Source organism: Allobosea sp. FG18, assembly GCF_057809495.1.
Map to the genome: position 1 here is coordinate 1 of NZ_JBMDKB010000018.1, position 55,959 is coordinate 55,959.

A 55,959-nucleotide genomic window follows, 5' to 3' on the forward strand; every position below is an offset into this window, starting at 1 on the left:
AACAGGTGGCCGGCTTCGTTTCGGAATCAATGGCCGGCTTCATCGGAATACGCAATCTGTCTTGATCGACCTTATCGGCTTATAGCGGATTCCCGCCATAAGCCGATAAATCAGGCTAAATACCCTCAAAAAGAAACCCCGCCTGCAGCGAGGAGCAGCAGGCGGGGCCAGATGAGACTGCCAGGCTCCGCCACGCTCACGCAGGCATTGTCTGGCAGTGCTTTGAGCCTAGTTCAGCCGCATTTCTGGCTTCGGCTCCGCCTCGGCGAGGACTTCCGCCGCGACGTCTTCGATCCCATCGTTGATCATATAGGTCGCTCCGTCGACCGCGTAGCATCCGATGAGTCTATCAAGGCAATCGGCCGCCTCATTCTCGTCGATCCTCCGAACGAACTCCGGATGATCCGAAATCCACGGCAGGCAGGTTGCCACCGCTTCCAGGACCTCAGCAGGCTCGAAATCCTCGTCAACATCATCGACTGATCCCGCCTCGATGCGCTTGAATTCCAGCTGATCGGCGGGAATGCCAAGATAGGCAGGGAGGCTCGACGCGTTGTGGATTCCGTTGACGTCGACGAACTGTTCGTCGCCCTGGAAGGGGCCTTGATCAGCGGTCAACGACAACAGGATGGCGACATCGCGCTCCTTTTTCCTTGCTCCCCGATCGAGAACGCGAACAAGCGTCGTCCTCCCGATAAGGCCCGCAACACCGGTCATGAAGTGATCGGCGATGTCGTCACCCAAGCAGTAGAGATTGACCAGTGCCCGCTGCGTCTCGCGGTTCGCAATCAGCCGCCCCAGATGCGACCGGTTCGATCCGATGAGGTTGATTTGGCCGACATTGACCAAATCACTTCCCATCGCCGGCGCCCAAGGGACGCGCTTACGAGCAGGGCGGTCCGAACCGAACAGCTTGAGGACCTGGACCAGGTCCGCCATGGTGCCGCCCGCAACGCCGGCATCGACCAAAGCACCAACGGTCGCTTTGAGATCGACATCGGGATCGAGGAGGCGATTCCAGACGAGCCCGAAGGCTTCGGCCACTTCCTGGCGCCCGGCCACTTCCGGACCGACGGCTGCAATGCCGTCTACGATGCGCTGCATGCGCCTCTGCCAGACTACCCCGACGTCCTCCCAACTGGGCATGCGCAGGTGATCGACGCTTTGGGGTTTGACGACTGCCGCCCGAGCGCTTCCAAGCAGGATGCCAGCAAGTGCATCAAGCGGGACCTGCTCTGCATCGAGCACCTTGGCGACCGCAAGGATTGCCTCGGCGCGCTTACCAGTCCTCTCGCGGAAGCATGGCAAGCCAGCAAGCGGCCTGAGAATGGCATCCGCGGGGAGCTTTTCCGCAGCGGGATCGACGCGGGCGGTGAAGGCAAGCTCATCGACGATACTCTCGGCGATGGGACGGCCTACTCCGCCTGCAACGAGTGCCTCGATCGCCCGCTTGCGGCGATCAGCCCGAACCTCGGGCGCAACCTCGTGGTCGTCCTTGCTCGGCTCTGCCTTGCCGGCATCGGCGACGAGCTTGTTCCACGTTGCGTGCCCATAGGCATGGGCGGTGAGTTCCAAGCACTCGCCGAGGGGCTTCTTGATCGCAAATTGATCGAGCTTCTGGCGAAGCAGCTTGGCGACGGCCTTCGGGCGCGTCGTGGTGACGAAATGATGTGTCATGGCAACCTCCGGGTGTAGGTTGGCCTGCTCAACCTCCAGAGGGAGATAATCGAATTGATCCGTGAGATCAGAGAATGCCTTGAAAAAGGCTCCGCCTGAGGCAGGCGCGCAGGGTTATCTCGAACCCTGCTAAGAACTAATCACGCAATCCTTGATCTCGCAAGTGGCAAAGAATGTGTCATCCACATGCGTGGTTAATTGGGCGTGCAGCGTCAGAACCCGAGCTTTTGGCTGAACTTCTCCTCAGCCTCCTCGTCCTCGAGGAAGATTCCCCGCTGAGCCAACCAGGCTTCGACGTACCCGCGCACACCCATCGCATCGGCGAGGCGCCCCACGCGATCCTGGTCGAGTTCCTCGGCCGCCAGATCGAGGGGAGGCGACGCGATCTTCCCCGGGCCGCGCTGGGCGGCCAGATAAAGCCAGTCGCAGAAGGCGCGTTCCGGCGTCGCTCGCGGATAGTCAAAAAGCGGATCCAACCTGTCCGCTACGCTCCCGGCGTAGAAGATGTCCTCGCTGATGCCGATGAACCGGAAGTCGCCGACAGGTGTCTCGATGCGCCGCTTCAGCCCAATGGAGCGCGACGACGCGGGCATCAGGGCCGTCACCACGCGCGATGGATTGTGCGCGATGCCGAGCTCACCAAGAACTGTGTAGAGGCCGACCACAGCCCCGTCGCGAAGCTTCTGGGCCAGCTCATTCGGCTGCACTGACGGGTCGACCGCTCGATTGGCATAGAGGTCGCGCTGGACACGCGACAGAAGGCCGGACGCGATCAATCGTTCCGCGAAACGCGTGGTCGTCTGGTTCGAGGGGATTGAGCCCTCGCCACCCGAGATCCTCACCGCTTCGTCATAGAGTGCCGTCACATCCTCTCGATCCAGAACGCGATGTGCCTCGCTGCTCCGGAGAAGGTCCCCTGCGACCCTGAGGATCAAATGCTGCTCTGCCACTGTCACATACTCATCGCCGGCTGGAGCTCGCGCTCCTCGATCATCTGCATCGCCTCTCGCAACCACCGCTCCACCGTCTCACCGGTGCGCAGCCGTCGCTCTTCCCATGAGCTCTCGGTCAACCGAGCTGCCTCCTGACGCGGCAGGAATTCCCGAAGGGTTTCGACAGCGTGGTCCCAGGTCAGCAGCTCAAGCTTGTCCCAGAGGTTCGAGATTGCTTCCTCGATACCCTTCTTGCCCATACGGGCAAGCAGCGCGATCGGCGGGTTGACCTCCATCGTGATCAGCAGATCGAGATCATAGAGATCGCGCGCCGCCAAACGGTTCGGAGCTGCGAGCGCGACCACCTTGCTGGCCGCGAGGGCGGAGGCCGAATAGCTGTAGACCGACCGGGCTTGGCCGGCCAGGTCCACGACCTGGGTCGTCACGAGCTCTTCGGGCGGCGGGAGCCCGCGGCGTGACACCTCGACGGTCATGTTGATGTGTGACGAGCCAACGATTCCGGCAATCTTGTAACGCTGCACCGTGTCGGTCTGCTTGGGGGTCGTTATGGAAACCTGCTTGAGGAATCCGGTATCCAAAGCCTGGCCCAGCGCCTTCCGGATGATGCCAGAAACGCGCGCTTGAGGCACCTTTGGGTCGCATTGCAGATCCGCGTCCTTGGTCAGGCGCTGTGACCGGTGGGAGGTACGCATGGCCAATCCTCCCTTGAGCACCAATTCCCCGGCCGACGCCGCGAAGATTGCTCCGATCAACCTCGCCTGAATGACATCTCGAACGACATGTTCGACACCGAGGTTGAGGCGCCTAGCCTGCTCTCGGATCTCAACCTCGTCCTTCAGCATAGCACCCTCATTGATATTAGATAAGCACCGAAATCGTGTTTAACTCATATCTTTCGCGATGCCGGAGATCTGGCCGGCCCTTCGAGGGTGAGGCGGCGCCTTGAAACTCACAAAAGCGGTTGAAGGAGAGGCCGCCTGCGTTGCGCCATGCGTCCCAGCCATCGATGCTCCCGGAGAGGAATCGGAAGGCCTGCAGAATGCTGACGCTGAATTACTCGGTGATGGGGGCCGGCAAGTCCGCCCGCCTGCTGCAGGCTGCACACGAGTTCGAGGAGGGCGGGGCCCGGGTGCTCCTGTTCACCAGCGCGCTCGATGACCGCGCCGGCGTTGGCCGCATCGCGTCGCGCATGGGGATCAGCCGATCAGCGCATCCAGTAGCGGTCGATGATGATCTCTTCGGCCTGGTTGCGGCCGCCGCGGAAGATGCCCCGATCGCGGCCATCTTCATCGACGAGGTCCAGTTTCTGGGCGTTCATCACGCGGAGCAGATGATCCGCATCTCCGACGAGCTCGGCATCGAGGTCTTCGCCTACGGCCTCAAGAACAATGTCTTCGGCCATCTCTTCAGCGACACCATCGCCTTCCTCCTGGCGAAAGCCGACCGGCTGGTGGAGATCGCGCGCCGCTGCCATTGCGGCCAGCGCGCCACCCAGATCCTTCGCTACGACCCGGAAGGCCAGGCCATCAAGAGCGGCAACGTCGTCGAGGTCGGCGGTGATGATCGTTATGTGTCAGTGTGCCGGCCGCACTGGAACGCCGGCGACATCGGCCCGATCCTCAGGGCGGGGCTGTTCGGACAATCCTCCGCGGCGTAAGCCAGATGCTACCGGTCGCCACGCATTTCGATCATCCCCATGGCGTCGACGGCCTCCAGAGCGGGTACGCCGCCTTCAACCGGCTGAACGAAGAGAATGCTGCTGCTGGGAACCGGGGTTGGCACGACAAACGCCGACCGGTACGGGATCATGTTGCGCCCGCGGAACACCACGCTGTTGGCATAGTGAGCCCGAACAATCTCTGGATCCTGGATCGCAAGGTCGATCATAGCGATCCTGCTCATCCCGTCTGACGAAGCCCATGCCGCGTCGAGATAGGGCAGCAGCGCCTTGCCGAAGACGCTCATCAGCAAGTCACGGAGATCGGGCCGCGGCACCGCTGATGCCGCTGTAAAAAGAAGGTCCTTGCCGTCGACCAAGACCTCTTCAAGCGGAGCTCGGAAGGCGATCAGAACTGAAGAGGTGTTCTCTCTGGTGCGGTTGTGTTTGAGCGCGTAGTAGAGCGCCGTGTCTCGGTCGGCTGTGGCGTAGACGGCCGGAATTCGAGGGCCGACCCGAAGACTTTCCCTTGGCAGAGGCATCTGCCGCAGGAGCACATCGGGCGGACTGGGCAGGCGATAAAAATCAGGGGTCCAGACCCAAGATTTCGAGTTGAGACCGCCGTCCCTGATAGCCGACACCACGTTGTCGAGCCTTTGGGGAGGGACGGCAATGCCCCTGTAGAAGGTCGCAAGTCCCACTGACGGACCTCGCACTTAAGCCGCAGCGGCGAGGCCGGCCGAACACTTCGGGCAGCGCGCCTTCTTGATCGCCGGACCTTCGCCGGTCCAGCCCGCATTGCGGAACACCTCGGCCGCCCGGTTGGTCGGCACCGCCGCCCAAGCGTCGCTGTTCGAGCCGACGATAACTTCCGAATTGTCGCAACTGGTGCACTCCAGCCAGATCCCGGCGGGACCACCGAAGCGCCCCTGCGCCATCGCAATGCCGTAAGACTGCCTCGTCAGCTTGGCTTCAGCGATCATTTTATCGAAATCCAGAGCCATCACGCCACCTCCACATCACTGTTTTCGGTCTCAAGGACCTTCATCACTTCGTCCAGGATGTCCGTCAGCATGTCGCCGTGGAGATCCCACATGGTGTTGTTCGCCAGAGCCTTCTCCAGCCGAGCGCGAAGAGGGACGTTCTGGTCCTCCATCGGCTCGGCCTTCGACTTCCTTCTTCCCTTGTTCAGGAAGATCTGCGCGCTGATCTGATCGTTCAGTCGACTGAGGGCAGCGGCCTCGTCCGGTCGCAAACCATCCGCGCAGGCGCCTGCGTCGATCCAGCCGTCCGCGTTCTTCCAGACGAGCTCGGCATCGCGCGCTGTGAGCCTGATTACGACACCCTTCATCGCGAAGCCTCCTTCGATGAGATCGGAGAACGCGGCAGGCTTGCCAGCAGCTTTTCTGCCGCCAACTTGGTGTCGAACACCAGTAGCAGCGGGCTAGCCGACTTGCGCTTCATTCGAGCCTTCTCATAGGACGCCAGGCTGGCCGTGCGCCCCATCGCCTGCTCCTCGATGACGACGAAGCGGAAATCCATGTCGTGGTCCGTCTCTTTCAGGCCGAGGGAGAGCGCAGCGAAATGGAGCATCATGGGCACAGCCATGATCGTTGCGCCGGCGGGGCTCATGATGTCGCAACCTTCCGGCTCGAAGGAATTCGAGCGGCGAGGCCCGACCCCGACGTCCGAGAAGGCCTTCATTGCGTAGAGACGGCACAGGTCGGGCAGCCGAAACCTCGCGTGTCCCTCGCTCTGGGACGGCTGCAGCAGGTTGCGTCCGCGCCAGACCCTTTGCAGGACCGCACTCACTCCCGTGACCTTCGCGGCCTCCGCAGGCGAAAACTCGACAGTGAAGAGAGATTCGTAATCAGCCATGCTCAAACCGTAACAGTTGACACGGTTTGTTACAGAAGCCGCAGTGCGTGTCAACTGTTACGGTTTCGGACCAACCTGCCCTCGCGCACCGAGCTCCTTCGCGATGATCGACCTCGCGGAGTTGTCGATCGAGATCTCCTCTCGCGGCCAGCCATCGAGCTCGATCGTGTCGAACGATGTCGCGCGGAGCGCCAACCCAGGCGCCTTCAGCAACGCCGAGGATTTCTCACCACTGCCGATGGCGATATCCCCGAGCTGGATCATCCAGCGCCAGGTCCCTTTCCCGAGATCTCGGTGCTCTTCGAAGCCGAGGTCAATCAGCGCACTGATGTCATCATCGGCGCGCAAGCGATCCACCACGCCTTTGAGGGAGGTAGGCTCACGGGGAGCCGCCGGCTTCTTTGCTTCAGCCGGCGGCAGGAGCAGCAGATGCTCCGGAGGTTTCACGGCGTAGGAGGGCATCGCCCCGCTGGTGTCGACTTGAAAGCCGCGAGCGCGGCGAGCGCCGGGCTCGGGATCCTCGAATCCGAGCGCCATCAGGGTTCGCTCCTGGGCTCGGGTCACGCCGCGGATCGAGTCGAGCATCCTGAAGCTGTCGGAATGGACGCGGACCCAGCCCTCGTATTCCAGCTGTGGCGCGGTCTTCCGAATGAGAGCGTGGGCGATATCGTCATGGGCATAGTAGTCACAGCCCCAGAAGCGGCCAGCGGGCGAGATCCAGCCCTGGTCTGAGAATGGCTTGAGCAGGAAGCGGAACGCGAACTCACGCTCCAGCTCGACGACTGCCTCCGGGACCAAGGTCATAGCCTGAGTGATGTTGTCCCCAGCGACGAAGGCCAGGGGCTTGCCGTCTTCGTAGGGTGTCCGGCGAGCCTTCATGTCGATCCAGAAGACGCCTTCCTCTGTGCGCGCGAGCACGCACCAGCGCGGCATAGCGCCCGCATCCACCAAAAAGAACTGCTCGGGAGTGCTCAAATGCGCGATCCGGGAGTATCAAGCTACCAAGGATTGTGGAATCGATTCATGATCCATGGAAGCGCATCGAACAAATCCGCGGTGGACCGAGACGTGAAGCACAAGGATATCTACCTTGAGACCCTTGGGCAGTTGACTGCCTTCATCCGGGAAAACGGCACCTATGCTCTCCCGAGCGATCGGCCCGAAGTCCACGGCGAGATCCCCCATCGCGGCGCCGTGCTCGCGACTCTGGACGGCATTGTTCCGTCGCAAGATCGCGTCTTCGAAGATTACTGGGACATCAAGGCCACCGCGCTTTCCATGTTCCTTTTCAAGGCTCCCGAGCTGCGCGACGTTTTCGCACCAGTTGCCTGGTACGGCGCGAACCTCTCGCGGTGCGCGGTTCTGGATCCCCTAACGTTCCACGGGCTTTCAGAAACGCTCTTTTTTATCAATAACACCCTCTTCGACGACGACTGGCGCGCCATCTATGTGAAGGACGGCGAACGCCGCGTCGTCAGCGAGACGATCGACGACTTGATCCAGGGCGGACGCTCCACCGCCGGCGTGCGCCACCGCGATCGTCTCGATAAGGACGATGCCTGGATGCTATCGGCCAAGCGCACCGTTCTGAGCTACCGGAACTTCTACAGCGTGTTCGGCGATGACGTCGCCGGCATCATCAACTCGCCGCCGACCCAGGAGCAGCTGCTCGACCTCTGGGTGAACCGCCGCTATTCCGACTTCGCTCCGCACGCGCCTCGGATGTGATGCAGGAGCCTCCGATGACCGATCTCATTCCCGACGACCTCAAGAACACCCTTATCGAGAACGGGAGGCAGGCCGCCGCCGGCGTCGCCATCGATCCGCAGCCGGTGGTGAAGCTGTTCGCACCTTGGACGAACGTGACTTGGTACATTTCGGAGCTCAGCCCGCGCGATCCCCACATCGCCTTCGGCGTGGCGGACTTCAATGGCGAGGTTGAGCTCGGCAATTTCGACCTGCGCGAGATCTCTCGCCTCGAAGGGCCCGGAGGCGATCGCGTCCAGCGCGACCTCTACTTCACGCCCAAGGGCACGATCAGCGATTACTGGAACCCCATTTCGAGCACGCCCAAGCCATGAACATGTCTCGCATTCGGCAGCGCTACAGCGTCCCCGCCAAACGGGGCGCCCGGGTCGAGTACTCAGGTCACGGCTCGCCAATCACCGGGACGATTACGCGTTCGATCCAGGACAACCTCTGGGTTCGCCTGGATGGCAGCAAGCGATCGGTCATCCTTCATCCTGAGTGGGGTCTCCGCTACCTGTCGTCACCCGCCGCGTCCTCGTAGGTCGCTCAGCCTTTCTGCTTGGCCTTTCTCTTCCGTGCCAGGTGATCTGGCAGTCGCCCGACATCGGCGCCGCTACGGACCGTGTAGAGCCGATCTGATGCCACGGCGTCCTCGTCGTCTGGATCTTCGAGGAAGACGAGGCCTTTTGCCTTGCTCGACATGTGAAACATGAGTCTTGTGGAGCGGGCGCTGTCGGGCGTGCTGAACCCGGCGTCGAATTGAAGCGCTCTTCGATCGGCGCCGACTTCCAACTTGCCGACCTCGTTTCCCCGATAGGCGAAATCGATCATCCATCCGCGGGACCGCATTCGTGTGATCAGCTGTTGAAGCAGTTCCTTGTATCCGATGCGCTGGGCCATATCGAGGATCTGGGTCATCTGACCCGCCTCGCTGAAGGTCCAAGCCTTTGTGACCCACTGCTCCTCGGCGGCGACAAGCATGCCGACCGTCGCCGGGATCTCGGACAGAGCTAACTCGGCTGCGCCCGACAGGTCCTCCACCAGAACCTTCCCGATCTTCGCCCTTCTGGCTTCTGTAGCGCTCTCATACCACCAGGTGTCGATGCCAAACTGGTCGAGCTGGCCGGGCGCATATGAGCAAAATTCCTCCAACTCGATCAGCGAGCGTTCGGCCACAAAGATCACCTGGTTTGCGCCATGCTCGCCCTGGACGAGGATTTTCTGAGCCAACGCTCGATGAGCAGCGAGTGCTGCGTCCTTCATGAACTGCGAAGCGACCTCGCTGGGGTCCTCGGCATCAGGAATGGCGTCAACCTCTGCTCGATAATGGTCGACAAGGAGCGGGATCAGCGCGACGCGTGACGCGCCGATGCGGCCGGCGACAAAGGGGCCAAGCGTCTCGTGCTTTACCAGGACCTTGCCCTCCAGCGCCGTCACCTTCCTGGCGCAGGCGATCAAGTCCTTCTGGATGGCCTCGGCATAGGCAAGCCGGTCGGCCCGCGTGATGCCGGTTGGCCTTTCTGACCGGACGGCCGGCAACTCGTACGGCACGAGATCCGCCGACTGGAGGGAGATGCGATTGATTTCGCCCGCGGCGTTGCGGCGGAAGCTTGCGACGGGGAAGAAGCGTTCTCCGCCGGGAAGCTTCGATTTCACCCAGTCGACAGAGCCATCCGCGTGCCTCAACCCGAGGATCGTTCCTACGGCACGAGGATAGATCTCAACCTCCGGAAGTGGCAGTGGATCGACGAGCGCCGACGGTGCCGAGCGGACCGCCCGCGCTCCATTGTCGGTGCAAGGGTGCTTCTCCCAGTCCGGCCAGACCGTATCGAAGAAAACCCGGCCACCTTCTGCGCTCTCGAAAAACCAGACGGTATCGCCGCATACGGGGCAGTGCGCGTTCGGAACAAGCAGATTACCCGTGCCCGCGCCGTCCGCCCGGAACGGCCGGGCCTCTCCCGGCTGACCCACGGACCACTCATCGCGCCGAACCCTGTGCTCGCGAACCTCGAACGTGGTTCCGTAGCGATTGGTCCGAAGGTGCTTTGACCGACTGAAGGTAGACATCGCAGCTACGCAGCGACGCGCTCGACACGGCCGGTGGTCGGGAAGACGATCAACCCAACCGGGACACCTGTCGCCTTCAGATAATCGCCGACCTGGGCTCGATAGGCGAGGATCGTCGCGGGGTCCGGAGCCACATCGCTCTTCCAGTCGACCACCAGTATCGGCCGTTGGCCATCAAAGGCGATGGCATCCGCAATGCCGTAGGTGACCGTGTCGACGCTGCCGGCGCTGGCGAAGCCGTAAACATGGCACTCTGGGACCAAGCGATCCCTGACCGCGAGGATCTCCGGCAGCTGCAGCGCGCGAAGGACGGCGCCAGCGATCTCCGCGGCGACGAAGCCCTCTTCGGCTCTTACCGCCTCGGTGGCGCCCAGCTCAGCCAGCAATTCGCGCGCCCGGGCTCCCAGCGCAGCTGCCTCCTCGCCGACCTCGCCGGTCAGGATCTCTTCCGCAAGCTTGTGCATCACCAGGCCGCGAATACGTCCGCCCTGGATCGCAGGCGCTGCGGCCGCGGTGTCCATCTCTTCCGTCGCGGTGACAACGACCGCGTCCTCGTCGACAGCATCGGGCTTGTCTGCATCCTCGTGCCTGGACGGTGACTTCCAATGCAGGCTTCTGGAAGCGGCGACCACACGAGATGCCTCATCGGCAAAGACATCGCGGGTCTGCTGGTTCGCGCGCGGCGCGGCCGCGGCCGGCAGCTCCGGTTCATAGGCCGAGAGATCCAGAGCCGAGAGATCGCCCAACGCCAGGTCGACCACACCGATCCAGCTGCCGCTGGCCACGCCGGAGGACGGCCGGGGCACGATGAGAAGCTCACGCGCCCGCGTCGCGGCGACATACCAGAGGCGAACACGCTCGCGCGTGATCTCGGCCTTCTCGCCCTCGGCAGCCTCCGCGAAGCCGTCGGGCGCGATCCCGAAGACCTTCGTGTAGAGCTGACCAGTCTCGCGGCTGATGACGGTCGATACGCCTTCCTTCAGCCCAGTTGACGTGTTCACCGGGATGACTACCGGCCATTCCAAGCCCTTGCTGGAATGCATGGTGATCAGCGAAACCGACTGCTCCTGCGCATCTGGCCGGCCCTCGCCAGCGCGCTCTTCATCCTCCCAGGCCGTCGTCATTGCTTCCGCAAAGGCTCGCAAGCCGCGAGCAACGTAGCTCCGGGACATGCCGAGATAGAGATCGACATTCGCGAGAGCCCGTTCGGCCTGGCCCTGATGTCGGGCGAGCAGCGTCGGACGGATACGGAGCTCCGCCACGGCTTGCGAGAGCAGGTCGTAGGGCGTGGTAGCGTTGCTCCGGCGCCAGAGGCCCTGCAGGCGCTCCAGGACGTCCCTGGCGACCGGATGAGTGACGAGCTCGGGCTCAGTGCGCAGGGAGAAGCGTTCCTTGCCATGACCGGTCTCGCGCTCTGGAAGGGCGAAGCCGATGTCGAGCAATTCCTCCTCGGTCAGGCCGACGACCGGGCCACGCATCAGCGCGCCGAAGGCGAGGGTGTCGCGGCTGTCTGCCAGGACGCGGGTGACGGCGATCAGGTCCTGGATCTCCTGTCGCCAGAAGAACCCCTTGCCGGCCTGGGTCGCGACGGGAATTCCATAGCGTTCCAGCGCTTCTTCATAGCGCCACAAGTCCGTGCCGGTCGGCGCAAGAAGCGCGATGTCGCCGGCCCGGCACAAGCGTCTGCCACCCGACAGATGATCGGTGACCTCGGCGCTGCCGATCATCCGGGCGCAGGTCTCTGCGACCGCCTCGGCCTCAGCGTTGCGGATAGCGTCCGCATTCGCGTCGTCGTCAACCCAGACGTCGAGCGCGGTGACGCAAGGATGACTGCCGACGTCGTCGTGGAAATGATCGAGCGCGGTGAAGCCCGGCTGGTCATTCTCGACCGACAGCGGCAGTTCGAACCGGCCGTTCACGAACTCCAGGATCGACTTGCAAGAGCGGAAGTTGGTCGCAATCGACAGGACAGCATCGCTCGATTGCGCGGAGATCGCCTCTCGGGCCTCGACATAGGCACGCACGTCGGCGCCGCGGAATCGATAGATCGCCTGCTTCGGGTCACCCACCAGGAAGAGGGCGCCAGGCCGAAGAACGCGCTGCTGCCAGGGCGTCTCGGGCGTCGGCGCCTCGCCGCAAAGGCGCCAGAAGATCTCGGCCTGCAGCGGATCAGTGTCCTGGAACTCGTCGACGAGGACGCGGCGATAGCGCTGCGACAACGCGACCCGGACAAGCTCGTGGTCGCGCAGCAAATCGCGTGCCGCGTAGATCAGATCATCGAAGTCGAGCAGTGCGGCTTCGCGCTTATAGTCGCGGAAACGTTGTAGAAGGGGGCGGACCTCCTCCATCAACGCGGCGAGCAAATGAGCACCGGCGCCGACGATGAGCGCGCCCCAGGTTTCCTTGCACGCGGCGAAATGGCCGTCGGCCTCGGCGAAGAGGCGATCTGCCTCAGCGACCGACAATCCACCCGCCTTGGCAGCGTTCTTCCAGCCGGTCTTCCTCTGATAGGCGCGCAGCGAGCCCGCTTTGGTCGCAATCCGATCGGAAGGCTCGATGCGGATCAGATGGCCGAGCGCCCGAGCGCCCGAGGCGTCACGCGCTGCGACCACCTGGTCGACCATTTCCTCCAGGTCCGCGACCCATAGCGGGGTGTCCGCGTCCCATACGGACAGGCTGCTGATGAAAGTCCGGAAGCCGGACACCGCAGAGACGAATGCTCCTATCAGCTCCGCCAGGGGGCGGGCCGGCGGCGGCAGCACATCACGGCGCTGACGCATCGCGTCAGAGACCCGATTGATTGATGCTACGGTCTCGCCCGGGTCAATGCCGACGAGTTCGATCAGCAGCTCACTTCCACCTTCGCCCAACCGCTCGCGTATCCACGCGTCGCGCAGATCATTGAAGGCAAGCTCGGCGTCGTTTCTGTCCGCGACACCTGCACCCGGATCGATATTCGCCTCGGCAGGATAGGGGCTGATGAGCCTTTGGGAGAACCCGTGGATCGTCGAGACGGTCGCCTCGTCCAAAGTGTCGAGCGCATTGCGCAGATGCCCGAGCTGGGCTTCCGACGGCCCGTCGGGAAGCGCGAGCCGGAGCTCGACAGGCACCTCGCCAGCCACAAGCCGTTCGACGAAGAGACGAACGCGCGCCAGCAGCTCGCTCGCGGCGAGCTCAGTGAAGGTGACGGCCGCAATGCGTCTGGGCAACTCGCCCTCAGCCAGCAACATCGTCACGCGACCCGCCATGACAGCGGTTTTCCCGGAACCCGCGCCAGCCTCGATCAGGAGCGAGCGATCATGCTCCGTCATCGCGGCGAGCCGCTGGGGCTGATCCGACAACATGCGAACGGGGGCGTTCATCACTTGACCTCCCAGATGGCGGCCGCGTCATCGAGCGCCAGCGTGGCCGGAGCACGCTTTCGGTTGAACCAGCCTTTCGCCGCATTCGCCGGCAGGGCGAAGCGCAGATCGTTATAGGCAATGGCCGTGTCGGGCCCGGGCAGGGCTCGCCCGCCCTGAAGGTTGGAGCGCGCTGCAGCCAGGAAGATCGAGAGCTGCTCCAGGACTTCGTCGGCATTCGCCAGGGGCAGGCTTCGGCCATGACGAGGGAAGTTCAGGGCTGCCTCCACCTCGATGTCAGACCCGAGCAGCTGTTTCACAGCGAAGGCATAGAGCGCGCGCTGGATCTCCTTGCCGCCATCCAGGACGTACTCATCCGCCGATCTGGGCGGTCGGCCGGTCTTATAGTCGTTGACCCTGACCTTTGAGCCGTCTCCGGAGATATTCAGCCGGTCAATGGCGCCAGTGATGCGGAAGCCGGCGAGCGGAACGATGACTGCCTCCGCGGGATCCCAGGGCAGCTCGATCGAGGCGTCGACATCCTCACGAGAGAAAGGGACTTCGGCGTAGCTACGCTGGTCCGGAAGCGGCACCTCATCCTCCGGCCGGACAATCGCCACCGCAAGCCCACGCACCTCCGCAAGCGTTCTCGTCCAAATCGCCGCCGGCGGAACAGCGCGCTCAGCCTCGAAGCGGCGCCTGGTGCTCGCCAAGGCGCGATCGATGGCAGTCTGAACAGCAACGGCATCGGCGTTGATCAGTCCGCCCTCGGCCTCGAGGGCGATGACGGCCGTTTCCAGCACCCCGTGCAGAATCTCGCCAAATTCCCGGTTGTCGAGCGTGAGCGGATCGATCCCCACCCGAGGCGTCTTCCAGCCGAAACCGTAGCGCCAGACGAAGCCGAGCGGATCACGCAGAAGTCGCTTGAGACTGGTCGCCGACTGCATCCGGTCGAGCAGGCCTTCGATCATCGGGTGATGCGCACGGATCAGACCGTCATGGGCCGTGACCTCCTCGCGGAACCAGTCGATCCAGCAGCCTTCCGCGGAGCGCGCCAACGGCGAGAGGCGGAACTCCGCCGACCTGGCCATCAGCCGATCGACCTCGCTCATGGCGTGCGCCGGCACGTCGTTACGCTGCAGATAGGTTTCTTCAGCAGCTCTCCCGTGAAGGAGCGGGCTCTTGCCGAGAAGGCGCCCCTCTCCGTCGCGTCGCGGCCTGGACAGCACCAGCTCGGTCTCGGTGGTCGCGACAATGGTGTCGAAGTCGCGCCGGTCAGCGACACCGATCGAAAGCGGTGAGAGTTCATTGGTCGGAACGACGTGATCAGGCAGGAGCCGATCATCGCTCCCCATGCGGGGCCAACCGCGCGAGGTGAGCCCGAGCAGCCTGACGAAGGGGCGGGGTGCCGCGGCGAGTGCGGAAGCCGGCATCCAAGCGACCGCCGACGGCGCGTCCCTGCTGTCGTCGAGACAGCGGAGGCCTTCAAGGTTGAGCGGCAGTGCCACGACAGGACCGGCCTCGACCCCGCGGCGCCAGATCGCGAGAGCTGTCGGCGGCAGCACGGCCCGGCCAATCTCCTCGGCATCATCGAGCGAGCCGGTGATGGTCTCGACGAGCCTGCGCAGCTCTCCGGTATGATCAACCTCGTCGGGCCAGCACGCGGCCGTCAGGTTTGCAAACAGCCTCTGCCAGGAGGCAGGGGTCGCCATCGGCGCATCCTCTGGGATGACGCGCAGCCAGCCCTCGGGAAGCGTCTCGAAAAGCCCGCAGCCTCGGCACAGCGACGCCAGGCGACGCATCCGAGAGTGCGTGATGCCGCGAACGAGAATCTCGGCGAGCGCCGCGGCTGCCTGACCATCCCGGCTCGCCAGAGCGCTGGTGCCGTGGACGAACTTCAGATCGAGATTGGCGTCGGCCCGCAGGGTGTAGAAGTGGTCGTCATAGTCGGCAGGGCTTGCGGCCGCGATCGCGATTTCGTGGGGCTTTGCGCGGCCTGAGGCGATCAGTTCTCGGGCCCAGCGCAGCGCCTCGATCGCCTCATGGAGCGCGGTGGATGCGCTGATCACCTGCAGGCTCGGCTTAAGGCTCGGTGACCGCTCGACGATCACGCGGCTACCTTCCAGCCAGTCCGGTACGTGCCGAGGCCCGGCGATCCAGCGGACCTCGACATGCTCCGCGAGCTCCAGGAGAAGAGGGCGCCAGCACCGCGACATATCGGTGAGGCCGCGCACCTCGATCGGCCCGAGGATCTTGGCCGCCTGCCGGAGCCGCTTCCTGGCCCGCTCGACGATCAAGCCGGGCGGCAGCATGCCCTCTGGCAACTCTTGGAGGACTGCAGCCTCCAACGCAGCGATCGCGTCGATCCGCGGCTGGCCTGCGCGCTCTTCGAGATCGATCCCAGCCCGCCAGATCTTGTGAAGGGTGTTGGCGCCTGCGCCGACCATGCCAGGCAGGTTCTTGATCGCGTCGAGCTCGCCGAGATCGGTGGCCGGCAACGCCTTCTGGAGCGCCTTGCGCAACGAGTCCTGATCGATGGGTCGTACGAAGCCCCCGGCCAAACGCGCTGCCACTGCCTCGAAAGTGGCAACCAGCACGCCGAACTGGCCTTGCTTCGCCAACTCCACACGCAGAGCCCGGCTTGCGAGCTGTCCGTGGGTGATGATCGTCGACCGCATCCTGCGCTATCCCCCAGCGTTTCTCGAACTCAAGCCTGATCGCGCGGCCTGTCAGGAGATGTCAGCAGCGACGCTCCCTTGCGCTCGGATATGCAGCGCCAGATTCAACAGAAGGTCCATAGTGATAGCCGCGCTGTCCACGGCTGGTCAGCGAAAGCTGACGCAGTAGGCCTGGCTCCTGAAAAAGCCGGATGGGCAGGCCTTGCCCTCGATCTTCGGGACTGCGCGCTTCGCATCATCGCGGAACGCCTCGCAACAATCGGCACTGGCGAAGTAACCGGTCGGGCAGATCCCGGTCTTCGCGATCCGGTCCTTACCGTTCTTCGGCAGGCAGTAGCTCGCCGCCACGACGGGACCTGGCAAGAGCAAAGCGACCAGGATGGTTAGCTTCAGCATTCGTCGAGCATGCCTCAACGCCGCGCGTAGCGCCAAGGCACAGCCTCTTCCGGTTCAAAGCCGGCGGAAACGATGTCGCGCATGATCAGCAGGGCGTCGGCGGTCAGGTCCGCGTCGAGGAGTGCCCCGTGCCCAGCCAGGCGGCGGCTTCGGTCCAGCGAGAGCTTGTCGCAGACTGCATCGAGGCTCTTGGGCGCGCGCGGAAACAGTTCTGCGAATAGCGTCTGCGTGCACAGCCAGCGGCCGGGCAGCGGCTTCTCACCCCATTGCGCAAGGCGCATCCGAGCAAGCTCGTGCGACAGGAGATCCCTCTCGTTGTCGATTGCATGCGCTACGATGGGATCTCGCTCCCCGAGGAAAGCGAAGAAGCGCTCCTGCAGCTCTGCGAACCGCGGCGCCTTGCGCAGCTCGCCCGCGGTAATGCCATGGATACCGCGCGCCACATGGCTTACCGGTCCTTCGGGGTTCACTTTGCTGTAGAAGCTCTCGCCTTTTCGCCAGCCGCTACCTTCTCGCAGCAGCTCGACAGCGCCGATCTCGATGATAACGCCGGGCAGGCGAACCGATCGCGGCGATCGAATCATCTCGATCCTCACCTTGGGTCGGTTTCCAGTGCCTTCGAAATCGATGACGACCAACCGGTCGGCGCGATCGATATCAGCGAGATCCACGACAAATCCTTCGTATTCCTGGGAATTCTTGACATTCCCTAACGCTAAATTCCATCGTCCGGGATAAGTTTCGGTGGATGTCGGTTTGTGGCTTTCACCGGCGAAACCCACCATCGAGCTCCCATCAAGGAGATCGAGCATGCTCGCGAACGATATCGCAAAAGCCGTCAGCACCATCACCGAGACGCTCGACAACAGCGGTCCGCATGACGACCATATTGTCGAGGCGTTGGCCGGTCTGAAGGAAGCATCGGCTGACTGGAAGGCCGCCGGCGGCCAGCTTTGCGACAGCCTCGCGACCCTCATCGCCGTCAACCAGATCCATGGTTCGATGATCGTTGCCCATGGCGACGAGCCGCCGGCGGAAATCACGCAAGCCTTCACGTTGTCGAAGGACCTCGTCGACCTCGCGGAGCGCGCCGGCTTCGTCGTCAACGATCCAGAGCCCTCGCTCCCGTCGCCTGCGATGTGAATTCGAAACGGCGTTGTGGCTTTCAGCGGCCGAGGGTTCAAACGGGTCAGGAGACCCCAAAATGCTCAGTGCCGAATTCGTTTGCGACGCCACCAGTGCCATCAGCCACCTGATCGGCGATTTCGACGTGGTTCCTGATGCCATCTCATCCAGTGCTGCGATCCTCAACGAGGAGGTCGCTGCCTGGGCAGAGGCCGGCGCCGACGGCCGCGACACGATCGAAATCATGCTCGCCGCCAACAACCTCCACGAGCGCCTGAACCAGGTCTTCGGCGCCGACCTCCCGGAAGAGCTGGTCGGTGCCTTCGATCTGTCCCGAGCTCTCGCGGAGCAGACTGAAATTGCGCTTCCCGAGCTCCATGCCGGCCCCGCATTCGGCATGTGAGGTTCACCCTCCGCGCCACTGGGTGCGCCGGTGGCGCTTCCAGCTGCGCTCGCAATGCCGCGTCACATCATCGTAATCCGAAGGAATGGACCGCCGGGCCGCGCGTTCTCGCGCCCCGTCACCGTCCACCTTCACGCCCGCGAGATACCGGCGCTCCTGGGTCGTCCGGACGGGGCGGTTCCACGCATAGCCGCCGCGGCGGCCGGTGAACGGCACCGGTCCGCTCCGGAAGGCAGGCATCGGCGCGTTGCTGCGCCAGAACGAATACCCGAGCGAAGGCGTCAGGCGGTCACCCAGCTCTTCGCGAATCCACCAGACGGGAATGTCGAGCCCCATCTCATCGCGAATGGCAACGCGTCCGACATCCAGCAGCGGAGAGGGTGGGCGTTCGAGGTCGAGCAGAATGGCGACAAAGCGCCGATATCCAAGGCAGGCTAAAGCCTCGACAAGATTCTCAAAGCGAGCGGACGCGCCGCTGCGATCGCGCACCTCTACGGCGACGATCTCGCTCCAGTCCGGGGTATCCATGGTGTTTCTCCGTCAGGGTGGTCCCTAACGGAAGACGGTGGCCTCGCTCATAATGCTCTCCATCAAGCGCTGCCTTGTTATCATCTGAAGGATTGGATTTCCAGTCCTTCAGATGAGGACGTGATCAAGGCGTGGTCGATCTCGCACGCATGGAATCGATCGCCGCGGGCGTTACCGCCTTCACTAGGTCGGCAGCCGTTTCCCAGATTGTCCGGCGGGATTCGTTACCGGCGGCCATCCCACAGGACGAGACACCGATAGAGCCGACGAGATCATCGCCTCCTGAGAATGGGCCGATCATGTGGACATCGACGCGAATATCCCGGCCATCCCAACGCGCGCTCTGACGCATTTGCACCCAGGTATCGGTTACCGCTGGATCTCCGATGAAGGCGCCCTCGACCCGGTCGGTGATCTCGATCCGGCCCTCATCGCAGATGAAGCCTGCCGGACCGCCCCGGGGCCCGTTTGAGACAGGCACCTCGGGATAGGACGCAGTGACGAACCAGTATCCGTCCCCGCAATGCGGGCATTCGCCTTTCAAGAGGGTCGCGTCGTATTCGGTATAGGCCGTCAGTGGCGCAGGGGGCTCTTCCACGAACGGCACGGTATCGCCGTCTGACGCTATGTACCTCGTAGCGGTCTCCAGCGGCGCCTTACCGAAGAACCCCGAGTTTGGCCCTACCTTCCAGAGCCATTGCTTGCAGCTCGGACAGGAAGCCACATACTCGGTCTCAATGCGGGTGAAGATCGTCATCGTCGGGCCTCTTGCAGCTCTAGGGGAAGCGCCGCGGTGCGACGGCGGACGCGGGCACGAGATCTGCTGCGCGTTCTCGGCCAGTGTCGGTCAGCGCCCCGGCAGCATCGATCCAGCCGCGCTGTCGCAGTGCACGCTCCGTTTGTCCGGCTCCGCCATACATCGAGCGCCCGCTCAAATGCCCCCATGCGGGACGCCCCTGGTAGAGATTGATCAGGACCCTGGCCATCGCCGGCGAGCAGCGTTCAGGCTTCGGCGGATTGTTGCTCGGCTTCATCAAACTGCCCCCGCAAGCGCTCGCGCCGGACCGGCCGGATTCCCGGGCTTGGTTTCCCAGCCGAAATCGGGAAGTGCGATGATCCTCTGCCCCTTCATGTCCTTGCGCACGGTGATGAAAGCCCCTTGTTCGAGCTGCTGAACCCGGCTGCGCGCGCGCCCGGCCGAATGGCTCCCACAAACGCGGGCGAGATCCGCGTCCGTCGGGCAGCTTTCTCCCACCGAAGCCGCCTTCAGAAGCGACAGATAGATCGACTGCAGCTCCTCCGGAACCTCACTGGTCGCGAAGGTGATGGCGCGCTCCATGTCTGGATTCTCCGAGTCGGAGCCATCAATGCCCGCGCGAGCCACGGTCAGCAGCTTCCTGAATGCGCCGAGATCGGGCTTAGGACCGGCCACCTTCTGGATACGGCAATGCACGAGAAAATCCTGATAGAGCACGCCTTCGGCCTTAAACGACGCGTCGGCCTCACCCATGATGGTCGCGAGGATGTTGCGCAACGCGATCCCGCGCGCGGCGTTGTCGACCTCGACGGCCTCGTCGAGCGTGTTCGCATCACCGATCTCTTCGACCTGGGCCTCGCGCTCGACCGCCGCCAGGAGATCATCGGTCGATTGTGCCGGCGGCGGAGGGCGACGGGGAACGCGCGGCGCCGGCGTAGGCAGGGCTGCGAGGATTAGATCGCGCGCCTCGTCGCCCATGGGGGCCGGCGGAGGAGTGAGCTTCGGCGTCGAACCCCGGGCATGAGTCTCGACGGAGCCAATGCGAATGGCGAGCGGCTTGCGCGAAAGCGCCGGCCCAAGGGCCACGAACTGCCCCTTCTGGAGTTCGCGGAACATCTCCGCCTGTCGGCGATCGAGACCCAGGAGATCGGCCGCCCGTGCCATGTCGATATCGAGGAAGGTACGGCCCATCAGGAAGTTCGAGGCTTCCGCGGCGACGTTCTTCGCGAGCTTCGCGAGGCGCTGGGTGGCGATCACGCCGGCTAGGCCGCGCTTTCGGCCGCGGCACATCAGGTTGGTCATGGCACCGAGCGAGATCTTGCGGGCTTCGTCTGAAACCTCGCCAGCGGCCGCCGGCGCGAACAGCTGTGCCTCGTCGACGATGACGAGCGCTGGATACCAGAGCTCGCGGGGAGCGTCGAAGAGCGCGTTGAGAAAGACCGCCGCTGCCTTCATCTGCATGTCGACTTCGAGCTGATCGAGATTGAGCACGCATGACACCCGGTGCTCGCGGATGCGGCCCGCAATCGCTTCCAGCTCGGCCTCCGAGCGGTTGGCGTCGACGACGAAATGTCCAAATCGGTCGGAAAGCGACGTGAAATCGCCTTCGGGGTCGATGATGACCTGCTGCACATGCGGCGCGCTCTGTTCCAGCAAGCGCCGCAGCAGATGAGACTTGCCTGACCCGGAATTGCCCTGGACGAGCAGGCGGGTCGCCAGCAGTTCCTCAATATCGATCGTGGCCGGCCCTGAAGCGACGCCAGCGGCACTACTCACGCCGAGCTCGACAGCAATTGTCATTCAAACCTCGAATTCACTACCCCACCTTGATGGAAGGGATTGCCCGCTCTGATCAAGGACCGCACGACGGCCCATCCACCGAATCCATGTGGGAAAGAAGGATTACCGTCGCAGTGGAAAGGATCGATCGAAAAGCGCTTCGAAGGTGTCTCTTTCAAGCGCGGGCTGTAAAATGCCCGAAAGGAGTCTTTCTCGATGGCCGTCGTTAGCGTTGCCTACCAGGTTCCGATCACCTTCATCCCACAGGGATCGAGAAAGCCACGCACCGAGATTTTCGTGCGGTCGATCGACGTCGAGGTTCCGGAGATTGGCAGCCCCGACAATCCCGAAGCGATCAACGTGGAGCTCGTGTTTCCGGAGCCGCCGCAAAGGCGCTTCTATTATATGTCTGAAGATTTGATCCAGGCTCATCGGGACGACATCCGACGTGTGGGGCACGATGGCCGACTCTGGGCTGACTGCGCCCGTGAAGCGCACCACCACTTCGTCGAATTCTGCGATGCAAGAGTCGCAGACGGCGTAGATCTCAGGGGCGCTATCAGAGACAACTTCGCCGAGCGTTACTGGTCCAAGAAGCCCGACATCCTTCCGCCACGAGGCTTCCTTGCGCGCATGCCCGGCAATCCGCGGGAGCCCCTTGCTATCAACCTTGGGGCGCGAGCCAGAAATCCTGGTGGCGGATTGGATGAGCCGCGTGGCCCCTACCAGATCATCCAGAACCTCGATGCCGATCGACAGGCGAAGGCTCGCAGGTTCGTCGAGGCGAACATTATGGTCGCTGCGGGCAAGCTTTTCATTGCGACGCCGCCGCCTGCGTTTGTTGGGCGCCGGGCATGGCGGCACGGGATCTCAGCCACCCAACGCGAGGCAAGGCCGGGACCAGCACTGGTTCACTTTCGGGCGGACGACGAGCCATCCTTTCTCGCGAATATCATGGAGCGCTACGGCAAGGCCGAAGACTCCTATCAGGACTGCATGTTTGCCCACCTCCAGGGCGAAATGGACCGCGGGTACCTCGATATCGATCGGGTTGACCTGGCCATCGAGGGCTTGAAGCTGGCGATGCCGCAGTTCTCAAAGGGCTTCAGCGACCTTCCTGACGACAGCATCGATCGCTGGATCGAGCTCCGGCACGCCGTCGCAACCTGGAAAGACGCGAAAGGCGACCCGGCTGCGATCGTCGCGGCGGTGGATGCTTTTCACTCCAGCATCCCCCGCGAGATCAAGAGCGTCGCCAGAAGCTCGAACATGCAGTTCGACGCCTTCCTGAAGCTGATGAAGACCTTCGATCTTTCAAACCGTCCCGTCCTCGAAGCGTCCTCTCCGACCCTTTGACCTCCTATCCGCTCGTTCGAGGACCTCGACCGTGAAATTCAACCTTTCCACGCCGTACACCCTGGAATATCGGACCGCGAAGTCGCGGCTTTCGCGCACCGTGACGCTGGCGGACCGGTTCGACGTGGAGATCCCGGAGATCTCGCGGTTCGACGAGGACGATGCCCTGCGCGCGCGCTTCGTTCCGTACGACCGCTACCAGAAGGAGCGCGAGCGCCATCTCAATCGCGAGAAGAAGCATATCGCTCTCCTCAACAATGACATGCATCTGCGCGGGTTCGACGGTAGGCTCTGGGCCGATTGCGCCAGCGATAGCCGGACGCAGACACCTGACCTCCTCGCGGACGTGCTCCGGATCGGAGAGGAACGCTACTATGGCAGCGATTATCCGAACCGCATCATCCAGAACCATGTCTCCAAGAATGGTCGGGCTCATCCCGCCGGCGGGTTCCTCCACTGGCTCGACACAAACGAGGACAACAACCGTCGCAAGCGCTTCCTGATCCTGCGAAGTGACGGCGAGGCCACCGTCGAAGGCGCGGAATACGCACGCCCCGACAACATCGCCGAGATCATCGACGACCAGCGCGACCGCGTTCGGCAGGAGGTCACCGACTACGCGCAGAAGAACTTTGTCGTTCAGGATGGCCGGCTCTTTGCCGCTACGCCGCCTCCGGTTTGGATGGTGGGCGCCGAGCCCAATTGCGTTTATCGCGGCGCCCTGCGAGCGGCGAAGCCGATGCCAGGCCGCGTGCTCTTTCGCATCGATGACAAGGCCGGGTTCGAAGGGATCATCCCCCATATTTCGGCAGCGAAGCACTACACGCCGTTCTACGAGGATGTGGAGATATTTGCGGCCGATCGGACCTATCTGGCAATCGATCAAGTGCATTTCGCGATCGAGGGGTTGAGGGGAAAGCTCACCCTCGCGGCCACGGGCTTTTCTGACCTTCCGGACGAGACGCTCCATCTCTGGAAAGAGTTCCGCAGGGCGATCAATGCCTGGGACCCGATCGACGCAGATCCGGGGAAGATCCATGAGCTCGGGAAGAGCTTCATCGACGCGGTCCCGAAGACCAACAATGTCAAAACCGCGCTCGGCCCCGACTTCAAGGCCTTCTGCGCCCTCATGCCGATGCTCGATCTCAGGCCTCGGATCAAGCCGGAAGATGATCCGGAACTTGCGAACCTGACGCTCTGAGGCCTGACTAATGAAATTCTCCGTCGCCTTCGAATACTCCGTCGTCTACTTCCCTCGCGGCGCGCGCAGGCCCCGCGAGGAGATCCTCTACGCGACCAGCGAGATCGAGATCCGGGAGCTCGACGGGGACTTCCACTCTCCTGATGCGTTCGTCGCCAGGAACCCCACGGAGAATGCCCTGAAGGTCTACCGTGAGCGCGCCGAGCAGCAGAACCTCGTCGACTGCCTTGGCCGGCTGAGTGGGGACATCCATCTCCGGGGCCATGATGGCGTGCTCTGGGAAGACACCTGGCGCACCGCGTCCGAACGCTTCTTCGATATTGACGGCCCGCAGCTGCGCGAAGGCGCCGATATCCATCGCGATCCCGACTTCGCCCGCCGCCTCCGCCTTTACAGCTCTTCACGTCCGGATAGCGAGCCGCAAGCAGGCGCCATTCACTGGCGGCGCTGGGGGCCGAGGCAGGATGCACGCGCAGAATTGCTCGTCCTGCGCCAGGCCGATGAAGCCCGCATGCCGGGACGCTCGAAGGATCTGGAGCGCCCCATGAAGGAGCTGATCTCCAGCGGCCTTGATGGGGCGCGCAGAGACGTCGAGACCTACGTCCAGAGCCATTTCCTGTGGGCTCACGGAAGCCTTCATATGAAGGTCCCGCCACCGGCTCGCTCCTTCAGCCGGGAGAACGGGTGGTTCGCGATGAAGAACCACATTCGGGGATCAGATGCGCTCGCCAGTGGGGCCTATTTCCGCTTCGACGAGTACGATCAGGTGAAGCAGATGTCGGAGAAGTTCGCCGGCCGTGCTCGCCAGGTCGCTGACTACCTTGGCGGAGACATCCAGGCGACGTCCGTGGACCGGGACTACATGGCCATCGACAAGGTGGATCTGGGCATCAGAGCGTTGCGGCGCTCTCTGCATCGGCTTCACGACGGCTTCAGCGAGCTTCCGGATCGATGCCTCGAAAAATGGATGCAGTACCGGCGCCTGGCCGATTCCTGGTCGCCCGTAGAAGGGGATCCGCGCAAGATCATTGAGGCCTTCATTGAGTTCCGGGACGCCATCCCGCGACAGGAGAAGATCGGCAGCCTCGTCTTCGACCAGCTCTCGATGCAGTGCCTCCCTTTCCTGGAACAGGCGCCGACCCTCGACTTGCGAGAGCGGGTCCGGCCCGTCGACGACATCGAGCTTGCTGCGCTCTCGCTTTAGACGATAAGCGGGCGGCATGAAGATCCATGTCACGATCGAGTCGCCCGTCACGCATATAGCGGCTCGCGCGCGCTTTGAGCGGACCGACCTGGTAGTCGACTCCATCGAGGTCGAGATAGCGGAGATATCGGCGAGCGATGCCATCCCCGCGCTGTTTGCTGAGATCACACCCGACGGCCGCCAGCATGAAGATCGACAGGCCATCGACCTCTTCGGCAACGACCCTCGCTTGCCGGTGATCTCGAACAGCATCGAGCTCAAGGGCTACGGCGGCACACTGTGGGTTGATGCCGCCCGCGACAGTCGAGAGCGCTACTCGGATCTCGCTGCCAACAGGCTACGCGGAAAAGACGCTCCGGAGCTCATAACCTACGTCAGCGAGGACGGAGCCTCGCTCCCACCCGGCGGTCTCCTCCACTGGCTCGATGAACACGCAGCTCATCAACTGTGGAGGAAAGAACTGATCGTCCTTTCCGTCGGCGGCCCGGCTGCGATGCCCGGCAACGCGCTGCGTGAGCCTGCGAATGTCCGCGAGATGGTCCGCGATGACCGCGAGCTGAACCGTGCGACGATGGCGCGCTACGTGCGCGACAATTTCCTGGTCATCGACGGCCGGGTTCACACCCGAACGTTGCCGCCTGGCTACTGGGTCGGGAAGGACCTCCGTGACGTGGCTGTGGGTGTTGAGAGAAAGGTCGGTCCCTTCCCCGGGCGCGTGTGGTTTCCCCTCACCGACACGGAAGGTTTCGAGGCCTTCACCGCCGATCTGCAAGGCCGCGGCCATCGCAACATCTTGGCGATGGCTCCGGTGGAGATCCATCACGCCGAGCCAGAACTCCTGGCCCTTGACCAGGTCCACCTCGGATACGCCGCGCTGCGCTACGGTATCGCAGGCTGCGGATCGAGCTTCGGAAATCTGCCTGACGATGCCCTCCTGTGCTGGATGGAGCTGCGCAGGGAGGCCCGGCGCTGGTCAGCGGTCGATGGGCATGCCCAGCCGCTCTACGACCTTTTGGAGAAGCTTGAAGGGCTCATCCCACGGGATGCGAAAGAGGCGAGCGAGGTCTTCGGCATCCACGCCCACGCGTTGATGGCGCAATCCAAGGCCCTAGACCTCAGGGAGCGCGTTGCCCCCGGAGACGATCCCGAGCTCGCCGGACTGCAGATCTAGCGAATGCCCGAAGGCTTCGCCCCGACAGCCCGAATGAGCTGGTTTACGCTCTCCATAGCGGTGTCCGTGATCAACGGCGTCAGCGGGGGGCGCGTCGCTGGAGCCCGGCTATTGCCCATGGCCTGCGCCATGCCAGGGCTCATCATCAGGTCGATCATCTCTTCCCGGGCACGGTTCATCTGATCGTATAGACCGGAGCCCGTACGGCAGTTGATTGCGAACTCGGCGTGGTGGGGAAACAGGCACCCGATCCCGGCAATCTCAAGCAACCGGCCGTGCTGATCCTCAAATTCCTTGAGCCGCTCGAAGAGCGCTCGTTGGCCGGCATCCATCGCTTCGGTCGGGAGCAGCGCGTCCACCTTGAAGACCCAGGTCGTGCCCTCCGCATCGAGAGAGAAGGGACAGTCCAGCACCGGATGCTCGATCTCGCCGCTCGGAGTGATTTCCCGCGCCGTCGACTTGCAGCAAGCTGCTCCGTCCTGGCCACCGTAATCGTTGCGAACCTCTCCGAAGACCAACCCGTCGCGCAGCGCGGTGGCCAGCCGACGCTCTGGGAAGTGAGAGGCCGGCAAAAGCATAAACCCCATGAGCCCCATGACGCGGTTTGCTGCCGACCATGAGCCGGGCGCGGCCGAATTGATCGCTCGCCGCTTGTGAAGCAGCCGTTCAGCGATCGGGATGTCACCAATCATGGGCGAGGAGGCATGCATCGCGATATGACGGTCGCGATGGAAAATATGTGAGGCGAACTTGACGATCGCGACGTTGGCGTCCGGGAAGGCTGAAATCGACCCGAGCTCAAGAGATTCCCGGAAATTCCTTGGCGAGTGCGGGCGCGGCGACCGCGATCGAAGCGCGTAGAGCAGCGTGGGATTCTCCGAGAGAGATGTCTGAAGTTCGTCGAGCTTTCGACGGAGCCGAAAGCCTTCGATCGGCTGCCCGGCTCGCAAGATCGCGTCCGCGGCGGCGGCGAGCTCGGCGTCACAAACCCGCATGACGTCGGGTACCCCGACGATGCCCGCGACGGGCACCTTGCCGTTGTCGTCACTCCGACGGCCGATCACCGATTTCCCCTTTGGCGATTCTTGTAGACATCACGTTTTCAACTTCGGAATATACGCCCCGGCCTGGGGCACTCACATATGTTAAAGTCCAGCGCCTCCAGGGTCCGATTATCAGTACGCGCTCTATTGAAAGTGGTTCCAGCAGGAACCAACCTAATTTTTTGTCGGCGTACAGATAGCTGCGTGAATTATCAACAGCTTATGACCGCGAGCCATCGAATGGAGGCGTTTCTCCAGAGGGGCTCTAAACTGGCCTTCCCGATAGTTAACATGAAGTGTGACGCAAGTGCCGTCGTGCGTCGATACACAACTGCGGTATTCCGATAGCAAAACCACGGAGCGTTCGCAGCTGCAACAAGTCAGCAACGTGGTAATTTGCACCTGCTCAGTGCAGGATCGTGGTAGGTCCGCGAACTGGAGTCGCTGTGCAGTTATGACCGTCTATGTCGACGACATGGCAGCCCGCTATCGCCGCATGGTCATGTTCCACATGATCGCTGATACGGACCTTGAACTTCATGCGATGGCCGATCGGCTCGGTATCGCGCGACGCTGGTTTCAGGGCGATCATTACGACGTGAGCAAGGGAGCCAGGGAGATGGCGCTTCGGAGCGGTGCGATCGCAATCACTTTTCGCCAGCTTGGCTGCATGGTCGCCAATCGAAGGGATACCGGTAGCCTCGGCGACCCGATGACAGCGGTGGCGCTTCGGCGCCAACTTCGCGCAGAAGCTCGGCACGCAGAATCCCTTCCCTTGTAGCTCGCTGCGGAACTCCACCGGCGCGAAACGAGGTAATGCTGCCTCGAGGCGCTTGTTCCAAAATGTGCGCTGAAAAATGAAGCTGCTACACCGCCGGCGCCTGCGGGGACAAAGCCTGCTCTGGCGCGATCCGCAGGCTTGCCTTTGCCTCAGAAATCCAGGCATCGAAAATCGGCTGCCGGTCGCGCTTGTAGCTCACGATTGCGGTTCGAACGGGTCGCCCGTCCATCCAGGCCTGAAGATGCGACACCAGATCGATCTCCTCGGCACCCTCCACAACGATGGCTCCGCTCTCAACCAGCACGACCTGGCTAGGCGCCACGGCTGCAACGGAGACGTCGGATGAGGCGATCCCGTCAATCTTCCCCTCGCAGTCCTCGATGTAGCCACCCTCAGGCCATTCCGGCGGCTCTAGGGCGAGATACTCAAGCCAGTCGGCACCCGCGAGCTTGAGCTTCCGCGCTCGTGGCCCCACGGCGCTCTCAAAGGGCACTTCCAGCTTCAAGCCGCGAGCCTTTGCCGCATCGACCGCCGCCCCGACGTTCGCGAGCGGGATCGAAACAGCTGCCGAGATCGTGTTTCGGCGCTTCATGAAGTCACGGGCGTAGTCGAGAAAGTCGTAATGCCCAGGGATCTGGCATCCCTCCTCCGGGGCCCTGACCCAGCCGGAGAGCACGACGATCTCGTCGGCGTCCTCAACCTGGTCCTCGCCGAGATCCTCGACCTCCACACCACGGAACCTGAGGAGCCACTCATCAACCCAGCGCGACCCGTCCTCCGGCCAATAGCGGGCATCAGCCATAAAGGCCTTCCAATCCGCCCCTGTCATCTTCAGCGCCATCGACCGATTCCGCCTTCCCGTCTTACGATAACGCCTCACGCTGCCTGAGGCGAAGCCATAGCGTGTCTGGATCCCGAGCCCGGACTGGCCAGTGATGTCCGACGAGCTCCCTGCCGCTCCACCAGGTTCGCTCGAAGCCTGTCGAGCCCTCCTGATAGGCTCCCGGCCAGACCTCCCTGACCTTGGTCATGGCCGCTTCAAACCCGCTGACCTTTAGCTTCGGCCCGAGTTCCGGATACCGGTCTCGCCGCGACGCCATTAGGCCATCCCGCCATCGATGAGGTTGGTGACGTCCCGCGCGATCGCCGCCGGTGCCCTCAGCGTCGCAAGCCCATCGGCGATGATTTGCTCCACCGCCTCAGCGGTTGGCGGCCGCGGATCCAGCTGCGGATAGTCCGGGTGCCTTCCCGGAAACAGCACCCGCTCCAGGCGAGCCATGGCGCGATCGTGCACGGATCCTGGAAACCGACCGATCGACTGCCAGGCCGAACGGCACGCGCCAACCGCGCGGTCGAGCTCCGCTTGCAGCTTGCGCTCGCGCCGCTCGGCAACATTGAGCGTCTGCGCGGCTTCGCTATCGGGAAGCGCGGCAACCAACCCGTCCAGTAGATCAGCGAGAATGCCGGGATCGAAGCTTGCGCCGCCCCTGACCTGCGCGCTTGCGATGCGGGCCCGCGCAACCAGGTCTATCCGGCGCTCTTGTTGCTCGCGCATGGGTCCGTCCACGCCTTTCATTCCTTGATCGGGGATTTGATCTTGAGGTCCGTTTCGTTTGGATGAATCACTGCGAGGCCAAGCGACGGACGAAACAAGGATCCCTCCAAGGATCAACATCACGATTCCTGAGAGAATCCTACAATTCGAATCTGCCGGTTCACGGAATTCTTCTGAACCGGTGCTATCTCCTCCAACAACGCGCATGGTCGACGGAGTGGTTTGTGGTGGGTCGTGAAATCGAGGTTTCCTCCGAGGAGCCTTCCGTCGAGCGTCTGACGCGGTCGCAGCCTCTGCAGGCTGGCCAGTACTGGAAGGCGGTCAAGGCGATCCCGGAAGAGGCGATCACTGAGGGGATGGTCCTCCTGATCACTTCGATCCGCTGGGCTCACGACGCTCCTCACACCATCATCCTGCGGCCGCACCCGTCTCACTATGACCACCAGGTCCAGGTTGAGGTCGGCGCCGATGGCGACAAGCGACGCCAGTGGATCAGGCTCAAAGAGCATCGCTTCCTGCTCGACGACTTCCTCTCCAAATTCGTGCCCGAGCTCGACGCCGAGGCAATCCGCGAGCGTGAGATCAAGGACGCCCAGCAGAGGATTTTTGACCTTCAACAGGAACTGCTGGACGGTCAGCGCGATCCGCTCGTGCTGGCTGCGGTGGTCGAAAGCGAGCTCGCCAAGCAGAAGCCGAAGGTGGAGCCCGCTGCCTCCAGCGGCACAACGGCAATCGCGGTTTCGCCAGCCTCCAGCCAGGAGCTGAAGCGCGTCGCTACCGGAACGCTCGCGGAGACCCTGCAGTCCGGCATCACGCCCGAGAAAATCGAGGCTCTGAAGATTGCTGCCGAACGCGAGCATCAGGTCGCGACGATCCGCGCCAACTGGGTCAAGGGCAAAACCGAGAAGATCGGCGAAGCCGTGACCGCGATGACGCCCTATTTCCAGGAACAGGCAGCTGCGGCGCTGGCGCGAACCGAGGACGTCCGCTCCTACGTCGCCCGCATGATGACGGGCATTGAGACGCTGGATCTATACGTCGGCAAGAACGTTTCCGTTCGCCGGATCCGCGACGGCGAGAGCGCGCCTCGCAACGTCCCGCTGACCTTCGTCCAGCGCAAGCTTCTCATGGACGAGGAGCTGTCTGTCTATCTCGACGTCGATCATCAGTTCGACGTCTCGCGGCAGGAGGAGTTCTTCCGTGCCCTTTGCGAGCACGATGGCTTGGTCGATCAGATTTTCCCGACAGAACGCTGCGTCCTCGTGATGGCAACGACGCGCCGGCACATCGACTACAGCCACCCTCTCATCAGCGCGGCGATGAACGAGGCCAACGCCGAGGTCTTCATGCTCGTGCGAGACGGGATGCGTATCCACCGCGTCGTCTCCCCGGTCGAAAGCCATCTCGCCACGGCCCGGCTGTTTCCTAATACCGACGATCACAAGGCGACGTTCCGGGGCATCGACGGCTCCCACATGAAGATCGACGACGTCGCCTACACGGACAAACTCGCCCTGCATGAGGCACAGGTCCTCCACTACAAGCGCTTCCTGATCCTGGCTTGCGGCCTCGACCATCGCGAGAAGCTCTTCGGCGACTTCTACGAGGGCCCGGCCTCCTTCGAATTCGTGTCGCTCGGGTTCCAGGAGAAGAACTGCCGCTTCCTGTTCGATGACAGCGGCCTATTGCTCACCGAAGGCCGGCCGTCGGTTCGCGACTGGATCAAAGAAAAGAACAGCTATCTCCGAAGCGGTTCCCGCGTCCTTGTCTCATGGTACGGGATCATGGACGAACGCACCGCTCCGGGAGCCTGCTTCCCCTCGCGCGGCGATCGCGGCTTCGAGATGCGCTATCGACCCGACCGGCCCGTCGAGGCTGTGATCGCCTATCGCGACGGCGCCGAGCTCTACGCCAACGCCGATGTCAGCGGGTCTTCACGCCTGGGCGATGATCGGAGCTTCCAGGCCAAAGTCCGCCTCACCAAGGATGAGAAGCCCTGGGACCACGAGCAGCTCGGTTATCTTTGCCTCGATGCCGTGACCGAAGGCGACCTTGTCCACTATCTGAATAATCGAGCGTCGCGGAAGGACCATGTCCATTTCATCCGCTTCTTCAAACATGCGATCCGGTTCGTGCGTGCGGAAGCGGTAACCGAAGCCGACACCCGCAGACGCCTCCTCGAAGCGCTGGCTGAAGGCAACATTGCGACGGGCGCGGCGGCCGAGGAACTCGTGTCGCGGGCCGTTATCGCTTGGCGCGCGGCCCAGCGAGGTGCGCCGCTCCCGGTGTTCGAAGGAGACACCCCGCCGGCAGCCTGGAAGTCGCTTCTCGACCAGATGTTCATGCTTTCGAACGAGGGCGACGCAAGGGTCACGCAGGCGGAATCCTTCGTGCGCGCACTCGGGCTCGCGCCGCTGCGCCTCGTGCTCTCGGGCAACGCCAAGCTCGTCATCTACGCTGCGCCCTCAGAGGACGAACGCGACGACCGCCTGATCCAGCACCGGTGGGTCCATCGGATCACGCTTGAGCTTGGGAAGACCAAGCTGATCGAGAAGGCCCGCAGCTGGAGCGTTCTTACCGCTCGCGCGGCCGCGGAGACCGTGATCCACCAGTGGCCTGATGCCGAGTCCTGGACCGGACATCCCGACGTCTTCGCGACCTTCCATCAGAAGGCCCAGTTCTTGGCCCCCGCCGAGGGCTGCATCGATGTTATCCGCCGCCTCGGAAAGCCGAGCTCGTTGTGGTTCGAGCACTACTACAAGGCCTGGTCGCTTGAACGAGCCAGGCTGACAAAGAGGTTGTCTCGCGTCGTCGAGCCGGATTTCGTGCTCCCGATCGGTGTCAGCGGCGCCGCCGGTGACCTGCGCTACACCTGCCTCGTCCTGCGTCATCCGGTGGAGTTGATCCATCACCTGGCACCGACCGATGAGGATCGCGCTCGTGTCAGGGCAGCCTATCTCTCGCTCTACAAGAACAAGGAGGGGGCTGCGGAGCGCTTCGAAAACGCAATCAGCCGGCCAGCGCCGCGCTGGGAGGTTGCCGAAATCTATCCGTCCGCTCAGAAGGCGCTGGAAGGCGAGTTTGGCTTCACCACCCATTGGCCTGTGGCCGAGCGCGTGGATTACGACCCGATGCTCGGTCCTTGGCTCCGGCGTTGGCTCGCCGCGCGCAGCAAGCAGCACTATGCGTGGCTGGCCGACGGCCTGGACGCGAACGCTGATTCTCTCGACGAAATGCTGGGAATCAGGCGTCCGGCCGACTGGGACCCGATGACCGCCTCGACGGTGAGCATCCGCGTCCAGTCGAAGACCGTCGCCACCTTTATCGAGATCTACCCCGCATCCGCTGAGAAGCGAGCAATCAGCATTTACTCGTCGAACTCATGGCTCGATGAGGCCAAGGCCGGGTTCCCGGGCGCGAACGGCGTCCAGGCTCATTCTGCGACCTTCGCGACGCGGTCGGAGGCCCAGGCCTTCGTCACGCGGTCAACGGCCTCCGATGTGCAGATTATCCCGGCCTCTGAACGCCCTGATCTGCCCCAGGCCACCAAGGGTGCCGAACGCTGGTATCTCGGCGAACCGACAGCCTCGTAGACGCGCAGGCGCTTCGTATTCCCAGGATTGACAGCCCTTAATCGGCCGCGGCAATCCTGGGCTCATGATCCATCACAAGCTGATCGACGGACTGCGTTACCGGGAGGATGGCATCCCGGTCATTTGCCTCAGCCCGAACGCCCCGCGCAGCGCCATCGAGGCGACCGCTGAGGATTTCGCCCGGCGCATGGAGAAGGCTGCCGTCTTCGTCTTTGAGAACCTCCCGGTGGCGCTCGACGGGGAGGGTTCAATCGATCTGCCAGGCCTTGAGGCCGAAGAACAGGAAATGTTCGCAGAGGGCCTTATACCGCTGCCCTTCGAGACCTGCTGGTTCGAAACCAGCGTGACGATCGCGCCTGGTCACCGCGAGATCTTCGGCTTCCTGGTCGAGCAGCTTCCTGGAAGCGGAATTTGCGTGCGGGCATTGCGGACCATGCAGCACGCGCAGGCAATCGATATAGACGGCCATTTGGTCCGCGAATACGGCGATCTCACCGGAGAGGTCTGGCTTGTCCTGCCCGCGACAGACGGCAAAGGTTTGACCATCGACACGCGAGATCCGCTCAATGTCGGCCGCACGCGAGCCGAGCTGACGGGATCGGATTATGCCCGACGGGTGAGCGGGGAAACGGGCTTCGTCGGCTGGCTCACGCTCATGCTTTCATCGCGATCCACGCAGGTCGATCGCGTGCCGGCGCCTGACAAGTTGAACAAACAACGCATCAAGCGCGGCCGCGTCCCGATCGCGCCGCACACGATGGTCTCGATTATCCCACGAGATGTTGCGGCGCGGATGCGCGCTGATCGCGAAGATGCTCAAGGGCAGCTGCGATCGTCGCCGCGGCTGCATTGGCGTCGTTCCCATCGCCGCACCTACGCCAGCGGGAAGACATTGGTGATTCCGAGGCTGCTCATTGGATACAGAAATCACGCCGGAGCAGAGATCGCCCCGGCGCAATATCGCATCGACCTGTCCGAACCGGCTTGATCGCCGGATCAGCGCGTCCTGCGCCCGACTTGGCCATAGGCCGAGTACTGATCGATAAGTTGGCTCGATCCATCCGGATAGAGGCGGGTGCGGGTGAAGAAGGTCTGCGATTTGTCCGACCGCACGACATCCATGGCGCCTTCGCGGAACGCCGCGTACGCCTGCAGCTCCAGCGTGCGACGACGGTCTTCCGCATTGGAACTCGTGATGGCGCTCACCGCAGCAATCACGAAGGCGAGGGCCGCAAACGAAGCCGCCACAGTCGCCATCAGCCCCCTACGGCTCTCCATGAACTCCGAAAGCGGACTGCGGGGAGGACGCTTGAACGAGACGACCACCGGCGACTGGCGATGGATCGCGTGGATCACAACCTCAGGCAGATCGTCGAAATCGATCGAATTGAGGAAGTCGCGCCAGCGCTGGGGATCCTTGGAGTTCTTGCCAGCCTCGATCACGAGATTGAAGCAGCGAAGCTGGTCCTGCGCGTCCTCGACGATCTCGGAGGCTTTCGGCACGACGAGCCCGTTCCGAACTTTAAGGACGACACCCTTCAGCTCCAGGCCGCTCTTCCCGCTGACGATGGCGGCCATGATGAGTTCGCCGTTGATCTCGTCGACGCCGGGCACGATCTCGACGAAGGCAGTGCGCATGTCAGCATACTTGTTGCCCTCGGCGACGAGGTGCCAGCAGCCGTCATCGAAGGGCGCAACGAAATTCGGCGCCCGGGCGATGATGATGTAGCTGTTGGCGCGTCCTTGAAGATTCATGCGCTCACTCCTTGTACCACGCTCGATCTAACCTCGAGGATCTCAATCAATCGTGGGCCGAATTCATTGCATTCTTCGTACCCGCAGGGCGATTGAAAATTTATCGCACCGCGCGTTCCGGTCATTTGTCGCTGTCAGGGCTGTTTTGGTTCACGGGTCGCCCAAATAATTTTCCGCTGCTACAGGAAGCCTATCTGAGCCGGCCTGGAGCTGTCACCTGATGCCCGACATCAAAGTGTTGATAGTGGACGACGACCCCATAATCGGGATGTTCATGGAGCAGCTACTGGAGGATGCCGGCTTTCCGGGAGCAATGCATGCTCAGACCATCACCGAAGCGCTTTCAGAGGCCCGAGGCGGGTATGGCCTCGCATTCCTCGACATCAATCTGCAAGAAGGCAACACCGAAGCCGTAGCAGACGCGCTTTTGGCGGCAGGGACGCCGTTCATCATCACATCCGGCGCAGACCGTCCGGCCTGGCACCCCGACGCGCCCATGCTTCACAAACCCTTCGGCCTGAAAGAGCTTGAATTGGCGATCGCGTCCGTCGGGTTGGAGCCCTGAGTCCTACATTCGCATTTCAGGCGCCGGGTGGAGCTCCTGCAGCCGAACGCGCACCGCGTCGTCCATCTTGCGCCAGTTGTCGTCGCCTTCACGGATGCTGAGCCGTTCGCGGTTCCGCTTTTCCTGCTTCCAGAACGTTTCGAGATCCTCGGGCGCGACCATCGTGAGCGATGCGACGAAGATGCCTGCATAGCGCATGCGATCGGCATTCGATGCATGCAGCACCTCGGCCGGATCATGAACAGCGCCGTTCCCACCTTGTCTTGCGATGAGGTCCTTCAATCCCATGGGCCGTTTCCTTCTCGTCGGAAACCCGGACCCTACTGGCGGACCTTGAATAGGACCATGGCGCAAGGATCCGTCATCCACCGGGTACCTCTCCAAGGATTTGTCTCTGATTCGTGTCACCCGGTGGACAGCGTCAAGGATTCTTGTTGATCCCGCCATGGATTCGATTTGCAATGTTGCATCGAGGTAACGTGGAGTCGTTCGAGCGTGATGCCGTCCCTGTCCGGAGCAGGCCGAGTGGCCCTAGCCGCCATCATCTCTTCTGCCCTCGGCGGATGTGCACTTTTCCCGACCACCCCTCCGACAGCATCCGCTGAGATAAAGCCTGGGGCGCCGGCCCAGCTGCGACCATCCGGAAAGCAGCGACGCTTGATCGCGGAGGCGGTTGCGCGCGAGGCGCGAAAGCAAGGCTTGCCCGAGGACCTAGCTCTCGCCGTCGCCAAGGTCGAAAGCTCATTCAATCCGATGGCTCGCTCGTCTGCCGGCGCCGTGGGTGTCATGCAGATCCTGCCACGGACGGCGAGAAGCCTCGGGCATCGAGGATCGATCCGCGACCTGTTCAGGCCTGAGGTGAACATTCGCTACGGCGTCGCGTACCTCAAGCAAGGCTTCCTCGAAGCTGGACCACGCTGGGCCGTCCTTCGCTATCATGGCGGCCCGAACACGCGCATCCATGGGCCGCGCACTCAGGGCTACGCGACAAAGGTTCTGGCTTTCGCCAATCTGCCGGCCGATGGATGGATCGAGCGCGGCACCGTGCAGCTCGCCATGGCTGATGTTGCCACGGCAGCGCGCTTCGTTCAGCAGTAGCGCTAGAGCCCGAAATCGGCGAGTTCGTCGGCGGCCTGGTTTGTCAGCGATCGAGCGATCTTCGCCTCGAAATGCTTCTGCGCCGTGGCGCGCATTTCGTCCTCGATGCCGATGGTGTCACCCCACTTTGTTTCACCGAGCACGGCGCCGGCGCCATCGAATACGATGGCCATCCAGCCTCGACGGCTTCTCTCCGACATATCCGACGTCCGCATGTTCCGACGAACGAGGATCAAGGCGTGCTCGCCGGGGCTGAACAGCTCCTTCAATTCGTCACCTGTGCCATGAGGCAGGTCACGGAAACTCCCTACCTCCCAGGCGACCGTCCGATCCGACGGCGTGTCGGGTGCAGCGCCCGCCGTCGACCATGCGCGCCCAACAGCGACGGCGTGGTCTGCCTCCCGCCCGGCCTCTCCCGCGATCCAGAGCGGCATCTTCTGAACATCGACCCCCTTCACCGCAGCCTCGAATGCCCACAAGGCATCAACGGTCGCCGTCGGACCAGATCGGAACTCGCGCACGGTGTCGCGGACTTTGACCCACGCAGCGATCGCGTCCTCAGGCATATCCAGGACCGCGGGAATCTCCGAGATCTGCTTGCCGGCAACGACGGTGAGGGAGGAACCGTCCTCGCGGAGGAAATCAGCGCTCAAGTGGTCAACGAAGGGCAGTGGCGCCCGCTCGGCCAAACCATCAGCCCGGGCAAATTCCTCAAGTCGCTCGGCGGCATCGAGGGCTTGCGGGATACGGTCGAGCGCATAATGGAGTCGATCGGTGAAGTCCGTGTGACCGCGAGCACCGATAGTGGCCCAGCGGAAGGCGCTGGCGCGCGCTGGTGCTTCCTCGATGCGAACATGCACCGATCGGACGACCTGCTCAGCTGATGGCCAGGAAGTAGGGACCGTCACCACAACAGCAAGGCGGGGCTCACCCACGGGGGCGAGGACCATGCCATCGAGCACCTTGAGCTCACTCGCCCGGCGCTGCAGGAGGCTGAGCCGGGCGGCGCCGCGATCGTCCTCAACGGCCGCGACTTCGCCCCGCGTAAACGCCGGCAGCTCAGCCGTCGTCAGTGGATGATCTGGAACGTCCTTACCCATGCCGACGCGGTCGAGCTCGTCAGACCTCAGCAGGGAGTAGTGAAGCCCTTCGCCATACAGCGAGACGTCGAAGGGATTGCCAATCGAGAGAGCATCATTCGTGAGGTCCTCGATCGAACAGGTCTCTGCGAACAGACGTCCGTCGACAAGGTATACCCGACACGGCCGAGTTTCCCCCTCTGGTGTTTTGACCTGCCGAAACACCGGCGACACATGCCCGACCGTTGGATCGTCTGTGTTCGCCACCTGGCACATGAGCTCGACCGACGAGCTTTCGATCTCAGCAATCTGGAGCTGAGCGAAGGCGAGATTCCAGAAGGGCGAGAAGTTGCGCGCCCGCGGCCGGCGAACACCGATGCGATAAGCGAAAGGGATCTGGATGATCACGACCGGATCTCCATAGCCGGCGTGAGCGGCTCAACGAGAGAAGGGTAGGGAAGATTGAGCGCACGCTGCTTGATCTCCGGGTCACAAGCCTTGGAAAACGCGTGAACCGGCTCTTCCTGCGCGTCTGCATACACGAGCCGCACTCCAACGAGCTCGGGGATCGAGCCTGAGTTGATCCAGGCCGATCCATTTTCTCGCTTGTCGAGCTTCCTCACGTAGGGCAGCCCGCTCTCGACGAGAATGACGTCGACGTCCCCAGCCCGAGCTTGCTCAAGGAGGGTCACCGGGTTGACCTCCAGGAGCCTGGCAGCTCGGAAGATCTCCGAGGGCGTTGATGCTCTCGCTAGCCCCGATCGACGATCCTCGTCGAGATGGCGGGGCCTATGCTCCTGATCCGGGTAGAGCAGAGCGGCCAAGTCGCCCTTAAGCCGAGGAATGATGTCAGCGAGCGATTGTGCCGCCTGTCGATAACCAGCAATCGCCTCTTGAGCGGGCGTCGCCGGCCTCTGCGTGAAGTGCTCGACCGCAAGCGCCGTGTAGGCCTCGATTGCCAACAAGCGAGCAGCCTCCTGAGGATCGATCGTCATCTCGACGAAATTCTCGACCGCAGCGAGCAGAGATGGCACGGCATGGTTGCCGACGCCGGCGAGCGTGTCGTTCAGGCGTTTGATTGCGAGGATCTGATCGAGAGGGAGGTGCCGCGCGTGACGCGTAACCTCCTGCGCATGGTGTCGCACCGAAGCGACTGTCGCTCCGAATTCTGGGTCAGCTTGAAGGAGCTCCGGCATCAGGATCTCGACACCGTCAATCCCTTGAGCCTCGCTTAGAGCGACTGCCTCGCTGCGGTAGAGGAAGTTCTTGCCGAACCGGGACGATACAGCCTCTTCCGGAGCCGCGTCCGCGAAGCTGAAGCCGACGTGCGCTCCAGCCTGAAAGATGGCAACGGGCTCGGTGCAGCGCTCGAAAACACGACCTTCGACGATCATGAGACGGCTGGCGGCCTCAGCAATCTTGTCGCGCTCCGCCTGCACCTTGTCCTTGATCTTGGCTGCATCGAAGTAACGCAGCGGCGCCTCTATGACCTCCCCTTTGCGGGGGACGCGGGTCAAGCGGCGAAAGGGCGAGTCCTGATGCGATTCACCCCACGCTTCGAAGGGCGCATCGAGCCTTTCAGCGGGTCCCTGGTCGACCCAGAAAGATCCAGCATGCCAGCGGATATCGACAGCGTCTTCCCGCGCCCGGCGCTTGAGCAAGCTATCGACGCTATAGTCTTTGGCGCTGACGTCTGCGGCGATCCGCAACGCGACAGGCGCCGCGTCGGCGGCGACCTCCATGACCTCGATCTCCATCGAGCTGGTCACTGCATAGTTCGTGTAGCGGCCGCGATAGCCCCGGGAGAGCTGCTTCTGCGGGAATTCGAAGGGGATTTGATGCTTCACAAACATGCGCTCCGCGAGACCTCTACCTTCCCGCGCAACGACGCAAGGCACCATACCCGATGGAACTGGCCCTCAACGAACCTGGTTGTCATTCCGGATTGGAGGACAAGCCAATGTCATTGTTGCAAAGGCAGGACGGCACGTTTCGATCTGGCAGTGCGCTCGTCGCGTGCATCGCTGGCCTCTTCCTGGCCATCACCCCCCTCGTTGGAAGCATAGCGCTACTCACTGAGGGCCTGCCAGGTCCCGCCTTGAGGACATTTATGTCCGGCGTTCTTTATTTCTGCATAGGGTTCATTGCGATCTTTTCGATGCTCAAACTTCTGTCGTGGGTAAACTCGCCGCGCAGATTGAGCTGAACCTAGCTACCCCGCGACACAAAGCGATATTCCCATAGGTCACGCACGACATATTATTTGCCGCAGCAGAATGCAGTCACACAATCATGGACGAATGGTTAATGAGCATTTGGTCCATTGTATTGTGTTGTCAGAGCTAGATTGATGTTGTCGGGTGATCCTGATTGAATAGCCTCGACCCAGAAGGGGTTTACAGGTGAGGGGAATGGCCGGCAGCGCGTCGGTTCGATTCAGCCCGTTCCGACCGAGGACGATGGCCCTCCTGGCACTCGCTGCGAGCGTGCCGTTGGTTCTGCTTGCCTCGTTCGCGGGCGTCCTGATCCTTCGGCAACAGCAGGAAGAGATGCAGGAGACCGCGCGCGAAGCGACGTTCAATCTTGCCGACACGCTTCAGCGCGAGTTCGACGCGCAGGTCAACGTGCTTAAGGTGATGGCGGCCTCAAGGGCCTTCGACAACGGGCTCGACCTCTATGAGTTTCGCGACCTCGCGGAGCGCGCTCTCACCACCCAGCCCAATTTCACAGCCATAACCCTGAATGACCTGACAGGTGTCAGGATCGCTCGCGTTCTCGACGACAGCCACATCGGCGAGCAGGCCAAGGACATCCTCAGTCACGAGTTGGTGGTGGCGACCCATCAGCCGTCGGTCGGCAACGTGACACAGTTCCCGGATGAAGGCCCTGTCTTTGCTGTGCGCGTCCCGATCGTGCGGGATTCGAAGATCAAGGGTGTGATTTCGACCACTCTAAAGCCGTCCGTCCTGGTCACGCTCCTGCAAGCGAGCAGGCTGTCGCCGGAATGGATTTCGCTCGTCATCGACGGGAATGACCGTATCGTTGCTCGCGCTGGCGATCAGGGCGATTTCGCGAGTCAGCCCGGCTCGATTGCCTCGGATCCTGCTCGCAAGGCTCGCCAGACTGCCGACGCGGGCGTGTACGCGGGAAGGACCTTGGACGGGCGCTCCACGAACGCCCACTACCGGATGCTTCCAGGGCTCAGGTGGTCTGTCCACGTCGCGATCCCCGACAAGATCTACCAGGAGCCTGTCAGGCGGTCGATCTTCCTCGCGGTCACGGCCGGAATCGTTGCCCTGGCGATCTCCGGGGTCTTTGTCATGTTGCTCCTGCGCGAGTTGCGCCGTGGACAGGAGGTCGGACGCAAGGTCGAGGACGGCCTCCGCCTCGAGGCGCTTGGCCGCGTCACCGGCGGAGTGGCCCACGACTTCAACAACCTCCTGATGATCATGATGGGCGGCGCCGATATCCTGAAATCGCGTAGCGGCGATTCCACGCGGGTGCAGATGATCGCGGATACCATCGCGTCCGCGGCGCAGCGCGGCCGACAGCTCACCACGCATTTGCTCGCTTTTGCCCGGCGAAGCTCCCACGACCCGATCAGCTTCCGGATTCAGGATCGCATCGCGCATCTTGCCGTGATGATCGAGCGAGCGATCAACCCGGATATCTGCCTCCAGATCAGCATTGATCCGCACACGCCGGCCATCCTTGCAGATCCGAATGCGTTCGAGGTCGCTCTCATCAACCTCGCAGTGAACGCCAGCGATGCGATGCCCGATGGGGGGATACTGACGATCCGGGCTCACGCCTGGAACACGTTCCGAAGCCCCAACTCCGTTTCGATATCGGTCACCGACACCGGCGCCGGCATTCCCCAGGATTTCCAGGAGAAGATCTTCGAACCGTTCTTCAGCACGAAGCCCACAGGCAAGGGGACGGGTTTGGGCCTCAGCCAGGTGCATGGCTTCGCCTACCAGTCCGGCGGCGACATTCATGTTCGCAGCGAGATGGGGCAGGGCAGCACGTTCACGCTTGTTATGCCACGTTCCAATGCACCGCCGGTGCCGTCGCCTCTTCCGATCGTCTCGAACGAGGAGGTCGAAGGCGGCCGCCTCCTCATCATCGAGGACCACGTTGAGGTTGGGTCGATAACAGGCGAGGTCCTGCGCGCATCGGGGTTCAAGGTGAAGCTCGTGGAAAGCGCGGAAGAGGCCCTCGACGTCATCGAAACAGACAAGGCGTTCGATGCTGTGCTCAGCGATATCGTCCTCGGCGATGGCATGTCCGGGCTCGACGCTGCGCCGCGGATCCAGTCCGCCTTGCCGAATGCCGCGGTCGTCATGATGACAGGTTACAGCGAAGCTCTGGCCCGCGGCGCGACCTGCGGATTCCCGCTCGTGCGCAAGCCATTCGACCAGGCGGAGGTCGTCAGGGTGATCCAGTCAGCCATCGCCCAGGGCCCCAACAAAGAAGCCGCATGACGTTCCGTCATGCAATCCTTTGCCGTTCTGCGCTCGCTGAACCAAGGACCAAGTATCGATTGCGCTTCAACCACTGTCCGTTCTACGAATCGAATCACGGTTCCTTCCGCCTGATCCGGAGCCCTCGATGCGCAGATCTCCGACCTTCGTGGTCGAACGCAAACGTTCCTTCGCCAAAGTCCTTCCGCCTGCGCCGCGAACGCATCTGCGCCGACAATCGCTCTCGATCGCAGACACCGCGCCGGGCGACCGTGAAACGCCGCTCCCGATCACCGAAGCAGAACCACAGATCACGCAACCGCCCAGGATTCTGCCAAACCTGCTTGCTATCGATCCGCTTGAAGAGAAGCTAAGGGCCGCGAAGACCAGAGGCCGAAAGCCTAAGCTGGCGGCTGGGGGCAATCAGGATAAGGCCGAGCCCGCGGCGGCCCGGCACTCAGGACCGCCGCCCGCCGAACTCTCAGTGATCCCTTGGAGCACTGAAGCCTTTCGGCCTCTGGAGAAGCGCGTCCCCCGGGACAAGGACGACCTGCCCGCCGGGCAGCGCTGGAAGCGTCGTCTGCGCCATCTGAGGCGCCTGCACTAGAAGATGTCACCATTGAGCGGTGCATGGCCCTGGCGCTGGACTTCCTTGGGCCCCAACGCCGTGTAGGCTGACCTGATCGCGGGACCACCCGCCAAGGAAGCCTTTGCCTTGACTCGCCAACACAGCGCCCCGGTCCTTCTTCGCCCGACCGGAGAGCATACCGCCCTGCGACAAATCGCCTTCAGCACCGCCCCCGACGGCGTCAGCGAAGCCGACATTCAGGCCCTCGTCCATCAGTTCCCCGGATCACTCCCGATCAACGAGATCGACCCGATGTTTGCGGGGGCCGTGTCCGTGTGCACGGAGCTCAACACGCCTGCTGGTCCGATCGACAATTTCCTCGTGACAGCATCAGGTTTCCCGGTGCTCGTGGAGTGCAAGCTCTGGCGAAACCCGGAGGCGCGACGCGAGATCACCGGTCAGATTTTGGACTATGCGAAGGAACTGGCCAAATGGAGCTCGGCGGATCTCCATCGTGAGGTAAATCGACGCCTCAAGCGCCACGACAACGCCCTCCTTGAGATCGTTCGGCGGGTCAATCCAGCGGTTGACGAGATCGAATTCAACGACGCGCTAACTGCCAACCTGCGGCGCGGCCGGTTCCTCTTGCTGATCGTTGGTGACGGCATCAGGGAGGGGGTGGAGACGATCGCTGAGTACCTCAGCGGACATGCCGGCCTTCATTTCTCTCTCGGATTGGTGGAGATGCCGATCTTCGCGCTTCCTGACGGCTCAAAGCTCGCGGCTCCGCGTGTTCTCGCCCGCACATCGGTTATCACCCGCCACGTCATTGCGGCACCAGCCGATCACATCGTCGTCGAACCTGGTGAGCTGACCGAGCGGCGAGCGCCGGCGACCAGCGCCGAGAACATCGCCGCGGGTGAGGCCTATGTTCGCTTCTGGTCTGAGTTTCTGGACGGCCTGACGCTCGATGACCCGGAGCAGCAGAAACCGAAGCCGTTCAAGCTGGGATATCTGTCCTTCTCGATGCCGGCGCCGGCCGGGAGCTCCTGGCTCAACGTCTATCGCGATATGCGCCGCGGTGTGATGGGAGTTTTCTTGGCCTCGACCCGCAACACGGCCGGCGAATACGCCTCCAACCTCATTGCTGAGGACTGGGATACCGTGAGCAAGGAACTTGGTGGATCGGCTATCGTCGAAACCGATGATCATGGCCGGCCCCGGATCATTGACTACAAGGTCTTCGGCTCCTTGGACGACCCGGCGACCCGGGCGAAAGCCTTCGAGTGGCTGCGGGAGCGAACGAACACGTTCGTCAACGTCTTACGCCCCCGGGTACGATCCGCTGTCGCGGATTACAGCGCATCGGGAGCAGCGAACGTCGCGGGCTGATCCTGGGGAAAACCTTGACGTCGGCCACGACGTCACCATAAAGCGCGCGCTCCAATCGCGTTTTCTTTTGAGGAGGCGAAGCCTTGAAAGAGTCTACCGACGCGTCTGAACCACCCTCATTGCCCGATCGCCAGCTGTTCTGGGCCGAGGAGAAGTGCATGACCTCTCAATCGCCCGAATTACCTCCCGATCGCCGAGCTCCGCCCTATGAGCGGCTTAGGCAAGCGCCCTGGAGCGCCGAACTCACAACCGAATTCGGTGTCAACAGCACTCGCGCGTTCGTCGAGCTGATGAACGAGATGCGCCGCGAGGAGGGGCGCTTTCCCGTGCCGCAGGGCTCGTACCCGACCAATGCACGCTCACTCGAAAAGCTCGTTCGGGAGATGCGCGAAATTCATGCGAGAAAAGCTGGCGGCCTCAAGGCAGCCGAATAGCCGAACGTTTTAGCCGAATGGATTCTTCACCGTCGAAACGGCGGAAGCGTCGACGGTCTCCACCGCTTCCGGAAGGTTGGGCTGCGACGCGAGCTTGTCTCGCGCCTCGGCGAAGAAGCGCGCGAGCTCGGTCGCGGCCTCAAGCCCCTTGCGATCCGCTGTGAGCCGCAGATCGCCATAGATGGCGATCTCGGTCGCGCCGTTCTCGATCGTTAGGCCGGCGAGCGTGACGCTCGAAACTTCATCGGAAAATGGCTTCACCACAGTCTCCTCAAGGTCCGTGCGACCCAGCCTTCCTGCTGAGCCGTCCGCGAGGCTCGCGGCGCCGGCGATGGCAGACTCGCGAGCTTCGTCTTCGCTGCGGATGATAGCGCCGGAAAGACGTCGATCCCAGCGAGCCCTTCGAGCTCCTTGATCGAGACCGTTTTCCACTCGGCGCCCGGGCCGTTGGCAGTGATGTAGGCCGCCGCGGCCTGCCGGCGGGGATCGTAGACCGCCTTGAAGACATGTGTCGGCACCAGGACACGGTTGCGCAGGACCTGGAGATCCTTGCCGATATAGAGTGGGCCGGTGACGACATAGAGCTCGCCGCTTCGGAGGGCATACTCGCGTACTGTGGACTCGATCGACGCCCACAGATTTCGATTGTTGTCAGGGTTTTGCGGAATCATGTTCGCGAGCGAAAAGCTCTCCGCTTGGGCCATTTCGTCCGGCATGTTGCCCGACGGGGCCAAGTGGCCGCGGTCGAAGCCGGAGCGGACGTAATCCGAAAGCTCGGCGCGCTCGCCCACTGGCAAAGCCGCTTCGGCATGGAACAGGTTTTGCCGGTCGAGGCTGCGGGCGCTGCGCACACTTTCGCGGGTGAGGTGCTCAGCTGACCACAGCGCCGATCGTGTCACGCCGGAATGTAGCAGCGCGAAGGCTGAGAAGCAGAGAGGCCTGACCTTCTGCGACATCACCTGCCCGACGTCGGGGGCGACGCCGCCAGCGAAGAAAACGGGACATTGGGTTGGCGCCGCGACCGCTGTCAGCGTCGACGCGATAAGGAGGGCGGAAGCGAGGAGGGCTTTACGCATCCCCGAAGCGTGAGCGTGTTCCTTGAAACCCACAACGCGCTGACGCCCCGATCCTGGGGACGAGCGACCGGCTCCCGCCACGCGTTAACGCAATCCCCAGCGAGAAGGTTACTAAATCTTTAACGATCCGCCCGCGCATGCGATCCTTGGTGCATTCAACAATTGAATCGCCGGTCCATCGCATGATCCTTCGTTTCCTCAAAATTGCCGCGCTCCTGATGGCTCTGATGCCTTCGCCGATCGCCTTCGCCGGTAGCTCGAATAATGGCCAGATGACTTTCGGCGATGTGATGCGCCTTGGCCAGGACGGGAGCCTGAAGAAGATCATCGTGCTCGGTGAACGGGAAGCCCTCGTCGAGACGAAAGAGGGAGCTCGGGCTGCGGCCACCATGCCTCTCAATCAGACCTGGGCGACGGAACTCGCGAAGGCGGGCGTTAACGTGGAGTTCCAGGCAGCGGACCAGTCCACGCTCGGGCTTTCGCTCTCGATCTTCAGCGTCGTCGTCCAGGGTCTCGGGCTGTTCCTCATGGTCGGCCTGGTGGTCTGGCTGCTGCGCACCGCGCGAAGCAAGATGGCTGTAGCCGATTTCGTGAAGCCGCACGAGCTCAAGGATCGTGTGCTGTTCGAGCACGTCGCCGGTGCCGCGGAAGGCAAGGAAGCGCTCAAGGACATCGTCGACTATCTGCGCGACCCGTCCCGCTTCGACGCGGTCGGCGCCAAGCCTCGTAACGGCGTCCTTCTCGTCGGCGATCCAGGCAATGGAAAGACGCTGCTCGCCAAAGCCGTCGCCGGCGAAGCGGGCGTCGCGTTCATGGCTTGCTCGGGCTCTCAGTTCCAGGAGATGTTCGCTGGCGTGGGCGCCGCCCGGGTGCGAGCGATGTTCAAGAAGCTGCGAAAAGCGGCACCCGCCATCCTGTTCATCGACGAGATCGACAGCCTCGGGAAGAAGCGCTCGGCCGGCTCGTCTTCGGTCGAGAACGACTCCGCGAACACCCTCAACGAACTCCTGACGCAGCTCGACGGCCTGGCCTCCGGCAGCGGCATCGTCGTCATCGGTGCGACAAACCGCGTGGAGGTGTTGGATCCGGCGCTCATCCGCGCCGGCCGCTTCGACATGCACGTCGTCGTGCCAGCACCGGATCAGAAGGCGCGCACCGAGATCCTGAAGGTCGCCAGCCGCGACGTCGAACTCGCCGACGACATCGACTTCGTCAAGATCGCACGCGGCACCCCCGGGTTCTCTGGCGCGGATCTCGCCATCCTGGTCAATGAGGCGGCGATCCTCGCTGGGAAGCGCTCTGCGCACCAGGTCACCATGGCCGACTTCGATCAGGCCCGCGATAACAAGATCCTCGGCGGGGCGCGCGGCACGCTGATGATCGACCCTGCCGAGCTGGAGACCATCATTGCGCACGAGAGCGGGCATGCCCTGGCCAACGTGCTTCTCCCGGCTTGTGACCCCATTCACAAGGGCACCGTGACGCCGCGCGGCCGATCCCTTGGCCACATCGCCACGATGCCTCTCAAGGACCGCGTTCTGGTTACGCGAACCAAGTTCCAGTCAGAGCTTGTCGTCCTGCTCGCTGGTCGCGCGGCGGAGGAGATCTTCTTCGGCGCGGACATGGTCACCAGCGGAGCAACCTCCGATAGCGATCTCGCGACAACGATCGCATGGGACATGGTTGCCAGGTACGGCATGGGCACGAGCATGGCGAGCCGGGTCGGCTCCTCTCGCCCGCTTTCGGAGGAGAGCAAGCGGCGCGTCGACGAAGAGGTCGAAGAGCTCATCCGGGTCAGCTATGAGCGCGCGAAGGAGCTCCTTCTGGCGAACAGGCCCGCCCTGGACGAGCTCTGCGCGCGGTTCCGCGAGGAGGACACGCTTGATGGGGACGAGATCCGCCGGATCGTCGCCGAGGCCTCCACCCTTAGCGCGGCTAGCTCGGTCGATTAACCGGGAAGGCGTGCTGTACGACCTGCTCGACCAAGGCGCTGCTGCCCGCCATCATTTCCGATATCCGTGAAGCGCGTATTCTCCCCAGGCTCTGGAAACCGATTCACCAACGTCAAGCTCGCAATATCGGATTACGTCTTCGCGCCCAGCGATGCTGCGCCCGATTAGCGCAACGGCCCTGCGCTGAGCCGGATCGAGCCATGTTACCCGGTCTCTCAATCGGTCGAGCTTGCCCGTCTCCGCGGAAACCTCTGGAGAAAATGAGCCCGCGAAGCTGATAAGTGCGCGAGGAACCTCCAGCCCGTACGCTCCGACGTGAACCAGCCATGCGGGGAGCCATGCAACGAAGGTCGGGCCACTCATTAGACCGAGGAGCGCACCAAAATGGCCTTCCTGCATGTCCTCCAGCGTGATGTCTTCCCACGAATTGATCGGATGCAACAGTTCGCTAGCGAAAAATACGCCATAGAGATCCCCGATTGGAGTTGGGTCCTCTCCTCCAGACCCCGAATTCGGAAACGCCTCCCGGACCACACGCAGAATATCCTGATGATCCATCATTGACCGGCCATCTCGATGCAGTTCCGATAAGCGTTGTTGTTCTGCTCGATCTGCTTTTTGTGGTTCGCGTCACCACCCCTAAAGCACGTCGTTTCCCGCCTCGATCTCGCGATTGCGCAGGCAATGAAACTGTCGGCCTTATCCAACAAAGCTGCCCGCGTATTGGTACGAATGCAACGCGTGGTCGGTGGACTTTTACAGGCCTGGTTCACCTCCGCGTTTAACCGACGATACTGCTCCGGCCCGCAATCACCCGGTGGCGGCAGCCCTGCATCTTTGTTGAATTTGTGGACCAGCGCGGCGCCACCGCCGATCGCAACCGCGCAGCTGATCTTGTGATCGAGGCACGCCTTGGCGGCCTTGTACGCGAGAACGCCGCCTCCGACACCCACGCCCAGCTTGAGGGCGCCCGGGCTCGGCATGACAGCGGTCTGCGCCTGAGCGACGATCGGAGTGAGAAGGAGCGCGGCGGACAGCATGAGGATCTTCATCCATCCGTCATAGCAGGCATGGCTTCAAGGACCGGAAACCCAATCCTTAAAATCGACAGCACCCGCATCAACGGGCTGGCCGCATTCCCGGCGCTGGCTTCCCTGCCCAGACCAGGTGATTCGGATCGAGCTCGGTCTCGCCCTCATGGCGGTAAGCGGCCAGATGCCCGGCCTTTGCCACGGAGAAGTCGAGGCAGGTCCGCCGCGGATGCAAAATGCGCGGCTCGCCGGCCATCCAGTAGTGCCCGAAGAACACGAGCCGCTCCTCGCCGAGATCCGCGAGCCAGTCCGATCCGATTGCCTCTTCCGGCAGGAAGGACGCCGTCTCTTCGTCGACGAGCGCGGCCAAGCGGAAGGTGGTGGCTTCTTCATCCCACCACCGGACACGGGTGTTCTTCCGCTCGTGCCCATCCTTGTCGAAGAAGGTCACACCGTGCGGCAGCGCGACCTCCGGGCCCTTCAGCAGCGTCTCGGTGATCTCGTAGGCCCTGGTGCCCTTCGTGAGCGCCTGGAGCCATCCTTCCTCGGTCAGCACATGGTTCGCGTCGATCAGCCCCGCCAGCTCGGCCTGCAGATCACGGTGCCAGCAGGCGTGGATCGCCACAGCGCCGTCGAATTCGACCCAGAGCGGCAGCGAACGAAACCATGAGACGATCTCCTTGTGCAGATCGCTGTCGTTGCCAACCGCGTCGAGGAAAGCGGCATGCTGCGCGCGGTTCTTCGTTCCGCGCGTTCTGAAATGCCGGCCAGGCGCGTCCGGCACCTCGGTTGCCCATGCCACCGCGTTGAATTCGTGATTGCCCTGGATCGCCTCGGCGCTTCCGGCATCCACCATCCTGCGAACGATGCCGACGACGTCGAGCTGACGCGGTCCGCGGTCGATATAATCGCCGCAGAACACCGCCGTCATCGACGGATGGCGCCACGCGCCGCCGGTGAGCTGAAAGCCGCTCTCTGCCAGCAACGCTTCGAGCTCATCCGCGTGCCCGTGCACGTCGCCTATGAAAAGCCTGTCAGCCATGTCGCATGCCTACCGATTCAAACGAGAAGGCCGCGTCAGGCGTATCGCCGACCGGTCCTGCAAAAACGAAGTCGTCGGGACGCATCATGGTCGAGACGGTTTTGATTTCCATTGTCCCGGTCGCGATGGCCAGCGCTGTCAGCGCGCCTTCTTCCCGGCCCAGGCCGAAGACGGCGCCGGAATCGAGCGCGACGACGTTTCCAAGCTTGGCGACGCGCCGCAGAGGTGTGTGTCCCACATAAACGCGGCCGATGCCCTGGACACCGGTCTCATCGAGCCTGTGAATGCGGTCGCGGCCCCAAAGCGCGACCTCCGCAACGCCTGCGTCTCCGGCTTCGAGCGCAGCGGTGAAGGCCTGCCATCTCATGCCACGCGGAACGTCAGCGTGCACCACGCCAACCATGCCGCGGTCGGTCTCGATCTCCAGTGCCAGAGGCAGCTTCCAGAGTGCATCGAGAATGTCCGAGCGAAGTTCGTCGGGAGTATCCCGCCACCACGAGAAGCCGTTCCGGCTATGGAGAAACTCCAACACGCCGGGGTGGGCATCGCCGTTTTGATAGGCCTCCAGGAGCATGCCTTCATGGTTGCCGAGGACTGCCTCGACGAAAGAGCAAGACAGGAATTTCGCCGTCCGATGCGAACCCGGGCCGCGGTCGATCATGTCGCCGACTGAGATCAATCGGTCGCAGGATTGATCGAAGTTCATCTTCTCCATGGCGCGCAGGACGAGATCGAACATGCCGTGGATATCGCCGACAATCACGTCCTTCCCCTTGGTGTTCAGGGGCAGCCGCTTCACAGCAGGCTTCGGCAGTCGCTTCAGCATTTTCCCGTCACCGCTTGATGGAATCGGACGAGCCGCGCAAGGAAATCGGCTTCAATCCACGGTGGCGCGGTATCCTGAAAGCTGCAATCATCGCCCACTGACGATCCCCCGATAGATTCTTGAAAGCCCGATGCCCCGCGGTCGTATTCCTGTGATCACAAACCTGGCCGGCCATCTGCTGGTGTCACCTCCGGGCGGCGCCTCCCGGCACATCGTCTACGTTTGCGAGCATGCCGATGCCGATCACACGGCGTTCGGCCTTCGGCTGGACAATCCCGTCCCCGAGCTCGACTTCAGCCAGGTTCTCGTGCAGCAGGAGGTCATCACCCCTGAAGAGAGCCTCATCCTCCCCGATGAGACCAAGCGCATTCCGGTCCTCCATGGCGGTGACAATGACGGCCGCCGCGGTTTCATCCTGCATTCGAGCGACGTCTTCCTCCCTGATCAGACCCAGAAGATCAGCGAGATGATCTCGCTGACGCGCACCCCTGATCTCTTGCGCGCGATCGGCCGCCGCAGCGGGCCGCGACGCGTCCTCTTCGCGATCGGTAGCCGTGCCTGGTCGCCTGGCGCGGTGACGAAGGAGATCTTCGAGGGCGACTGGCTCGTCTGCCCCGGGGAGCCCGAGATCGTCTTCGGTGCCAACCCGGAGGAGCAATATGCGATGGCGCTCGCACATCTCGGCTTGAACGCCGCGACCAGAATTTCTGCACCCGGCTTCGCCTGAATGCCGATCATCGCACGCAACCACAGGCAGGATGCCTGGCAGCCGCTGAAGGACTGGCCGTCGGACACCTATGTCCAGTGGGGCGGGCGAGGCGTGGTTCTGCGAGCGGACGATGAGGGCGGCTCCTACTCGACAGCGTTCTTCGAGGCCATGCCCGCCGGCGGCGGCTTCATCCGCGGCGAAGGCAAGTCGATCGAAGAGGCAGAGGCTGATGCGTTCGCTCGCTTCGCGAAGGAGGACGCTTGCCGGCCTCATCGCTGGGGGCGCCGCGGCTACACCAATGGCGGTGCAAAATGCCTGCGTTGCGGGTCCTTCAGGACGGCCTTCAAGCCGATCTACGAGATCGGAGCGTGGCGCGCTCCGCTCAGCGCGACGGAGCTATCCCTGCTGCAAATGGGTGGAACGCGTCAACGCGCAGATGACGCGCCCGATGTGAACCGGCGCCGGAGGCACCTCTACCTGCGGGCGCGCCTTGCTGGTCTGACGATCCCCGACGCCGGCGATGAGACTGACGAGGACGAATTCGAGCAGATCTGCCGCGTGTTGGTCGCTCGCTGGTTTGCCTCGCGTCTGCCGGAAATGACCTCGACCGAGGAGCGTCCGAAGTCATCGCTGATGGGAGAGGTGTTCGACCGCATGCACCTGCGATCGCTTATGCGCGACGCGATCGAGCTCGGGTTCCTGCCGCCGGAGATGGCTCCGGCCTAGGCGTCGTGCAGCCAGAGGAATTCCTCGAAGATCGCTCGATCAGAGATCGCGACGACGCGATTGCGATCATAGGTCCTCGCCCAGGCTGTCTTCTCGCCGCGAACTGAGTTGGCGATATGGGCTTCCGACAGGGACCCGAGCTTGGCCCAAGCATCCTCGATGGCGCTGAGCTCGGATCGCAGCTTGAACTGCGGATAGGCCTGCGCCGGCAGCGGCTGGCGCAGCGGAAGGGCGCCACGCTTGTTCAGTTCCGCCTGCAGCGCCTGCGAACCCGGGCCGCCGGCCATGGCGAAAAAGCGATCGTCGACGAGAAGACCGCCTTCGGTCTGACCCATGAACTGCATGTGGGCAAAATAGACGATGCGCGGCGCGCTCACGGGGGCGACGGTGCCGCGCGACACCTGGATCAGGTGATTGATGGCCTGGAACAGAGAAATGCTCACAACGATATTCCTGAAATCGAGATTGGTTCGCAGTGTCCCGGCGGGTGCCGGACGGGTCAATCCGCGGGACCGACTTGCCCGTGGACGGGCGCTCCTGCCTTGCGTCGGCTCGACCTATCTTCGAGGACAACCAACGCCGCGGATGTCACATGCCGATCCTTTCAGTTCCCTTCACCTATGAGGCGACCGTTCGCTACAAGCGGAAGCGATCGACTTCGAAAGAGTGCTTTCGAGCTGAAATCCCGGTCTCGATCGCAGAGGTGGCCGATCATGACGCTCCCGTCGCGATCCGGACCAAGGACAAGTGGGCGCGTCCGGTCGAGCAGACCTACCGCTGGCGCGACGGCAAGCTTTGGACGAAGGAGCTGGTCCGGGAAAAACCCGTTTCCCTGAAGACGTTCATCGACTCACTCGGCGGGACGGGTCACGATCTCAACCCCACTTCAAGGCACTCCGACCGCCAGATCGAACGCGAACTTGATATCCAGGAGATCCACGAAACCGACCGGGAAGAGATCGAGCGGAAGGTCCGCCTCGCAGCCTCCGAGATGATGTTCATCGACGGCCTGCAGTGGAGCGTCGTCGACGAGCCGTTCCTCGCGGCCGACATCGAGAGGGACTATCCGAGCATCCGACTGATCGAAGGCTCCGAGCGTCGGCCTCCGCACCAATCGTTCCGCCTGGACGAGCTCGGGTTCATCAAGGAGATCTATGGCGATCGGATCGGGCGCGCGAAGCACCTCCAGGAACCCGAGCAGATCGAGATCCTGATCCCGGAGGCGGTCCGGCGCCGTTTCGAACCAGATCTCCTCCTCGCGGCAGCCCGTGAAACCGTGCGCACCATGGCCGATCGAATTCCGCTGCTCGACGTCCCCTACTTCTCCGCCTTCGCGGACCTGCGAGACAGCACGCACGCGCTTGAGCACAAGCTGCGCACCGATCAATCGGCCGATCTGAGCGAGCTGTCCGAGAAGCTGCGCGACGCGCTGCTGCAGATCACCGCCGACCAGCAAAGGCATGATCTCGGCGGGGCCTGGTTCCAGGACGACAAGCTTCGGGCTCTGTCCCGCGTGGAGCGGTATCTCGGGGAAATCGAGCTCGGTGCGCTCGAAATGAAACTCTGACGCGCGTACGATCGCATCCTCCGCCCGGGGGACGCGATGCCTTTCCGATTCAACATGCTTCTGCAGGACGCTGGCATAGAGCCTTCGTCAGTCCGACTCCTTCGCCACCAGGACAACCGCTCAGCCAAGGGACGAAGCCCCTATGAGCTTTGGCGGGACAACCGGCCGGCGTTCGAAGAATACCAGCGCGTCCAGACCTTCTCGAACCGCGCCAAGCTGCAGGCTTCGTTCTGGGCCTCTTTCGTCGTGACCTCCACCGGCGAGACGTTGTTCGCCGGGCTCTACAGCTGCCAGTACAGCGGGATCAACGAGGTCGACATTCCCTGGCCCCACGCCCCTGGCACTGATGCCGCCGGGACGCGAGACATCTATGCGCTCGAACTGGATCTGCGCTTCGAAGACCTGCAAGGCCGGCTGGTGATCGAGTGGGGCCTTGGTGGGCGAGCTTGGATCCAGCGCGCCGATTTTCAGGAAAAGGCCGTAACCGAGATCTGGCGATCATTCAGGGAGCCCGAATTCCCAGGCTTCACGGAGTTCATAGCCGACCTGTCATCGATCGAGCGATTGCCGGCGACCTGGTCGACTGCGCTCGCGGCTGTGAAAGGCGTCTACCTGCTCACATGTCCGCGCACCAAGGAGCAATATGTGGGCTCGGCCACCGGCGCTGATGGCTTCTATGGCCGTTGGCTTACCTACCGCGACGGGCATGGCGGCAATGTCGGGCTCAAGAGCCGCGATCCGAGCGACTATCGCGTTTCCATCCTGGAAGTCGCCGGCGACAATTCGCTTCCAGAGGACATTCTGACCAAGGAATCCCTCTGGAAGCGCAAGCTGCAGAGCGGGGCGATGGGCTTGAACCGAAATTGATCAGGCCGCCGGCGCCAGTCGGGTGCGCTCCTCGAGGAGAGTGGCCGCGCTCGCGATCAACACATCGATGTTGTTGAGGTCCGTGACGGCGCGCGCGTCGTTCAGAAACGGTTCTGAGAGCTTGAGCTCGCCGCCCTCGATGGTCCATGTGCCCAGAAAATGCGGGAAGCCCGTCAGGCCGACCAGAAGCTTCCCGGCTACCTCGCGTTCGCTGCGCGGCGCGCACACATCCAGGTTGTTGGCGTAGTCGCGATGGAACTCGCTCGCACGGAGACGCGAGGGCGCACCCGGATCGCCGTAGCTCACGAGGTGACCATTGGGATCGCGTCCAAAACGCGCGATCGAGATCGAAGTGATCGTTCCCTCGCGTGTTGAGGCCATGACCTGGTACTGACCGTTCTGACAGTGCAGCGTCACCAGGGCCCATTCGCGACGGATCGAGACGCTGACAGTTTTGTCCAGCTCTTCAATCTCGAAGGGATCCCGGCCCGAGGCGTTGTCCCGGGCGAAGTCGATGATCGACGTCAGTGCGCCGAGGCGCTCTGTGAGCCCCGACGCGTGTGCGGTGAACTCCAGCTGGTCCAAGAATGCGCGAGCGGCCGTACCCGGCATTCCACCCTCGCTCGCCGCCGTCACCATCGCGACCTGGCAGATGAGAGACTGGGTCGGGTCAGCACAGTAGTTGATGTAGGTGCGCCTGCCGATTTCCAGCGAGCGCTCGACGATCTTCGTATCTTCCGTGGTTGCAGCCATGATGGGGCGCAGCAGTGAGACGATGTCCGCGAATTCCTTCGGGCTCCCGACTGTGGCGTCTGTATAGGACCAGGCGCCGTTGCTCTCGTAGGAAGGGCGGGCGGATGTGATCGCCGAGGCGACGTGAGCGCCGTGGACGTGCGCCTTGACGATGTCAGCCAGGCTCGGATCGAGGCGGCCACGCAATGCCGCAGCGTGGCGCAGGAAGCGGTCCATCTCCCAACCTTCCGCAGGCGCTTCATAGGCCGGACGCCGGCCGTAGGAATAGAAGAAGACCTCTTCGACCTCGGCAGCCTCTTCGGCGCCGGTCATGTCGGACGGGAAGCCCGATCGCTTGTATTCCTCGATCAGCCCCTCTTCGATGTTCATCTCTGCGATCAGGCGGCGCGCGCGGCGCTCTCGTTCGCCCTCGGGTAGCGTGACGAAGTTGGCGCGACGATCGAGCTCGGCCAGATGCGATGCGGAGGTGTCGAGGGGCGGACGCACGTCCACGACAGCCAGATAGCCGTTCGGCGAGCCGTCATGCTCAATGGCGAGCGCGATGCTGAAGGGATGCCCCATATCGACGCGACGAACGCTCGTGCCGCCGACCCGCATGCGATCGGAAGCCGCTCCGCGAGCGATATTGACGATGCTCGGCCCCATCGCCTCGGCGACCAAAGAGTTGAGGACCCTTTCGAACTTCGAGAGGTCGAAATCGCTGCTCACGCCGGCAGCGAGCAGCTGCTCGCGCAGGGACTGCAGGTCGAGCTGAGTGGCGGGCTTATGCGCGGGACGGGACAGGGGCATGTCGATCTTCTCCATCCCCAGACCGTCGTGGCAGGATATGAAAGGCACAACATGCGAAACGAAAGTGGGGTGCTTCTGTTGCCAGGCGCAGTCCCGAAGCCCCGCCCGACGGTGCTACCCGTCAGGACTTAATGCCGGACCGGCACCGCTCACGCGGCGACGGCGTACCCAGCAGCATGGTTGTCGTTGGCAACTATGCGTAAGGCCCGATAACGGTGGAACCATGCCGAACAGCAAGAAGAACTCGTCAGCGCCCGTCGAACCTATTTCGCCCCCATCATCAATGCACCGTGTGATGCACTCATGGTGGAGGCGATGGGTATCGCACCCATGTCCGAGCACCTATCATGTCCGACCGTCTACTGTCGTAGCCGT

55 protein-coding genes and 1 other RNA gene (1 of these 56 only partly in view) are annotated in these 55,959 nt (G+C 62.9%); 24 read left to right on the forward strand and 32 right to left on the reverse strand.

Annotated features, from left to right (window positions below; genetic code table 11):
* Positions 1–228 precede the first annotated feature (228 nt).
* From ACODTJ_RS19250 to ACODTJ_RS19260, 3 genes are all read right to left on the reverse strand, one after another.
* On the reverse strand, positions 229–1,677 hold the full coding sequence (locus tag ACODTJ_RS19250) for a glyoxalase superfamily protein (protein ID WP_488849583.1): 1,449 nt from the start codon (positions 1,675–1,677) through the stop codon (positions 229–231).
* Between the two features lie 212 nt (positions 1,678–1,889).
* A complete protein-coding gene (locus ACODTJ_RS19255) occupies positions 1,890–2,543 on the reverse strand; it encodes a type IV toxin-antitoxin system AbiEi family antitoxin domain-containing protein (protein ID WP_488849584.1) in 654 nt (217 codons plus the stop codon).
* 86 nt (positions 2,544–2,629) lie between these two features.
* Positions 2,630–3,472 carry a nucleotidyl transferase AbiEii/AbiGii toxin family protein gene (locus tag ACODTJ_RS19260; RefSeq protein WP_488849585.1) on the reverse strand — a complete coding sequence of 281 codons (843 nt, stop codon included), beginning with the start codon at positions 3,470–3,472 and terminating at the stop codon, positions 2,630–2,632.
* A gap of 197 nt (positions 3,473–3,669) precedes the next feature.
* Here ACODTJ_RS19260 and ACODTJ_RS19265 point away from each other — a divergent pair, with 197 nt between their 5' ends.
* The gene (locus ACODTJ_RS19265) at positions 3,670–4,287 is read left to right on the forward strand and encodes a thymidine kinase (protein WP_488849586.1); all 618 of its coding nucleotides are present in this window, start codon (positions 3,670–3,672) and stop codon (positions 4,285–4,287) included.
* Positions 4,288–4,295: 8 nt separating this feature from the next.
* Here ACODTJ_RS19265 and ACODTJ_RS19270 read toward each other — a convergent pair whose 3' ends face one another.
* Genes ACODTJ_RS19270 through ACODTJ_RS19290 form a run of 5 tightly spaced genes read right to left on the reverse strand, consistent with a single transcriptional unit; the run spans position 4,296 to position 7,140 of the window.
* Positions 4,296–4,988, reverse strand: a complete 693-nt coding sequence (locus ACODTJ_RS19270) for a hypothetical protein (RefSeq protein ID WP_488849587.1) — start codon at positions 4,986–4,988, stop codon at positions 4,296–4,298.
* 15 nt (positions 4,989–5,003) lie between these two features.
* The gene (locus ACODTJ_RS19275; protein WP_488849588.1) at positions 5,004–5,291 is read right to left on the reverse strand and encodes a hypothetical protein; all 288 of its coding nucleotides are present in this window, start codon (positions 5,289–5,291) and stop codon (positions 5,004–5,006) included.
* On the reverse strand, positions 5,291–5,638 hold the full coding sequence (locus ACODTJ_RS19280) for a hypothetical protein (protein ID WP_488849589.1): 348 nt from the start codon (positions 5,636–5,638) through the stop codon (positions 5,291–5,293). Before ACODTJ_RS19280 ends, ACODTJ_RS19275 begins: the two co-directional genes overlap by 1 nt.
* The gene (locus ACODTJ_RS19285) at positions 5,635–6,219 is read right to left on the reverse strand and encodes a hypothetical protein (protein ID WP_488849590.1); all 585 of its coding nucleotides are present in this window, start codon (positions 6,217–6,219) and stop codon (positions 5,635–5,637) included. Before ACODTJ_RS19285 ends, ACODTJ_RS19280 begins: the two co-directional genes overlap by 4 nt.
* 3 nt (positions 6,220–6,222) lie before the next feature.
* A complete protein-coding gene (locus tag ACODTJ_RS19290; RefSeq protein ID WP_488849591.1) occupies positions 6,223–7,140 on the reverse strand; it encodes a hypothetical protein in 918 nt (305 codons plus the stop codon).
* A 48-nt stretch (positions 7,141–7,188) separates the two neighbouring features.
* Between ACODTJ_RS19290 and ACODTJ_RS19295 the strand changes: the two genes are divergently transcribed.
* On the forward strand, positions 7,189–7,893 hold the full coding sequence (locus tag ACODTJ_RS19295) for a hypothetical protein (RefSeq protein WP_488849592.1): 705 nt from the start codon (positions 7,189–7,191) through the stop codon (positions 7,891–7,893).
* A 14-nt stretch (positions 7,894–7,907) separates the two neighbouring features.
* The gene (locus tag ACODTJ_RS19300) at positions 7,908–8,246 is read left to right on the forward strand and encodes a DUF2958 domain-containing protein (protein WP_488849593.1); all 339 of its coding nucleotides are present in this window, start codon (positions 7,908–7,910) and stop codon (positions 8,244–8,246) included.
* Between the two features lie 214 nt (positions 8,247–8,460).
* On the opposite strand, the gene ACODTJ_RS19305 is transcribed toward ACODTJ_RS19300, so the two are convergent.
* The 5 genes from ACODTJ_RS19305 to ACODTJ_RS19325 form a co-directional block, all read right to left on the reverse strand.
* Positions 8,461–9,885, reverse strand: coding sequence for a hypothetical protein (locus ACODTJ_RS19305; protein ID WP_488849594.1), 1,425 nt, complete (start codon positions 9,883–9,885; stop codon positions 8,461–8,463).
* Between the two features lie 101 nt (positions 9,886–9,986).
* Positions 9,987–13,343: a UvrD-helicase domain-containing protein gene (locus ACODTJ_RS19310; protein ID WP_488849595.1), complete on the reverse strand. Its 3,357-nt coding sequence runs from the start codon at positions 13,341–13,343 to the stop codon at positions 9,987–9,989.
* Complete coding sequence (locus tag ACODTJ_RS19315) at positions 13,343–16,000, reverse strand: PD-(D/E)XK nuclease family protein (RefSeq protein WP_488849596.1); 2,658 nt, start codon at positions 15,998–16,000, stop codon at positions 13,343–13,345. The genes ACODTJ_RS19310 and ACODTJ_RS19315 overlap by 1 nt, the downstream gene beginning before the upstream one ends.
* 147 nt (positions 16,001–16,147) lie before the next feature.
* Positions 16,148–16,396, reverse strand: coding sequence for a hypothetical protein (locus ACODTJ_RS19320; protein WP_488849597.1), 249 nt, complete (start codon positions 16,394–16,396; stop codon positions 16,148–16,150).
* 14 nt (positions 16,397–16,410) lie between these two features.
* Complete coding sequence (locus ACODTJ_RS19325) at positions 16,411–17,208, reverse strand: 3'-5' exonuclease (RefSeq protein WP_488849598.1); 798 nt, start codon at positions 17,206–17,208, stop codon at positions 16,411–16,413.
* Between ACODTJ_RS19325 and ACODTJ_RS19330 the strand changes: the two genes are divergently transcribed.
* Positions 17,207–17,539, forward strand: coding sequence for a hypothetical protein (locus ACODTJ_RS19330; protein WP_488849599.1), 333 nt, complete (start codon positions 17,207–17,209; stop codon positions 17,537–17,539). The two genes, ACODTJ_RS19325 and ACODTJ_RS19330, sit on opposite strands and share 2 nt — an antisense overlap.
* A 61-nt stretch (positions 17,540–17,600) precedes the next feature.
* Positions 17,601–17,924, forward strand: a complete 324-nt coding sequence (locus tag ACODTJ_RS19335; protein ID WP_488849600.1) for a hypothetical protein — start codon at positions 17,601–17,603, stop codon at positions 17,922–17,924.
* A gap of 3 nt (positions 17,925–17,927) precedes the next feature.
* On the opposite strand, the gene ACODTJ_RS19340 is transcribed toward ACODTJ_RS19335, so the two are convergent.
* The 3 genes from ACODTJ_RS19340 to ACODTJ_RS19350 all read right to left on the reverse strand — a co-directional run bounded on the left by ACODTJ_RS19340 (position 17,928) and on the right by ACODTJ_RS19350 (position 21,009).
* Positions 17,928–18,452: a hypothetical protein gene (locus ACODTJ_RS19340; RefSeq protein WP_488849601.1), complete on the reverse strand. Its 525-nt coding sequence runs from the start codon at positions 18,450–18,452 to the stop codon at positions 17,928–17,930.
* A gap of 124 nt (positions 18,453–18,576) precedes the next feature.
* Positions 18,577–19,209 (reverse strand): hypothetical protein, encoded by a 633-nt coding sequence (locus ACODTJ_RS19345; protein WP_488849602.1) that lies wholly within the window; start codon positions 19,207–19,209, stop codon positions 18,577–18,579.
* Between the two features lie 276 nt (positions 19,210–19,485).
* A complete protein-coding gene (locus ACODTJ_RS19350; RefSeq protein ID WP_488849603.1) occupies positions 19,486–21,009 on the reverse strand; it encodes an ATP-binding protein in 1,524 nt (507 codons plus the stop codon).
* Between the two features lie 195 nt (positions 21,010–21,204).
* Between ACODTJ_RS19350 and ACODTJ_RS19355 the strand changes: the two genes are divergently transcribed.
* From ACODTJ_RS19355 to ACODTJ_RS19370, 4 genes are read left to right on the forward strand one after another with little or no spacing between them, the layout of a single operon-like run.
* A complete protein-coding gene (locus ACODTJ_RS19355; protein WP_488849604.1) occupies positions 21,205–22,344 on the forward strand; it encodes a hypothetical protein in 1,140 nt (379 codons plus the stop codon).
* 31 nt (positions 22,345–22,375) lie between these two features.
* A complete protein-coding gene (locus tag ACODTJ_RS19360; protein ID WP_488849605.1) occupies positions 22,376–23,545 on the forward strand; it encodes a hypothetical protein in 1,170 nt (389 codons plus the stop codon).
* Positions 23,546–23,555: 10 nt separating this feature from the next.
* Positions 23,556–24,749, forward strand: coding sequence for a hypothetical protein (locus ACODTJ_RS19365; RefSeq protein ID WP_488849606.1), 1,194 nt, complete (start codon positions 23,556–23,558; stop codon positions 24,747–24,749).
* A gap of 16 nt (positions 24,750–24,765) precedes the next feature.
* A complete protein-coding gene (locus ACODTJ_RS19370) occupies positions 24,766–25,920 on the forward strand; it encodes a hypothetical protein (protein ID WP_488849607.1) in 1,155 nt (384 codons plus the stop codon).
* On the opposite strand, the gene ACODTJ_RS19375 is transcribed toward ACODTJ_RS19370, so the two are convergent.
* Positions 25,917–26,984 carry a hypothetical protein gene (locus ACODTJ_RS19375; protein ID WP_488849608.1) on the reverse strand — a complete coding sequence of 356 codons (1,068 nt, stop codon included), beginning with the start codon at positions 26,982–26,984 and terminating at the stop codon, positions 25,917–25,919. The two genes, ACODTJ_RS19370 and ACODTJ_RS19375, sit on opposite strands and share 4 nt — an antisense overlap.
* Positions 26,985–27,417: 433 nt before the next feature.
* Here ACODTJ_RS19375 and ACODTJ_RS19380 point away from each other — a divergent pair, with 433 nt between their 5' ends.
* Positions 27,418–27,744, forward strand: coding sequence for a DUF4031 domain-containing protein (locus tag ACODTJ_RS19380; RefSeq protein WP_488849609.1), 327 nt, complete (start codon positions 27,418–27,420; stop codon positions 27,742–27,744).
* Between the two features lie 85 nt (positions 27,745–27,829).
* On the opposite strand, the gene ACODTJ_RS19385 is transcribed toward ACODTJ_RS19380, so the two are convergent.
* Together ACODTJ_RS19385 and ACODTJ_RS19390 are read right to left on the reverse strand one after the other, a co-directional pair.
* The gene (locus ACODTJ_RS19385; protein ID WP_488849610.1) at positions 27,830–28,585 is read right to left on the reverse strand and encodes a hypothetical protein; all 756 of its coding nucleotides are present in this window, start codon (positions 28,583–28,585) and stop codon (positions 27,830–27,832) included.
* Positions 28,586–28,843: 258 nt separating this feature from the next.
* Complete coding sequence (locus ACODTJ_RS19390) at positions 28,844–29,299, reverse strand: hypothetical protein (RefSeq protein ID WP_488849611.1); 456 nt, start codon at positions 29,297–29,299, stop codon at positions 28,844–28,846.
* Between the two features lie 227 nt (positions 29,300–29,526).
* Here ACODTJ_RS19390 and ACODTJ_RS19395 point away from each other — a divergent pair, with 227 nt between their 5' ends.
* Positions 29,527–32,892 carry a hypothetical protein gene (locus ACODTJ_RS19395; protein WP_488849612.1) on the forward strand — a complete coding sequence of 1,122 codons (3,366 nt, stop codon included), beginning with the start codon at positions 29,527–29,529 and terminating at the stop codon, positions 32,890–32,892.
* 64 nt (positions 32,893–32,956) lie between these two features.
* Positions 32,957–33,880: an AcrVA2 family anti-CRISPR protein gene (locus tag ACODTJ_RS19400; RefSeq protein ID WP_488849613.1), complete on the forward strand. Its 924-nt coding sequence runs from the start codon at positions 32,957–32,959 to the stop codon at positions 33,878–33,880.
* Between the two features lie 8 nt (positions 33,881–33,888).
* Here the strand turns inward: ACODTJ_RS19400 and ACODTJ_RS19405 are convergent, their stop codons facing one another.
* On the reverse strand, positions 33,889–34,647 hold the full coding sequence (locus ACODTJ_RS19405) for a hypothetical protein (protein WP_488849614.1): 759 nt from the start codon (positions 34,645–34,647) through the stop codon (positions 33,889–33,891).
* Between the two features lie 220 nt (positions 34,648–34,867).
* On the opposite strand from ACODTJ_RS19405, the gene ACODTJ_RS19410 reads away from it, so the two are divergent.
* Positions 34,868–35,212, forward strand: a complete 345-nt coding sequence (locus ACODTJ_RS19410; RefSeq protein WP_488849615.1) for a response regulator — start codon at positions 34,868–34,870, stop codon at positions 35,210–35,212.
* Positions 35,213–35,215: 3 nt separating this feature from the next.
* Here ACODTJ_RS19410 and ACODTJ_RS19415 read toward each other — a convergent pair whose 3' ends face one another.
* Positions 35,216–35,500, reverse strand: a complete 285-nt coding sequence (locus tag ACODTJ_RS19415) for a hypothetical protein (protein WP_488849616.1) — start codon at positions 35,498–35,500, stop codon at positions 35,216–35,218.
* A gap of 237 nt (positions 35,501–35,737) precedes the next feature.
* Between ACODTJ_RS19415 and ACODTJ_RS19420 the strand changes: the two genes are divergently transcribed.
* Positions 35,738–36,310 carry a transglycosylase SLT domain-containing protein gene (locus ACODTJ_RS19420; RefSeq protein ID WP_488849617.1) on the forward strand — a complete coding sequence of 191 codons (573 nt, stop codon included), beginning with the start codon at positions 35,738–35,740 and terminating at the stop codon, positions 36,308–36,310.
* Positions 36,311–36,312: 2 nt separating this feature from the next.
* Here ACODTJ_RS19420 and ACODTJ_RS19425 read toward each other — a convergent pair whose 3' ends face one another.
* Entirely contained in the window at positions 36,313–37,797 is a 1,485-nt protein-coding gene (locus tag ACODTJ_RS19425; RefSeq protein WP_488849618.1) for a hypothetical protein, read from the reverse strand.
* Positions 37,794–39,242, reverse strand: a complete 1,449-nt coding sequence (locus ACODTJ_RS19430; protein WP_488849619.1) for a hypothetical protein — start codon at positions 39,240–39,242, stop codon at positions 37,794–37,796. Before ACODTJ_RS19430 ends, ACODTJ_RS19425 begins: the two co-directional genes overlap by 4 nt.
* A 53-nt stretch (positions 39,243–39,295) precedes the next feature.
* On the opposite strand from ACODTJ_RS19430, the gene ACODTJ_RS19435 reads away from it, so the two are divergent.
* The 5 genes from ACODTJ_RS19435 (at position 39,296) to ACODTJ_RS19455 (ending at position 44,246) form a co-directional block, all read left to right on the forward strand.
* Complete coding sequence (locus ACODTJ_RS19435; RefSeq protein ID WP_488849620.1) at positions 39,296–39,595, forward strand: hypothetical protein; 300 nt, start codon at positions 39,296–39,298, stop codon at positions 39,593–39,595.
* Between the two features lie 205 nt (positions 39,596–39,800).
* Positions 39,801–41,873 carry an ATP-binding protein gene (locus tag ACODTJ_RS19440; protein WP_488849621.1) on the forward strand — a complete coding sequence of 691 codons (2,073 nt, stop codon included), beginning with the start codon at positions 39,801–39,803 and terminating at the stop codon, positions 41,871–41,873.
* Between the two features lie 127 nt (positions 41,874–42,000).
* A complete protein-coding gene (locus ACODTJ_RS19445; RefSeq protein ID WP_488849622.1) occupies positions 42,001–42,459 on the forward strand; it encodes a hypothetical protein in 459 nt (152 codons plus the stop codon).
* A 108-nt stretch (positions 42,460–42,567) separates the two neighbouring features.
* A complete protein-coding gene (locus ACODTJ_RS19450) occupies positions 42,568–43,812 on the forward strand; it encodes a hypothetical protein (protein WP_488849623.1) in 1,245 nt (414 codons plus the stop codon).
* An 83-nt stretch (positions 43,813–43,895) separates the two neighbouring features.
* A complete protein-coding gene (locus tag ACODTJ_RS19455; RefSeq protein ID WP_488849624.1) occupies positions 43,896–44,246 on the forward strand; it encodes a hypothetical protein in 351 nt (116 codons plus the stop codon).
* A 9-nt stretch (positions 44,247–44,255) separates the two neighbouring features.
* Here ACODTJ_RS19455 and ACODTJ_RS19460 read toward each other — a convergent pair whose 3' ends face one another.
* Positions 44,256–44,507, reverse strand: a complete 252-nt coding sequence (locus ACODTJ_RS19460) for a hypothetical protein (protein ID WP_488849625.1) — start codon at positions 44,505–44,507, stop codon at positions 44,256–44,258.
* Complete coding sequence (locus tag ACODTJ_RS19465; RefSeq protein ID WP_488849626.1) at positions 44,504–45,322, reverse strand: DNA/RNA non-specific endonuclease; 819 nt, start codon at positions 45,320–45,322, stop codon at positions 44,504–44,506. Before ACODTJ_RS19465 ends, ACODTJ_RS19460 begins: the two co-directional genes overlap by 4 nt.
* A gap of 227 nt (positions 45,323–45,549) precedes the next feature.
* Between ACODTJ_RS19465 and ACODTJ_RS19470 the strand changes: the two genes are divergently transcribed.
* Positions 45,550–47,274, forward strand: a complete 1,725-nt coding sequence (locus ACODTJ_RS19470) for an ATP-dependent metallopeptidase FtsH/Yme1/Tma family protein (RefSeq protein ID WP_488849627.1) — start codon at positions 45,550–45,552, stop codon at positions 47,272–47,274.
* Positions 47,275–47,325: 51 nt separating this feature from the next.
* On the opposite strand, the gene ACODTJ_RS19475 is transcribed toward ACODTJ_RS19470, so the two are convergent.
* From ACODTJ_RS19475 to ACODTJ_RS19490, 4 genes are all read right to left on the reverse strand, one after another.
* Positions 47,326–47,835, reverse strand: coding sequence for a hypothetical protein (locus tag ACODTJ_RS19475; protein WP_488849628.1), 510 nt, complete (start codon positions 47,833–47,835; stop codon positions 47,326–47,328).
* A complete protein-coding gene (locus ACODTJ_RS19480; protein WP_488849629.1) occupies positions 47,832–48,326 on the reverse strand; it encodes a hypothetical protein in 495 nt (164 codons plus the stop codon). The genes ACODTJ_RS19475 and ACODTJ_RS19480 overlap by 4 nt, the downstream gene beginning before the upstream one ends.
* A 67-nt stretch (positions 48,327–48,393) precedes the next feature.
* The gene (locus tag ACODTJ_RS19485; protein ID WP_488849630.1) at positions 48,394–49,347 is read right to left on the reverse strand and encodes a metallophosphoesterase; all 954 of its coding nucleotides are present in this window, start codon (positions 49,345–49,347) and stop codon (positions 48,394–48,396) included.
* Positions 49,340–50,173, reverse strand: coding sequence for a metallophosphoesterase (locus ACODTJ_RS19490; protein ID WP_488849631.1), 834 nt, complete (start codon positions 50,171–50,173; stop codon positions 49,340–49,342). Before ACODTJ_RS19490 ends, ACODTJ_RS19485 begins: the two co-directional genes overlap by 8 nt.
* Before the next feature lie 151 nt (positions 50,174–50,324).
* On the opposite strand from ACODTJ_RS19490, the gene ACODTJ_RS19495 reads away from it, so the two are divergent.
* Complete coding sequence (locus tag ACODTJ_RS19495; RefSeq protein ID WP_488849632.1) at positions 50,325–50,900, forward strand: YqgE/AlgH family protein; 576 nt, start codon at positions 50,325–50,327, stop codon at positions 50,898–50,900.
* A gap of 150 nt (positions 50,901–51,050) precedes the next feature.
* Positions 51,051–51,608 (forward strand): hypothetical protein, encoded by a 558-nt coding sequence (locus ACODTJ_RS19500; RefSeq protein ID WP_488849633.1) that lies wholly within the window; start codon positions 51,051–51,053, stop codon positions 51,606–51,608.
* Here ACODTJ_RS19500 and ACODTJ_RS19505 read toward each other — a convergent pair.
* Positions 51,605–52,051, reverse strand: coding sequence for a hypothetical protein (locus tag ACODTJ_RS19505; protein ID WP_488849634.1), 447 nt, complete (start codon positions 52,049–52,051; stop codon positions 51,605–51,607). The genes ACODTJ_RS19500 and ACODTJ_RS19505 overlap by 4 nt on opposite strands.
* Positions 52,052–52,083: 32 nt before the next feature.
* Here ACODTJ_RS19505 and ACODTJ_RS19510 point away from each other — a divergent pair, with 32 nt between their 5' ends.
* Both ACODTJ_RS19510 and ACODTJ_RS19515 read left to right on the forward strand, forming a co-directional pair.
* Positions 52,084–53,175 carry a hypothetical protein gene (locus ACODTJ_RS19510; protein WP_488849635.1) on the forward strand — a complete coding sequence of 364 codons (1,092 nt, stop codon included), beginning with the start codon at positions 52,084–52,086 and terminating at the stop codon, positions 53,173–53,175.
* 267 nt (positions 53,176–53,442) lie between these two features.
* On the forward strand, positions 53,443–54,042 hold the full coding sequence (locus tag ACODTJ_RS19515) for a GIY-YIG nuclease family protein (RefSeq protein WP_488849636.1): 600 nt from the start codon (positions 53,443–53,445) through the stop codon (positions 54,040–54,042).
* Here the strand turns inward: ACODTJ_RS19515 and ACODTJ_RS19520 are convergent, their stop codons facing one another.
* Positions 54,043–55,599, reverse strand: coding sequence for a hypothetical protein (locus ACODTJ_RS19520; protein WP_488849637.1), 1,557 nt, complete (start codon positions 55,597–55,599; stop codon positions 54,043–54,045).
* Between the two features lie 48 nt (positions 55,600–55,647).
* Positions 55,648–55,959: a transfer-messenger RNA gene (gene ssrA / locus ACODTJ_RS19525) on the reverse strand (it continues 48 nt past the right edge of the window).

Bases quoted from the DNA above. Each gene is read 5' to 3' on its own strand.
- ACODTJ_RS19335 (WP_488849600.1), top strand. From the start codon at position 17,601: ATGCTCAGTGCCGAATTCGTTTGCGACGCCACCAGTGCCATCAGCCAC.
- ACODTJ_RS19280 (WP_488849589.1), bottom strand. From the start codon at position 5,638: ATGAAGGGTGTCGTAATCAGGCTCACAGCGCGCGATGCCGAGCTCGTC.
- ACODTJ_RS19440 (WP_488849621.1), top strand. From the start codon at position 39,801: ATGGCCGGCAGCGCGTCGGTTCGATTCAGCCCGTTCCGACCGAGGACG.
- ACODTJ_RS19380 (WP_488849609.1), top strand. From the start codon at position 27,418: ATGACCGTCTATGTCGACGACATGGCAGCCCGCTATCGCCGCATGGTC.
- ACODTJ_RS19520 (WP_488849637.1), bottom strand. From the start codon at position 55,599: ATGGAGAAGATCGACATGCCCCTGTCCCGTCCCGCGCATAAGCCCGCC.
- ACODTJ_RS19365 (WP_488849606.1), top strand. From the start codon at position 23,556: ATGAAATTCTCCGTCGCCTTCGAATACTCCGTCGTCTACTTCCCTCGC.
- ACODTJ_RS19400 (WP_488849613.1), top strand. From the start codon at position 32,957: ATGATCCATCACAAGCTGATCGACGGACTGCGTTACCGGGAGGATGGC.
- ACODTJ_RS19470 (WP_488849627.1), top strand. From the start codon at position 45,550: ATGCCTTCGCCGATCGCCTTCGCCGGTAGCTCGAATAATGGCCAGATG.
- ACODTJ_RS19385 (WP_488849610.1), bottom strand. From the start codon at position 28,585: ATGGCGCTGAAGATGACAGGGGCGGATTGGAAGGCCTTTATGGCTGAT.
- ACODTJ_RS19355 (WP_488849604.1), top strand. From the start codon at position 21,205: ATGGCCGTCGTTAGCGTTGCCTACCAGGTTCCGATCACCTTCATCCCA.
- ACODTJ_RS19490 (WP_488849631.1), bottom strand. From the start codon at position 50,173: ATGCTGAAGCGACTGCCGAAGCCTGCTGTGAAGCGGCTGCCCCTGAAC.
- ACODTJ_RS19350 (WP_488849603.1), bottom strand. From the start codon at position 21,009: ATGACAATTGCTGTCGAGCTCGGCGTGAGTAGTGCCGCTGGCGTCGCT.
- ACODTJ_RS19310 (WP_488849595.1), bottom strand. From the start codon at position 13,343: ATGAACGCCCCCGTTCGCATGTTGTCGGATCAGCCCCAGCGGCTCGCC.
- ACODTJ_RS19390 (WP_488849611.1), bottom strand. From the start codon at position 29,299: ATGCGCGAGCAACAAGAGCGCCGGATAGACCTGGTTGCGCGGGCCCGC.
- ACODTJ_RS19405 (WP_488849614.1), bottom strand. From the start codon at position 34,647: ATGAATCTTCAAGGACGCGCCAACAGCTACATCATCATCGCCCGGGCG.
- ACODTJ_RS19500 (WP_488849633.1), top strand. From the start codon at position 51,051: ATGCCCGCCGGCGGCGGCTTCATCCGCGGCGAAGGCAAGTCGATCGAA.
- ACODTJ_RS19415 (WP_488849616.1), bottom strand. From the start codon at position 35,500: ATGGGATTGAAGGACCTCATCGCAAGACAAGGTGGGAACGGCGCTGTT.
- ACODTJ_RS19485 (WP_488849630.1), bottom strand. From the start codon at position 49,347: ATGGCTGACAGGCTTTTCATAGGCGACGTGCACGGGCACGCGGATGAG.
- ACODTJ_RS19275 (WP_488849588.1), bottom strand. From the start codon at position 5,291: ATGGCTCTGGATTTCGATAAAATGATCGCTGAAGCCAAGCTGACGAGG.
- ACODTJ_RS19445 (WP_488849622.1), top strand. From the start codon at position 42,001: ATGCGCAGATCTCCGACCTTCGTGGTCGAACGCAAACGTTCCTTCGCC.
- ACODTJ_RS19265 (WP_488849586.1), top strand. From the start codon at position 3,670: ATGCTGACGCTGAATTACTCGGTGATGGGGGCCGGCAAGTCCGCCCGC.
- ACODTJ_RS19260 (WP_488849585.1), bottom strand. From the start codon at position 3,472: ATGCTGAAGGACGAGGTTGAGATCCGAGAGCAGGCTAGGCGCCTCAAC.
- ACODTJ_RS19475 (WP_488849628.1), bottom strand. From the start codon at position 47,835: ATGATGGATCATCAGGATATTCTGCGTGTGGTCCGGGAGGCGTTTCCG.
- ACODTJ_RS19340 (WP_488849601.1), bottom strand. From the start codon at position 18,452: ATGGATACCCCGGACTGGAGCGAGATCGTCGCCGTAGAGGTGCGCGAT.
- ACODTJ_RS19250 (WP_488849583.1), bottom strand. From the start codon at position 1,677: ATGACACATCATTTCGTCACCACGACGCGCCCGAAGGCCGTCGCCAAG.
- ACODTJ_RS19295 (WP_488849592.1), top strand. From the start codon at position 7,189: ATGATCCATGGAAGCGCATCGAACAAATCCGCGGTGGACCGAGACGTG.
- ACODTJ_RS19435 (WP_488849620.1), top strand. From the start codon at position 39,296: ATGGAACTGGCCCTCAACGAACCTGGTTGTCATTCCGGATTGGAGGAC.
- ACODTJ_RS19345 (WP_488849602.1), bottom strand. From the start codon at position 19,209: ATGACGATCTTCACCCGCATTGAGACCGAGTATGTGGCTTCCTGTCCG.
- ACODTJ_RS19410 (WP_488849615.1), top strand. From the start codon at position 34,868: ATGCCCGACATCAAAGTGTTGATAGTGGACGACGACCCCATAATCGGG.
- ACODTJ_RS19315 (WP_488849596.1), bottom strand. From the start codon at position 16,000: ATGCGGTCGACGATCATCACCCACGGACAGCTCGCAAGCCGGGCTCTG.
- ACODTJ_RS19465 (WP_488849626.1), bottom strand. From the start codon at position 45,322: ATGCGTAAAGCCCTCCTCGCTTCCGCCCTCCTTATCGCGTCGACGCTG.
- ACODTJ_RS19300 (WP_488849593.1), top strand. From the start codon at position 7,908: ATGACCGATCTCATTCCCGACGACCTCAAGAACACCCTTATCGAGAAC.
- ACODTJ_RS19370 (WP_488849607.1), top strand. From the start codon at position 24,766: ATGAAGATCCATGTCACGATCGAGTCGCCCGTCACGCATATAGCGGCT.
- ACODTJ_RS19320 (WP_488849597.1), bottom strand. From the start codon at position 16,396: ATGCTGAAGCTAACCATCCTGGTCGCTTTGCTCTTGCCAGGTCCCGTC.
- ACODTJ_RS19330 (WP_488849599.1), top strand. From the start codon at position 17,207: ATGCTCGCGAACGATATCGCAAAAGCCGTCAGCACCATCACCGAGACG.
- ACODTJ_RS19480 (WP_488849629.1), bottom strand. From the start codon at position 48,326: ATGAAGATCCTCATGCTGTCCGCCGCGCTCCTTCTCACTCCGATCGTC.
- ACODTJ_RS19430 (WP_488849619.1), bottom strand. From the start codon at position 39,242: ATGTTTGTGAAGCATCAAATCCCCTTCGAATTCCCGCAGAAGCAGCTC.
- ACODTJ_RS19325 (WP_488849598.1), bottom strand. From the start codon at position 17,208: ATGCTCGATCTCCTTGATGGGAGCTCGATGGTGGGTTTCGCCGGTGAA.